The sequence below is a fragment of the Parasphingorhabdus sp. genome, assembly GCF_039982415.1.
GTDB lineage: Bacteria > Pseudomonadota > Alphaproteobacteria > Sphingomonadales > Sphingomonadaceae > Parasphingorhabdus.
Genome location: NZ_JBDWYL010000006.1, coordinates 286,321 through 343,991 on the forward strand (window position 1 = coordinate 286,321; position 57,671 = coordinate 343,991).

Sequence of the window (57,671 nt, forward strand, 5' to 3'; positions counted from 1 at the left end):
CCAGCGCAAAGTTAACGTAAAAGTCAGCTACGCTTAAACAGCACTAGCAACAGAAAAGAAAAACCCCGTCGGAGTAATCTTCGGCGGGTTTTTTCATGGTCGCGATGAGGAAGTGATTGCCGCAGCCGACGAAGCGGGTCTGGCAAAGCTATTTACCAGGATGCGGCATTTCAAGCACTAGCCGCACCGTTAATTTTCTTCGACCGCTTATTGGTCTTTATCGGAGGGATCATCCCGCACAATATCCGCAAATTCAGTCGTAATGGCCAACAAGGCCCAGACGCCTAGGGTCGGCAAAAGTTTTGGCGGCAAGCCGACAATGGGGTCGCTACTGTGATCCATTTTCCACATACCAATTAGGATCAAGCCGAGCACAAAAATGCTCCAATATCGACGATCGGAATAAGTGACGAAAAGAATCGACGTGACCGCCGTTGAGGTGATGATGAGCAGCAAGATATAATCTTTGGTTGCGATATCACCTATGCTGCCCAGACTGATTCCAATCACCGCACCAAAAAATATATTTAGCGCATTGATCGAGGCTTCATATTCCTTTTGGGTGAATTTGAAGAGATTGTTGAATTTTTCGTAGAGTTTTTTCATGCAAAAATTCTTCCTTCTCTGGACGCCGCTATAGCATTGTTGATCTGCTATAGAGCCTGTGATCGTCTATCCTCAACCTATTGTTTAAACGGAATTATCGCTTTCATATTAGACATGGCAGGCACGGCCTAGCCCGGCGGCGCAACCAGACCAGATTATCGCCTCTATACATCTGCACCCTGTTCGGCCAAACTGCTGCTCATGAAACTCGATCTGGAAAATAAAACCGTCCTTGTAACGGCTGGCAGCAAAGGCATTGGTCTGGCCACGGCGCAAGGCTTTCAAAATTGCGGCGCTCAAGTCGCCATTTGCGGACGCTCGCAGGAAAATCTCGATGCGGCTGCCGCAATATTGCCAGAGGCGGTCCTGCTCAAAGGCGATGTCTCGCAAGCCACGGATATCGAACGGGTGGTACAAAACGTATCCGACCGATTGGGCGGTATCGATATATTGGTCAATAATGCAGGCGGCCCGCCGCCAGGTTTATTTGCCGATCTTCCCGATTCGGCTTGGGATGAAGCGGTTCAATTGACGCTCATGTCGGTCATACGGGCGACGCGTCTGGTCTTGCCGCATATGCGCGCCCAAAAATGGGGCCGTATCATCAATATTTCCTCTTCCGGTGTGAAACAGCCCGTACCAGGTCTGACTTTGTCCAATAGCATTAGAATGGCCGTATTGGGTTGGGCCAAGACGCTCGCCAATCAGGTCGCGGGCGATAATATATTGGTCAACACCGTATGTCCCGGCTTTACCAATACCGACCGGGTCACCCAAATATTAGCAGCGCAATCCAAAGCGTCGGGCAAAAGCACAGACGAAATTGCCGCCGGAATTGCAGCGCAAATTCCGATGCAACGTATTGGCGAGCCGGAAGAAGTCGCCAATCTCGCTGTTTTTCTGGGATCACAAGCCGCTAGCTATATCACCGGTACGGCGATCCAAGTCGACGGCGGATCGGTCCAAGGTTTTTAAAAGCGCACTAAAATCTCACGATCTCGCGATCGGGCCAGCCCCGAAACTATTCTGGTGTTGCGGCTTGTGCGCTTTGGCCATCGCCTTCCGGAGCCGCGATAATATCGCGGGTGACACTGCCCTTATCGACTGTGAAGGTTCCGGTATCTCCGACAGAAGATCGGATGCCAGCGTCGGCGCTACCGGCCTGACCAACAATCGCGGACTCGGTGACACTGCGGGCTTGAGAACCGCCAAACATCGCCTCCAATGTCTGTTGCTGAATTCCACCCGCTTGAGGGCGTGGTTGGCCTGGTTGAGGCGGAGTCAGCGCGAAATCGGGTGGGATAACCAATGGAGGCTGCCGTGACACCGCAAATTCATCTGGACGATCCCGGTCAAACAAACCGCTGGAACCGCAAGCAGACAGTCCAACGAGTGACGTAAGGCTGATAGCAATTACTGATTTACGCATATTCACTTCCCTAGATTTCGTTCGGCCTTCAATATTTCCATAAAGCCTTTGGCGGGCTCTTTGCCATGGGTCAACTGTCGCCAAGCTGAATATTATTCCTCTTCCGGCTTCTCGCGTATTAACAGCGCGCGTGCAAGCAGGATTACCACTCCGATCGAAATACAGGCATCGGCCACGTTGAAAATGAGAAACGGACGGAAACCCCCGATATGCAAATCCGCAAAATCGGCGACATATCCAAGCCGCGCGCGATCGAGAATATTGCCCATCGCCCCGCCCAGCACAAAGGCGAGTGCGATAATGTCCCATTTCGCCTTTTCGCGCCACATCCAGATGAGCACGGCGACTCCGATCAAACCCGTCAATGCCACTAAAGCCCAGCGTTGAAAGTCGGTGGAAGCAGTTAAAAAGCCCATCGATACGCCATAATTTTCCGCCCAGGTCAGATTGAAAAACGGCAGCAATTCAATCTGACCTCGCGCTTTGAGATCAAGCGGATACATGACCATGAATTTGGTAAACTGGTCCAAGGCAAAGATCGCCAAGGCGACAAATATGCCGGTAATTCGATATTTTGATAGAGCATCATTCATGCGCTCAACACCTCATCACAACGGCCGCATAGCGCACCATCTTCTGCTACATCGGGCAGCAGACGCCAACAGCGCCCACATTTGCTGTGCCCGGTTTTGATCACCGTGATGTCAGCGCCATTTTTAACATCAGCAACAATACATAATTCCGCAAATTCAGCCGAATCAATGGGCAAGTCAGCCATCGGATAGGTCACCTCTGCTTCCAGGCTGGAGCGAATGGTTTTCTCTCGGCGCAGCGGTTCAATCGCTTCGGTGACATTGATCCGCGCGGTGCGGATATTTTCCCACTTCCCAGCGAGGCTCTCATCCGTCCATGTCGCATCAACTTCCGGCCATTCTTTCAAGTGGATCGAGTCCTTCTCATCAGGGAAACGGCTTTGCCAAATCTCCTCTGACGTAAAGACCAGCACCGGTGCGATATAGCGGGTTAGCGCATGGAACAATATATCCATGACCGTTCGGTAAGCCATGCGCTTGGGATCATCCGGCGCGTCGCAATAGAGACAATCCTTACGGATATCAAAGAAGAAGGCGCTGAGATCATCCTGCGCAAAGGCGGTCAACTCGCGCATGTAAGGACCAAAGGCGAAGTCATTGACATGCTGTTTCAGCTTCGCATCCACTGCGGCCAAACGGTGGAGAATATAGCGCTCCAGCTCCGGCATGTCCGCCACAGCGACGCGTTCACTTTCGGTAAAATCGTTGAGGCCGCCGAGCATATAGCGAAACGTATTGCGCAATTTGCGATAGCTGTCGGTAACGCCTTTGAGGATTTCATCGCCGATCCGGTGGTCTTCGGTGAAATCGACGCTGGCAGCCCACAGGCGCAGGATATCGGCGCCATTGACGTTGATAATCTTTTGCGGGTCGAGCGTATTGCCGAGCGACTTCGACATTTTCTTGCCGTTTTTGTCGAGCGTCATGCCGTGGGTCAGCACGGCTTTATAAGGTGCACGGCCTCGCGTCCCGCAGGACTCGAGCAGGCTCGACTGGAACCAGCCGCGATGCTGGTCGCTGCCCTCCAGATAGAGGTCAGCAGGGGTCTGATGATCCGCCCATTTGCCGCTTTCCAGCACGAAACTATGCGTGCAGCCGCTGTCAAACCAAACGTCAAGAATGTCGGTGATCACTTCATAGTCATCGAGCCTATATGCGTTACCCAGAAATTCCTGATGATCAGCATTAAACCAGGCATCCGCGCCGCCGGTTTTAAACGCGGCGATAATCCGTTCGTTGACCGCCGGATCGTTGAGATATTCACCGCTCTTGCGATCAACATAGAGCGCAATTGGCACACCCCAGGCACGCTGGCGGCTAAGTACCCAGTCGGGGCGGCCTTCGAGCATGGATTGCAGGCGGCGATGGCCGCGCGCGGGGACGAAGCGGGTCTTGTCAATTTCTGCCAATGCCGTCTCGCGCAGGGTGGCAGCAATGCCTTCGGCATGGCCAAGGACAGTCTCGCCCTCTTCGTCTTCAATCGGTTGGATCTGACTGGGCGCGGTCAGCGGCTCGTCCATCGGTACAAACCATTGCGGGGTGCAGCGATAAATAATCTTGGCCTTGGAGCGCCAACTATGCGGATAGCTATGCTGGAAATCATCACTGGCCGACAGCAATGCGCCCGCTGCCCGCAAATCTTCACAAATCGGGCCAGTGCTGCTGACAAATTTCTTGTTGATCACGCCGCCTGCGCGCTCATTCCCTCGTGGCAGCCAGTCCCAATCCTCGCGATAGACACCGTCGGCATCGACGGCGAATACCGGGTTGATGCCATTGGCCTTGCAGAGTTCGAAATCATCCTCGCCATGATCGGGGGACATATGGACAAGGCCGGTGCCCGCTTCGGTGGTGACGAAGTGCGAGCCATCAAGGAACGGGCGCGGTTTGTTGTAGAAATCGCTGTCTGGCAAGGTGACCGCCATTGGGTGAACAGCTAATGTTTCTTTCAGGTCCGCACCTTTATAGCGCTTTACGACTGACAATTTGGGGTGTGTATATTCTTTGTTCGCTGACAACCGGTTCTGGAAACTGTCCAAAAGATCATATGCGATGAGATAGCGATCTCCACCGCTTACAACACAATCGTCATCGATTTGTTCATGTAAATCGACGAGAGCATATTCAACATCTGCCCCATAAGCGAGCGCCTGATTGACCGGAATCGTCCATGGTGTGGTCGTCCAGATCACCGCATACGCACCAACTAGCTCTGGACAATTCGGCGCTTCGACAATCTCGAACGCCACATCAATTTGCGTCGACGTGATATCCTCATATTCCACTTCCGCTTCCGCCAGCGCGGTCTTCTCAACCGGCGACCACATCACCGGCTTGGCGCCGCGATAAAGCTGTCCCGCTTCCGCAAACTTCAGCAGCTCCGTGACAATCGCCGCTTCGGCGTCATAATCCATGGTGAGATAAGGCTTATCCCACTCAGCCAACACGCCCAGCCGCTTGAATTCCTCGCGCTGGACATTCACCCATTTGTCCGCATATTCGCGGCATTCGGCGCGAAACTCGCTCGCCGGGACTTCGTCCTTGTTGCGCTTTTTCTTGCGATATTGCTCTTCGATCTTCCACTCGATCGGCAGGCCATGACAATCCCAACCGGGTACGAACGGCGCGTCCTTGCCGAGCAGATTCTGGCTGCGCACCACCAGATCCTTGAGTGTCTTGTTGAGGCTATGACCGATATGGATATTGCCATTGGCATAAGGCGGACCATCGTGAAAAATGAATTTTTCCCGGCCAGCCCGCGCTGCGCGCAGCTTTTCATAAAGTCCAATATTCTGCCAACGCTCCAAAATGGCCGGCTCCTTATTGGCGAGGCCGGCTTTCATCGGGAAATCAGTTTTCGGCAGGAAAACCGTGTCTTTATAATCTGGTGCATTATCAGTCATGATTGGCGGGGATTAGGCGAGGCGAGGCGCGGGTGCAAGCGGGATTTCATCCAGGCTTGATCACCGCTAATGGCTAGCGAATAAGCGCTGGTCCGACCTTGCTAATATCCTCAACCATCACATAGCCATTAAAGCTCACGGGAATGTCCGCCAGCTGGTTGCCATAAGTCAGACCGCGCGTGGACTCGCGGTCGTTCATTGGGCCGATAATCAGCGTCCGCGCGCCAACCGCTTCCATCCGCGCGGTGGTGCGATTGGGCCATCCGGCAAAAGCCCATTGATAATCGAGCGGCACCACCAACGTCCCATTTTTGCAGCTATCCGGGGTGATACCGAGCCAGCCCATCCATGCATAATCTTTGGTGCAGGCTTTTACTCCCGGTTTCGACCAGGCCCAAATACCGGGAATCAGTTCTTTCATGCGTTGCACTGGCGCTTCACCGCCGTAAAAACCATCGCCTTCCTTGAGGGAATCGCGCCCAGCAGCCTTGAGTATCGCATAGAGCTGATCGGCTTCATCCGGATTTTTGCTTTTGAAGTTGAACAAAAAAGGTTTGAACGTTTCCGAGGCCAGTGCCTGTTCCACGGTCGGTATTTTGCCAACGCCTTTGCCGCGTAGGGGAAAGGTTTTTCCACCATCAGCCGAATAGCCATAGCCAATGTCCAGCCCCTGCAATTCCGCCAGCGTAAGGTCGCGCGTATTGCCTTTTCCTTCGGTACGGCAATCGACGGTCCAGTCATGAAACAGCACCATATTGCCATCTTTGGTAGGCGCGACATCCACTTCAACCATATCAGCTTTCATCCCGACAGCGGCGCGAATAGAATGGATCGTATTCTCGAATATTTCGCGTTCTTCTTGACCGGGCAACATGCGTACAGCTGTGCAATCATCGCGGCCTATGCCGGTCGGATCATAAATATGGTGGACTCCGCGATGGGCGATCATTTTAAATCGCCCCTCCGGTGCAGGTGCCCATCGCGAATTGTTCAGCAAAGACACAATCAAGAAGAGCATCCAGAGACCGCCCAGCCCCCACAAAAGCATCTTCTTCATGCCAGCCTTTCCTTGGCCTCGGCACAATCTTTTGCCATTTGTACCATCAGGCTATCCAGATCATCAAACTTGGCTTCGCCGCGTAGAAAATGATGTAATTCCACTTCGATTACCTGCCCATACAGATCTTCTGCAAAATCAAAAAAATATGGCTCAAGCAATTCTTTGGGGGGATCAAAAGTCGGACGGATACCGAGATTAGCCGCTCCCTTGACCACGCGGCCATCGGGCAAGCGGCCTTTCACGGCATAAATTCCATATCGCGGCCGCAGATATTGTCCGATATCAATATTGGCGGTGGGATATCCCAATTTGCGCCCATTTTTATCGCCATGGATAACCGGACCGGAAATGGCAAAAGGGCGAGTTAATAATTGTGTTGCGGTTTCACAATCACCAGCTTGCAAAGCCGCCCTGATCCGGCTGGAAGATATTGTCTCGACGCTATCGCTGACCGGGCCGACGGCCTTAGTTCTGAGGCCTAGCGGCGCACCCAATTCGGTCATCAAAGCGACATTGCCAGCCCGGCCCTTGCCAAAAGTGAAATCTTCGCCAGTGACAATGCCTGCTGCGCCAAAGCGATTGACGAGCAGCTCTTCAACAAAATCTTCCGCGCTGGTGCCCGCCAATTCTGCACCAAATTCAAAAACCAGCATGGCATCCGCCCCGGCTTGGGTAAACAAATGTTCGCGCTGGTCGAGGGTGGTTAAACGAAAAGGCGCAGCATCGGGTTGAAAATGGCGGACCGGGTGGGGGTCAAAAGTGGCAATGATCACGGGACGCTGTTCAACACGAGCCCAATCAATCGCCGTTTGTGCGACCACTTGATGGCCCTTGTGAAACCCATCAAAATTACCCAGCGCGATAATCGCACCGCGTAGATCGCCTTCAATTCTGTTTTGCCCACTCAACCGCATGATCGGGGCTATTGACCAGTTTCGCGGGATTGTTCAACCGCTTGTTTGGGTAAATCTTTGAACGGGATCAAGCCTTGGCGCAAAACCCGCAGCGCGTTACCACCCATAACAGCGCGAATTTCCGCTTCGGTGAAGCCGACATCCACCAACGCCTGTGTGATATGGACAATGCCGCTTGTGTCGAAACGCGTGGTCACCGCGCCATCAAAATCGCTCCCCAATGCGGCATGTTCAATGCCGACCAGATCGCGAATATGTTTGGCAGCTCTTGCCACAGATTTGGGATCAGTGTCGCACATTGCTCCGGCCCAATAGCCCAGACCGATAACGCCTCCCGTCGCGGCGACACCCTTAATTTCTGCGTCGCTGAGATTGCGGTTAACGCTGCAAACAGCCTGAACGCCCCCATGGCTAGAAACCACAGGACGGCGCGCCATTTTCAGGATGTCATCCACAGCTTCATGGCTGCTATGGGCAATATCGACAATCATGCCTTTATCTTCCATATCCTGAACAATCTGCCAGCCAAAATCTGTAAGACCGCCTTTATCCTCACCATGCATCGATCCCGCCAGAGCATTATCAAAAAAATGGACCAGCCCCGCCATGCGCAGGCCAGCCTCATATAGTGTGTCGAGATTTTCGCGCTTGCCTTCTAGCGTTTGCAGACCTTCGGCGGAAAACAATACGCCGATAATATTTTCCTTTCTGGAACGCGCCATCGCCAAGCCTTCGACATGACCGGATGTGCTGATCGCTACCAGCGCGCCGTCGGATGCCGTGACCGCGCGATCGAGTTTTTGAGCATGGTAAAGTTGGCGTTCGAGCAACGAAAACCAAGTTCGCATGGGTTGCAGCTGCGCGATGGTCAATAAGGTTATATTGTCGCTATCGGCGCTGTTTCGATCGTAATTTTGGTCTTTCGGGGTTTTGGTGACGCTCGAAAAAATTTGCAGGCCGACATTGCCCTTCTGCATCCGCTTTAGATCGACATGGCCATAGTCGACAGCATCGGTGATCGGGCGTTTCCACAATAAGGTATCAGCATGCAAATCAACAATCACAAGGCTATCATGCAATGCTTGTACTTCTGGCCGTATCTCGGGAAGAGGCTGGTTTTCAGTTGTGTTAAATTGCGATTCGATTGCGCGGGAATCATTGGAAAGTTCAGGCAGATAATCGGGTTCCACCTTGTTCGTCTGTTTTTCGAATATAGCCGGTGCGAAAATGAAAAAGGCGAGCGCCAATATAACAGTAATGGCCAAAACCCCTCCCACAAGGCGCTTCATCTATCTTTCCTTTTCAAGGTCACGAAAGAATAGCCTGGCTGGCCATTATTACTCCCGTGGCTTTCCCGTTCGATTTCTTCCCAGTGAGCGGGATCAAAAGCCTCCATCACCGTGTCACCCTCGGCATCCATATGCACTTCGGTGAGCGCAATGCTATCTGCCATGGGCAGAAACAGCCGATAAATTTCAGCGCCGCCAATAATCGCAATATGCGGAGCATTGGCCATTTTCAGCGCATCCTGAATATCATGGGCTACCTCGGCACCTTCTGCTTCCCATTCCCGATCATGAGTCAAAACAATATGACGTCGCCCAGGTAACAAGCCGGGCAAGCTGTCAAACGTCTTGCGCCCCATGATCATCGGCTTGCCCATGGTCATGGATTTGAAACGCCTTTGATCACTCGGTAAGCGCCAAGGAATAGTATCTTGGTCGCCAATGACACCATTGTCGGCACGCGCGAGAAACAAAATAATTTCTGGATGATTCATGCGATCCGCCTAGCCCAGATCAAATCCCGTGCAAATCAGAAAAATAATTTCGTGACATGCCCCATTTTACGACCTGGGCGACTTTCCCCCTTGCCGTAGAGATGCAGATGATTGGCCGGGTCCGCTAGAAGCGCTTGCCACTGATCCGCTGTCCCGCCGATGAGATTATCCATAGCCACATGATCCGCTGCCAAGCCGGGATCGCCAAGGGGAAGGCCGGTGAGAGCGCGGATATGATTTTCAAATTGGCTGGTTACCGCCCCTTCGATCGTCCAATGGCCGCTATTGTGCACCCGCGGAGCCATTTCATTGAACACTGGTCCGTCCGCTGTAGCAAAAAACTCACAGGTCAAAACACCAACATAGCCCATCGCATGCGCCATTTTGCTGGCTAGGGCGCGCGCTTTTTCTTGTTGTTCGACAATTTCAGCTGGCGCTGGAACCAATGATTGCGCCAATATTCCATCCTCATGAATATTATGCGGCGTATCCCAATAGCATATTGATCCATCCTGTCCGCGGACCAAAATGACAGAAAATTCATGTGAAAAAGTCACAAAACCTTCGGCCACACTCGGCTGGTGACCAACGGTTTCCCAATGCGGTGCGAGGGAATCACCCGGTTTGATCCGCGCCTGCCCCTTGCCATCATAGCCCATGCGGATCGTTTTCAATATGGCTGGCGTCCCTATTTTTTCGATGGCTTGCTCTAGGGATTCCAAATCAGTGACCTCGGCAAATGCCGCGGTGGTCCCGCCATGGACCCGCGCAAATTCTTTTTCGGCAATCCGGTTTTGAGCAATATCCAGCGCTTTTACCGGCGGATAGAGCGGTGCGAGCCCGTCAATCTCGGCAAGCGGTGCAACCGGCAGATTTTCAAATTCAAATGTGAGCACATCACAGGATCCGGCAAATTGCCGCAAAGCGGTAATGTCATGGTCTTCTGCACAGGTAAATTCGGCGGCCACTTCCGCAGCCACGCTTTCCTTATCCGGTGCATATATATGGCAACGATAACCCAGCTGCGCCGCGGCCATGGCAAGCATCCGGCCCAATTGACCGCCACCCAATATACCGATGGTGGAACCAGGAGGAAGCGCGGTCATCGTCTTGGCTTATTCCGGTTGATCGGCGACAGCCGCGCTTTGTGCGCTTCGCCACGCATCAAGACGTTCGCCCAGTTTTTCGTCATCATTGGCCAAGATGGCAGCGGCCAGTAACGCCGCGTTTTTAGCACCCGCATCGCCAATGGCCAAAGTGCCCACCGGGATACCGGCTGGCATTTGTGCAATCGACAATAAACTGTCCACGCCGTTGAGCGTTCGTGATTGGATGGGGACACCCAAAACCGGTACCCGGGTCATCGCCGCAACCATACCCGGCAAATGGGCCGCGCCGCCAGCGCCAGCAATAATCGCTTTCAGCTTTCGCTCCTGTGCTGCTTTGGCATAAGCATAAAGCCGGTCCGGCGTGCGATGGGCGGAAACAATTTTGACCTCATGAGCCACGCCCAGCTTTTCCAGAATTTCAGCACCCAAGCGCATGGTCGGCCAGTCGGACTGGCTGCCCATAATGATTCCAATTTGTGGGTTCGCTTCGGTCATTTTTGCACCTGAATAGTGTCGCGGAAGCGCAATCGTTTAGCCTTGAATTGTCTTACACGCAATGCAGCAATGATTAAGCGCAAGCATTTCTCGCTATAGTATCACAAAAAACGATGGCTTAGGTGTCTTCACTATCAATCTTGTTGACTAGATAGGCTTTATCAAATTAGGAGAACTACAGTGTAAATATTCGTAAATAAGAATAACACAGCGGGGCAGTATATTTATCCATGAATATATACAGAGATAATTTGGTAAACATATATTGGTCTATTGGATCAGCCTTCATTCTTACAATAATTTTGTAAACAGAAGAGCAGTCCAAAATGGAAAAAATAACCAATAGAGATCTATTAGCAGGATTGATAAATCGAGAAGAATTTATTCAAGCCTTGGAAAAACGTATCGAGCGTTGCCAGCGCTATGGCGACAATACCGCCTTGCTCTTTCTTGATGCCGACCGAACGCCGCCTGATCCGCACGATAAGAGCTGCAATGATGCGCTAAACGAGACGCATCGCCTGGCTGCAATATTGCAAGATAATATCCGATCGCGCGATTTGGCAGCAAAAATTGGCCACAATAATTTTGCCCTGTTGCTGGACAATCTCGACGCCGATCAAGTGGAAGCAAAGATTCTTGCGCTAATGGAGCGGTTTGACGCGGCCTATCTGGACAGCGAAGATGGCAGCGATAAACCGGCGATGTCCATCGGCTATAATTTCATTGGACCAGCGGACAGCGTCACCACGCTTATGTCCCGAAGGGATGAAGCGGTCTATCGATCAGAAAAATAATCAAGTACCAGCGGAATGCTTACCGCTCTGATAGATAATAACGGTCTTTCTCGTTCAGATCATCATCAAGATCATAAATAATCGGCTGGCCGGTGGGAATTTCCAAACCGGTTATTTCTTCATCCGAAATGCCAGACAAATGTTTGACCAAGGCGCGCAGGCTATTGCCATGAGCAGAAATTAACACCCGTTTGCCAGACTGCAGCTCAGGTGCAATGCGCGTTTTCCAATAGGGTAATACCCGCGCGATAGTATCTTTCAGACTTTCCGTCGCCGGTACTTCTATGCCCGCATAACGCGGATCTGATGTCATTTGAAATTCACTGTCAGCGGCCATCGGAGGAGGAGGCGTATCAAAGCTGCGGCGCCAGATATGGACTTGCTCATCCCCATGTTTATCACGGGTCTCCTGCTTGTTCAGACCCGTGAGTCCGCCATAATGGCGTTCATTCAAGCGATAGTTTTTCTCCACCGGAAGCCAAAGCCGGTCCATTTCACCAAGGGCCAAATTGAGAGTTTTAATCGCCCGGCTTTGCAAGCTAGTGAAACACAGATCGGATTCAATGCCCTTTTCCTTCATCAGACGGCCAGCCGCCTTGGCTTCTTCAATGCCTTTTTCTGTCACATCAACATCCCACCAACCGGTAAATCGATTTTCCAGATTCCATTGCGACTGACCGTGACGAAGGAGGATGAGTTGAGGCATAAATTGTCCTTATGTAACTGTTCAGCCCTTTGTAGCGACGAACGCTTTTCCCGCCAAGCAGGATATTGGCCCCATCTTATTCTTGTGTTCGCGCTGCCATAGTCCGCTGTATATTATTTTTCTGCTTCTACAGAAAACCGGCACCCGTTAAAATATCCGGGTCAGCGTAAAAAAAGCCCCCAAAATCCCAACGGCGTAAACCGCTGGCCATTCCAGCCATTTGCGCTGCTCCAGTCCGCTGCGGCTGGCTAACCACATCACCAACAAAAGCAAGGCCACGAACAGCAGCTGCCCCAGTTCAACGCCCAGATTAAACAATAACAAAGCCCATAATTCTTGATCTTTCGGCAGCCCAATATCGGCGAGTGCACCAGCAAAACCGAGACCATGCAAAAGACCAAAAGCCAAGGCGACAAGCCAGGGCTGCCGGATTGTTATGCTGGTTTTGCCGGACCATTTGCGGACCACCTCAATTGCAAGGAAAAATATCGACAACGCAATAAGAAGCTCAACCGGTTCGCTCGGCAAGGCGAGATAGCCAAAGGCCGTAATGGCAAGCGTGATGCTGTGCCCCAAGGTGAATGCAGTCACTACCCATAGCAATTGCCGAATCGGCGTCAGCAGCAAAAGCCCCAAGAGAAATAGCAAATGATCCCATCCCAAAAGCATATGTTGGGTGCCAATGAACAAATAGGCCGCAGCGGAGGAATCGCGCTTTTCGCCCAGATCAAGCTGAGGGCTGGCAGGACGTAAAATATGAGTCGTTTCTGCGCCATCGCCAGTCCGGATCCGGACAAATACATCGGTCAGGGTCCGGTCGAGACCCTCTATCGCAATATACCCTCGATCGAGACTGCAGCGCGTGTTCCACCGCTCGGCGACGACATTTCCAGAAATTATCTGTTCAGTCTGGGCTGGAGCACGGCATTGTGCTGGCAATACGGGTCGCATTTTGAGCTTGCGCCCTGATAAAATCGGCTGTTTCCAGAGCACAGAAACAGTTCCATCCACCTCTTGCACGAGCTCTAACGCCGCTGGACGAATTTCGTGGGCGTATACGGGCATAGCGGTCAAAGTCGTCAAAGCCACCCAAAAGAGACCGGCAAAAAATAGCATTGCGCGGATATTTTTTCGCAAGATCATCTCACTGAGAATCTCTCGGCGCATCGCCATCGGTTTCGATAACAACCGTATATCGGTCAACCAGATCAGCCAAAGCGGCTTGCTTTGCCTTGCTGTTTTGATCGTCCTGCCACGCGGTTAAGATCTCCGCCTTTATCGGTTCAAACGCAGCGCGCGCGGCGCCGTCAATCGCTTCCACTCGCACCAGATGCAAACCAAATGCGGATCCCAATGGTGCGCTCCATTGGCCTTTTGGAAGTGTGAACACAGCCTGCGCAAAATCCGGTCCGAACAGCCGCGTGACCTCCGTTTCGGGAAGAGCCGCATAGCTTCTTTTTTGAATGAACGGATCCCCCAGACCTTTCCAATTTTCTCCCGACTGCACGGCAATGCGCGCATTCTTGGCAACCGCGTCAATGCGATCCCCGTATTTTTCGGGACTGAAATAAATATGGACAAAGCTGCGTCGTTCGGGCGCGGCAAATTGCTCCTGATTCGTCTCAAACCACCGCTTCAACTCCGCGTCAATTGGTGTGCCCACCTCACTGTTACCACTGATCAGAAAATCCATCTTCTGCGCCAGCCGCCGCTTTATGATGGTATCGCCCTCTCCCAATCCCAGCCGCTCTGCTTCGCGGACCAAGGCTTCTTGCTGGACATATTGGTCGATAATTTCCTGTCGGTCTTGTCCCGTTGGCAAGCGGCCTGCCGTATTCGCCCAAAGCACACTCAATCGCTCAATCTCAGCAGCGCTTACCGTTATCGTGCGCCCTTGAGAGCCCTGATAGCTGGTCCAATAGGCATTAATCGCAACCAGAGCGGCCCCGATCAAAAGAAAATGCGCAATCGGATCAGCAATGGCTTTTCTAAGGATGTTCATCCCAATTCCCTAAACAAAACCCGCTTCCGATCATTGGCCATTCGCCGTTCAAGCAGGCGTTGGTACCAACCAAATCGGAGATGACCAAGCCCGTTCCTGAATGGTTTTTTGCAAGGCTGGATTCGGAGGAACACCAGCGCGCAAAGCGTCCCAAGTGGACCAACGACAGACGGGATTTTCAAGCACGCGCACATAATAAGATGCGCGTTGTCCGGAGGCATGTTCCGGATCCCGCCAGAATGTTTTCAACTCAGGCGCGCCTTTGTCGGTCGAAATCGAGCAATCCGACAGATTAACCGTGGCGCCATTATCCGGACACCGAGCGGTGCCTGGGTCCACCGCGCCGCCATCGGAACAGGCGACATCGAAAACCTTCTCATTAATCTTACCATTGTCCGTCCACACTTTGACAATTTGCAGCCGCTGCAGAGGCGCGCTCATCGCATCCCGCATCGCCCAGACAATGAAGCCTGGTGCGTCTTCTTGACCGATCAAGTCACCGCCCATCGCGACGCCGTTTTTATAGGCCTTTGCGACCATGTCCGGGTCATCCAGCATGGATTGATCAAAACCAAAGCCGCCGAAAAACCGCAATTTGATTCGCGTTCCGGTGGTGGCGTAGGTTTCCTTGCGACGCATCGCATCAAATATGGCTTCGCGGGTGTTTTCTTCTGCCCATACCGCGGCATAGCCAGAGGCACCCCACCGCGAGAACCAGCTCGCCGCTCTGGGATCAAGCGTCACGCCTTCCCAGCTTTTCTTCCCGCCCGGTGGGACCGAACCGCGCGATTCCGGTGTTCCATCCACCACGCCCACTTTGGACCAGAAATTCTTTTCATCGAAAGACCCGCCAGCGACATGGCTGTCAGTAGACCCGATCAATCCAAATTTATACGGGTTGCCGCCGGTTTTCTCTTCGAGCAGCAAGCCATTGGCATAAGCCTCTCGGATATAGCTCCCCTGCACTTTGGATTTAATCTGTGATGACAATAGATATTCATAAATTCCAAAATCTGCCCATTCATCATTGGGAGACAAAGACGGATGGGTTTCTGACGTTCCTTTGACCTGGGTAATCTCAGCAATGGGTTCATTGCGCATGCGCTGATCGGCATAAGCTTTGGTCAGCGCTTGCCCCTGATATGTTTCCAGCTTGAACATTTCGCCATCCGACACGTTGCTATTGTGTGGAATAGACAAACCATCATGACCGGCTGCGCGTTGATCATCCATCCAATTCCACAAATCTTCCGGATTGGTCGAATCCAGCGTGCCGAACGGCATGTCGGGTGCTGATCCGCGGAACACGACATTGCGGTGGAGATTGCCGCCAGCAAAGCCACCGCCCTCGCCTTGCGTTACCCGCGTCGCAGTATATTCATAAGCCGCAAAAGTCGTGAACTTGCCCGGCTGATTATATTTTTCCGCCGCGGCAATCGTTGCTTGCCAAACATCACCAGTGATTTTGGGGTCATAGACACCTTCCATTTTTCGGCCGTCTCTGACGGCCCCCCCGATGAGCTGGAAGGCAGCGATAATCTTGTCGGGATCCGCACTGAACATGTCCTTGGCCATATCCAGTTTCGAAATTTCTGTTTCCGGATTGTCCATCGCGGGCAAATGGCCGAGATAAGCCGCGTGATCCGTGACGGCCATAAAATCCAGAGCCGGACCTTCGAGCTTCAAATCATAACCAGAAGGATGGGTGATACCCTCACCCATCCCAAATTTATACGCATCTTCCGGTGTTGTCCGAACGTTGAAAATATAAGCATCAAAACTGTTGCGCGTATGAATATGCAAATCGCCAAAATAGACATTGCGATTGGGATTGGGTTGCTCCGCTGTTTCACCGGGCGCCAGCGCCGTCCCGGACTGATCGCTTGTATCGTTACCATCTATACAGCCAGCAAGCGCCGCGCTTATCGCGACAAGACCCCAAAAATTGCGTGTCATACTGTCCCCTCCTGCAAGCCCCGCTATACGGGTGCTGCTGTTTTGCCTTTCACATATTGATCCATCATAAAAAATGCACAACCACGCGAAACGCTTGTTCCCCTAATATCACAAAATTCAAAATTCTGCGCCGAGCTTGCGCCCAATGGTTGATTTAATGACGCGATTAAATGACTTATGCAAGCGTAACCGCAGCATATAAGACCATTCCCCACCCACCCCACTGAAATGGCCGTGTTGCGGTTGCATTGGTTCCCTCATTTCACGCAGCCATAGGCTCGCCGCCGATGCTGCGTAACATGCATCTTATATGCAACAGCGGATGATTGTTTCAGTTGATAGCCCGTGAATTGGCGGCATTTCATTGTATCATATTTACCACGGCTAGCCATTTTCTAATGGGAAACATAGATATCCGCTTGATTTAATGGCTCTGTTAAACGACCTATGCATTTGTAACCGACGCAAACAAGACCAGAGTCCTTCCCCATAATACCGGGACAAACGGCAAGCATCGGTGAATGTACAACGGGAGAGAATGATTATGAAAAGTTTGAATCGCGTCCTTATGGCAGCATTGTGCACGAGCGCAATGACCGCGCCAGCCTATGCACAAGATGCCGCTGTTGAAGAAGTGGATGATAATGTCATCATCGTGACGGCCACGCGCCGTGCACAGGATGTGCAAGATATTCCGCTCGCTGTGACCGCAGTGAGCCCCGCTCAACTGGAACAGCAGGGCGTTGTAAACGTTCAAAATATCGGCAGCGTTTCGCCAAGCTTCTCAACTTCTAATGCGCAGATCGCATCGGGTTCAGTTGTTTTGCGTATTCGCGGCGTTGGTACAACTTCGAACAATATTGGCTTTGAATCCGCAGTCGGCATCTTTATCGATGGCGCCTATCAATCGCGGCCTGGTATCGCGTTAACGGAATTTGTGGATGTGGAACGTGTTGAAGTTCTACGCGGCCCACAAGGCACGTTATTTGGCCGCAATACCTCGGCTGGTGCTTTGAATATCACCAATGTCCGCCCGGATTTGAATGAATTTGGCGGATTTGCAAATGCGACCTATGGTAATTTTGACTTGGTTAACGTCCAGGGCGCAGTAAATCTCCCGATTGTACAGGACAGTGTAGCGCTTCGTGTAACTGGTGCGTACCGGCAGCAAGATGGGACATTGGACGTGTTGGATCGGAATGGCACTGACATTGGATCCACTAACGACGTTGATCAATTTCTTATTCGCGCTCAACTTGGCTTCGAATCCTCTGGCGGGATCGAAGGGCGCTTGATCGGTGACTATTCGCGCAGCACATCAAGTTGCTGCGGCGCTGTCGAGCTTCTTCAAGGTACCGTTGAGACCGGCGGCGGCTTTGCTGCGGTTGGTCTGGGTGCTCGTGGTGGTCAATCCACGCCAATTTTTACCGATAATCCGAACGATCAGTCTACCATCACTGATATTTTGGAAGACCGGGTTACAACGGCAAGCTTTCTCCCGGTCGCTGAAGTAGATCAATGGGGTATCACCGGTGAAATTACGGTTCCCATTGGCGATACGGTTGATGCAATTTTCATCGCATCTTATCGGCAGTTCGACTCCACTGAGAATTATGATTCTGACTTTACCGGTTTGGACATCTTCGACATTGACGATCTGTCCACGTCGATTGATACCTTTACCGCTGAGCTTCGGTTCCAGGGAGAATTGTTTGATGGGCGCTTAAACTGGCTTGTCGGTGGTTTCTATTCCGATGAAACCATTGATTCATCGACGACCGCATCTTTGGGCGCTGACTATGATGCTCTTGCCGGTGCGCTATTCGGTGGCGCCGCTGGACCAGCGCCACTTGCCTTGTTCAGTGGTCAAACACCCAATGGTATTTCTAATACAAATAATTTCGAACAAGACAGCGAAAGCTATTCGATATTTACGCATAATTCTTTCGAAATCGCTGATGGTTTGGAACTGACCGCCGGTTTGCGTTATTCGAACGAAAGCAAGACAGGAGGATTTTCGCAATCTGCTGTAAATAACCCTGTTTGTAGTGCGATTATCAGCAATGTTGGACTTGGCGTCGTGCCTCCAGGAGCGGCACCTGCTCCCCCATTAGGCACGGCCTTGGGTAATGGCTTATTTGGTCTCGGTTGTTTTGCTTTTACAGCACCAGCAAACTTGCCCACAGCTGGCGCAATTCCTACGCCCGTTACTTTTGCCGGTACCACCTTCGATGACGATGAGTTTATTTATACATTGAAGGCTTCTTATGAATTTGCGGCACCCATAAATATCTATGCCAGCTTCACCCATGGTTATAAATCTGGCGGAATCAATTTGGATTCAACAGCCGCAATTGCTGGTGCAGACCCAACCTTCGCGTCTGAAGAAGTTGATGCCTATGAAATCGGTTTGAAAGCCAAGTTTCTTGATGGCGCAGTGACTTTCAATCTCGCTGGTTTCCATGAAGAATTTTCGAACTTTCAGGTTCTGGAATTTACCGGGGCCCAGTTTGAAACTTTCAACGTACCGACGGCATTGTCTACCGGTGTTGAAATTGAATCGGTCATTCGTCCAACCGACGGGTTAACGATCAATGCAGGCTTGACGTGGACGGATGCACGTTATCCGAACGATTGTGATGATGGTGATGCTCTTGCTCCAGTGAACGTACAAGGGCTTTGCGGTAACAGTCTTACCAACGCACCAGAACTCGTTGCCATTTTAGGAGCAACCTATACGCAAGACTTTTCGGACAATTTGAATTGGTTTGTTAATGGCCAAATTCGTACGGAAAGTGATCGTCGGACATCGACCCAAGCAATTATTTTGCCAAACGCTGCGGCGATTGCCGCCGCCGGAAGTATTCCTGCTGCGATTGACAACGCTTCGCCACTTCCGTTCGATGTTCAGGATGGCAATATCAAAATCAACCTGCGCGCAGGGCTCGGTAGTCAGGACAAATCTTGGGGAATTGAGGCTTGGGTTCAAAACCTGACAAATGAAGTTACACGCGGTGTTACCTTTAATACGGTACTGCGCGGGACATCTCGGTCTGCCTTCATCCAACAACCGCGGACATTTGGTGTAACGCTTCGCGGTGCATTCTAAAACCATATAAGAATTGGGGGCATTTCGTCACCACAAGAAGGGGCCGGATTTTCCGGCCCTTTTTTTGTGCGTGCGCAAAGTCCGTTGCACGGCGCCCCGATCAATGCAAAAGTCACAGCATGGATAATTATAGCTTTCAAACTGTTCCGGTTTTGCATTTTGGTGCCGGCAGTCTTTCGCAGCTCGTCGAACAAATTACCGCATTGGGCGCGTCCCGGCCGCTGATCGTGACGGACCAGGGCATCATAAAAGCCGGCCTGATAGCCCCCGTTGAAAAAGCCCTTGCGAGTTCCGGCATAGCCGCGCTAATTTTTGATGGTGTGATTGCCGATCCTCCCGAGGCCATTGTCGAGCAAGCCATTAATATGGCGCAAAGTGCGAAAGCCGATATTATCATCGGTCTGGGGGGCGGCAGTTCACTCGACACCGCCAAAATTGTTGCGGCGCTGGCGGTCGATGGCGCCCAGCCGCTGTCCGAAATTTACGGGGTTGGCGCATTGGCCCGCAAAGGTTTGCCGACAATCCTCATTCCCACAACATCGGGTACCGGATCAGAAGTCACCGCCATTTCCATTTTAACAACTGGTGAAACCACCAAGGCCGGGATTGTATCTCCTCATTTATTTGCCGATGCCGCGATTTTGGATCCTGAACTGACAGCAGGTCTGCCGGCAGATGTCACCGCCGCAACAGGCATAGATGCCATGGTTCATGCGATTGAGGCCTATACCGGCCGTCATGCCAAAAACCCAGTTTCCGATATGCTGGCCATTGAAGCTCTGAAATTGCTAACCGGCCATATTGAAGCCGCATGTACCGATGGCACTGATATGGTCGCTCGCGAAGCGATGTTGCGCGGCTCGATGTTAGCGGGACAAGCATTTGCCAATAGTCCCGTCGGTGCCATCCATGCGCTGGCGTATCCGCTCGGCGGAATTTATCACATTCCACATGGTCTTTCCAATGCGCTCGTGATGCCGCACATCATGCAGTTTAATCTGGACAAAGCAGCCACGCTTTACGCGCAATTGGCTGATGCGCTCAATATTCCCGGGGCCGAATCAACCAGCAGCGAAACCCGAGCCCAAGCACTGATTGACTATCTCGAAAATTTAGCGGTTACCGTATCCGCTCCCCGGCGACTGCGCGATGTCGGCATCGCAGAAACTGGTTTGGAAGAACTGGCCGAAGCCGCAATGCAACAGACAAGATTGCTGATCAACAATCCCAAAGAATTGGATTTGGAAGACGCCAAGCGGATATATGCCAATGCCTGGTAAAACGCGCTCAGTCCCGGCTTCCTGGAATGACTATAAGGCAGGCTCTGCGATTACCACGCGCTGGAATGACAATGACCCTTATGGCCATATCAACAATGCGGTTTATTATTTCTGGTTTGATTCCGCCGTCAATCGCTATCTCATCGAACAGGGGGTGCTTGATATTGAAAATAGCAAAGTCATCGGCTTGGTCGTGCAGACAAGTTGCGAATATTTTGCGCCCATTGCTTTTCCCGATGCGGTGGAAGCGCGAATTCGGGTTGAAAATCTAGGGCGGACCAGCGTTACTTATGGCGTTGGTCTATTTCGCGGCGATGAAAAAACCGCTTCCGCGGCGGGCAATTTCACGCATGTCTATGTCGATCGGGAAAGTCGGCGCCCCACTGCTTTGGCGCCACCCTTGCGTTCTGTCCTGGAATTGATAACAGTTTAACTGATCAATTAAGGAACTGAATATGCGTCACGCAGCCGATACGGAAGAACGTCAGCAATTTCGAGAGATGACGCGGCGATTTACCGAAACGGAATTACAGCCCTTTGCCAATGAATGGGATGAAGCGGAGCAGATACCGTGGGACATTCATGAAAAAGTCGGGGCACTGGGCGCCTGGGGCTTTGGGGTCGCAGAGCAATATGGTGGGCTCGGCTTTGACGATATGTATATGCGCTGTATCTGGGGTGAGGAAGCCGCTCGGGCGCATAATGGCGGAACCCTTGCCGCATTGGGCGGCCGCAGTATTTCCATCGGACCGATTGAGAAGCTCGCCTCCCAAGACATTAAGGATCGCATTCTCAAAGATATTGTTCTGGGGCGCAAAGGTTCCAGCCTTGGTGTGACCGAGCCTGGTGGCGGTTCGGACGTAGCCAATATGAAAACAACCGCTCGGCAAGATGGCAATCACTGGATTATCAACGGATCAAAAACATTCATCACCGGCGGGATGACCTCAGATTATTTTGTGGTCGGCGCTCGCACTGGCGGAGAAGGTTTAAACGGCATTTCACTTTTTCTTGTCGAACAAGATATGGAGGGATTTTCCCGAACAGCGCTGGACAAGAAAATGGGCTGGTGGGCGTCTGATCAAGCGACACTTTATTTTGATGATGTCCGTGTCCCGGCCAGCAATATGCTCGGTGACGAAGGGCGGGGCTTCATCCAGATCATGCATAATTTCAACTATGAGCGCTTGGGAATGGTGGCCCAATGTCTTGGGATGATGCGGGTCTTGCTCGAAGAATCTATCCGCTATGCCCAGGAGCGGGAAACATTTGGAAAACCGCTGAGCCAGCATCAGGTCATCCGGCATAAAATTGCCGAAATGTCCGCACGCGTCGACGCGACCGAAGCCTGGGTCAACCAGATTTGCTTCCTTTCCGAAAATGGACAAATGCCGGTCGACCAGATCTGCAAGGCGAAGTTTTTCAGCACCAAGAATCTCGAATATTGCGCCAGCGAAGCGATGCAAATCTGGGGTGGTGCCGGCTATTTGCGGGGCAATGTGGTCGAGCGTTTTTACCGCGAGGTCAAAGTCATGGCCATTGGCGGCGGCTCGGAAGAAATCATGCGCGATCTGGCCGTCCGGCAAATGGGACTTTGACGCGGACAACGCGATTCCTGTCTGGACATGGCTCGATCATGAGCCGATAGCATGTCGGTGACTGAGCAACCGAAAACCTTAAAGCCCAACAATGCACCATTGCTGCCGACAGGGTCGGTCTTGCTCGGGCTTGCATCATTTTCCGCGATGGATGCGGTTATGAAAAGCCTCAGCCTGAGCCTGGGTCCATATAACGCGATATTATGGCGCTATGCTGCGGGCCTTGTGATTATTGCTATCCTATATTTTTGGCAGCGACCAAGTTGGCCCGATCGCGAGATCATGAAAGTCCATGTTTTGCGAAGCGTGATGATCGTTTTCATGGCCTATCTTTTCTTTTGGGGACTCACTCGGGTACCACTTGCCGAAGGTGTCGCGCTCAGTTTTATCGCGCCGCTAATTGCACTCTATCTTGCGGCCATTTTTCTGAAGGAATCAATCCACCCAAAGGCGATATGGGCCTCTCTTTTTGGCCTGTCTGGGGTAGCCGTAATCGCTTATGAAAAACTAACTGGAGACTATCCGACAGACACGCTCTGGGGTTTTGCTGCAATTTTACTATCAGCGATATTATATGCTGGAAATCTGGTGATTCAGCGATATCAAGCGATGCGGGTTGGCCCGATTGAAGTCAGCTTCTTTCAAAACCTGATTGTCTTTCTGGCATATCTCGCTGTCGCACCATGGTTTGCCATTGTGCCGGAATATTCCGCTTGGCCTACGATATTGTTGGCGGCGACGCTGGCGATTGTTTCAATCCTGCTTATCATGTGGGGCTATGCGCGCGCCGAGGCCCAATTGCTGGTCAATCTGGAATATAGCGCCTTCATCTGGGCGGCTCTATTGGGTTGGGTATATTTTGATGAGCCGGTCACGGTCTCCACCGTGTTTGGAACAGCTTTGATCGTTGCAGGCTGCATCATGGCAACCCGCCGCGGCCGACCTGTCGCTCATGTCGAAACAACTGCTATTTGATATGGTGCTAAAGATCAAAAATCGAGATGCGCGGCGCTTGTGGCTGGATCGCCAAGGTCTTGCGCCGACCCCAACGGGCCGACTGGATCTGTTGCAAATCATCAAGGATCTGGGATTTGTCCAGCTCGATACCATCCGCAATGTGACCCGAGCCCATCATCATATTTTGTGGAGTCGCAACCAAAATTATCGCGAACCCATGCTCAATAATTTATTAGCAAATCAGCGCGAGATATTTGAACATTTCACGCATGACGCGTCGGTCCTGCCGTTGGACATATATCCCTATTGGCAGCGGCAATTTCAGCGCCTCGGCGCGCGCACTGCCGCCCATAATGAAATGAGCGCTAACGCCGTTGCTGCGATGCAGGCCCGGATTGCAACAGAAGGCCCGCTATCGACCCATGCCTTTGACACCAAAATAAGCGGAAAAAAGGAAATGTGGGCCCGTCCGCCCCATAAACGCGCTTTGGATCATCTTTGGTATGCCGGCAAATTGACGACGGCCCATCGTGAGAATTTTATCAAATATTATGATCTAACCGAGCGTGTCATCCCGGAACAGTATCGCCAACCCACGCATAGCGCTCAAACGCAAATTCATTGGCTTTGCAAGGCGGCACTGGACCGACTGGGCATGGCGACGTTGGGCGAGATCCAGAGATTCTGGGCAGCCGTAGATACCAAGGAAGTGCGGTTCTGGGCCGCTGCAGCCGCCGACCAACTCATCCCCATTTCGGTGGAGTCGACCACCGGAGACTGGACAGATATGGTGGCGCCAGCAGATATCGAAACGCTACTCGACCAAGCGCCCGCGCCGTCCACACGGCTGCGCATTCTCAGCCCGTTTGATCCCGCCATTCGGGATCGCACGCGCTTGTTGCGTTTGTTTGGATTTGACTATCGGATCGAGATATTCGTTCCCGCAGCCAAGCGGCGCTGGGGCTATTATGTTTATCCGCTACTCGAGGGAGATCGCTTTGTCGGCCGCATTGAACTCAAAGCCGATCGCAAAGCGGGTCTATTGAAGGTGATTCAAATCTGGCAAGAACCATCTGTCCAATGGACAAAGGCCAGAAATAAAAAATTGGATGCAGAATTAGTCCGCTTGTCGCGGTTTATCGGCGCCGAGACAATAAAGTGGCAATGCGGCCGGATAACTGGCTAGTTGGCGCCTAGCGGACCAGACCGCTAAAACGCAATTCGCCAGAGGCACCAGCTGCAATAGCCTGGTCAAATGTCCAGCGAATATGGGTCACATCAATAGGTTGCGCGGCGCGCGTCACGGTGGTGCTGGCAGCGCCTTCGGCTGCTTCAACCGTTTCGGTAATTTGCAATTCGGTCAACTTGCCGAAATTTTTACCGCCGTCCACGGACAGGACTGCCCAATCTTCCATAACCTCAGAAAAAGCCACTGCTGGGTGAACCGGGTTGTTGACAACAAATCCTGTAACCGCTGTCGATCCGGTATTCTTATAACTGTTCACAAAAACCAGTTTATCGCCAGGAATGACTTTCACATCCGCTGGGTTATATAATTTGATTGTGAGTTGACCCGCTGCGTCTTCTTCGGTGCGTTCAACCAGCACTTTGCTCTCAATTTTGACATTGGCGCGCGGATCGGCGGACTGGATCGCAAAGAGCAATGGTGCGGCATGAGCGGCATTGGCTGCGGCAATTCCGGTAGTCAGCATCCCGATAACCAGAGCAACTTCAATCAATATAGCTTTTACATTCGACATGATTTTACATTCCCACTTTGACTTTCGGCCTGATACGCAGCGCCGTTCATATCTCGCATGAAATATGAAGGCTCTTGGTTAACAGCTGGTTAAAATCCCATGTTGACAGCATATTGCGCAAGAAATTACCCGCTAAAGCATGGGTTTTCAGCTATTCGATTTTACACAGATGGTCCGGAATTTCGATATTCCCACCGGAAAGGAACGCAATTTTGTTAGCTTCCTTAGAAAGGAGCAGCTAGAGCATCGGCCATGGGCCTCACAACCTTTCGTTACCGCCTTTATATGTCGTTTGCAGCAACAGGACTGGCGAGCGCGGTGTTGGCAACGGGCAAGCCCGCCGCGGCGCAAGCCGCTCTCGCCGAGGACCAATCCGTCCCGGAAAAGGCCGATACACTTGATGCGCTAGGTCCGCTTGATCCGGACCAACCCTTGACTGAATTTCCTGATTTTGGCGTAGATTGGCCGGACCTGGATGCTGCGCCCTCTGGCCCCGATCAGAGCGCGACGGAGGCAAAAGACACGGCCCAACAGATGGACAGTGATCGCCGTCTGGCCGAAGAGAAAGTGGCCGAAGTTGAGGATGCCGGCGTGCGTGCGGAAGCCAACGCCGAATTGGAAGCCGGCGCTGCTGCCAATTTTCGGCCGACAGATGCGCTGGCCGAACGCGAATATAGTATCGGCTTTGCCGGATTGCCGGCTGATTTGGATGGACTGTTTGACGAGCGCTTCGATGCCCTGTCCTCACTCGCCAAATATAGCGGCGAAAAAGCCAATTTTGCGCAGATTAAACGGCGGGCAGAAACTGACAAGAAATTGGTCGAACGGTTGCTGCGCATCGAAGGCTATTATGATGCAATTGTCCGCAGCCAATTTTCGGAAGGCAGCAGCCAAGCCATTGCGGTGACCATCAATGTAACGGCAGGCCCGCAATATCGCCTCGATGCCATCAGGCTAGCCGGGATTGAGAAAGCCCAAGCAGAGGATGCGGCGCAACTGCGCAAAATATTCGCTCTGCAATCATGGGATGTGATCAACAGCGACGTCATTGCTTTGGCGCAAGCGAGATTGGATCGAGTCTTGGCCGAAAGCGGCTATGCCTTTGCCGAAACCGAGCAACCGGAATTGGTCATTGATCATGCCGAACGGGCGGGCGACCTCGATATCGTGGTGGCGCCGGGTGGAAAATTTAATTTTGGCAGGATATTGATGCAAAATAGCGATTTATTCGGCCCAGAACATGCCGCTTTGATCGCGCGTTTTGATGCGGGAGAACTTTATAAACAAACAGATGTTGAAGATCTCCGCCGTGCTCTGATTGCCACTGGCTTGGTCTCGACAGTAACGCTGCAACCGGTCATTTCTCCAACCGATCCGAATAGCGTCGATATTGCCACGACCATTACAGCCGCACCGCTGCGCACGATTTCCGGCGCTGTCGGCTATGGTACCGGAGAGGGCCTGCGATCAGAAATTAGCTGGGAGCACCGCAATTTTTTCCCGCCTGAAGGGCTCATCCGGCTGACCGGCGTGCTCGCCACACAAGAACAATCCGGCAGCATTACCTATCGCCGCAACAATTTTAGACGACGGGATAATGTGCTCAACGGCCAGGTGGCACTAAGCAATATTGACCGATCAGCCTTTGAAGCGCGCACATTTTCTGTGTCGGCCAATCTCGAACGTCAAAGCAATTTGATTTTTCAAAAAAAATGGAATTGGTCTGCGGGAATAGAATTGCTGGCGTCACAGGAACGCGACAGCTCCGGTGACAACCAAACCACCTCGCGCGACACGTTTTTCATCGGCGCATTGCCGGCAACTTTGGCTTATGATGGCAGTGACAATTTGCTCGACCCCAGTGAGGGCTTTCGCTTAAGCGCGCGCATATCGCCTGAAGCCTCTTTGCAGTCCGGCAGCTTTTTCTACGTGCGCACGCAATTGGATGGCAGCGCTTATTATCCCGTTTCCAACACAGTGACCTTGGCTGGGCGAACACGTTTTGGATCAATTGTCGGGGCTGGCAGAAACCGGATCGCGCCGTCTCGGCGGCTTTATGCCGGCGGCGGCGGCTCCGTGCGTGGCTTTGGTTTCCAGCGCATTGGCCCGCGCGATGCCAATAATGACCCTGCTGGCGGGCGGTCGCTAGCAGAATTTTCACTCGAAGCGCGGGTACGCTTGGATATATTGGGTGGCAATTTTGGCGTTGTTCCCTTTGTCGATGCCGGCAATGTTTATACGAAATCGCTGCCTGATCTGTCGAGCCTTCGGGTCGGGGCTGGTCTCGGCATACGTTATTATAGTGACTTTGGCCCGATACGCGTGGATGTCGGAACGCCAATAAACCCGCAAGAAGGAGACGCGCCGGTCGCGGTATATGTGTCTCTCGGGCAGGCCTTTTAATGACGCAGGATGCCCCACTTGCTGAAGATAGTCAGCCGCAAAAAAAGGGATTAATCCCGCCCATTTTTCTGACCTATCTGGGCGGCATCGTTCTGATCATGGCCGCCACGTTGGTCGGATCTGCCTATTGGATAGACAGTGACGATGGTCATGCTTTCTTGGTTGACCGCATCACCAAATTGGAGCGCGACGATGGATTGCAAATTCAAGTCGGCAGCATTGAAGGCTCTATCTATGGCGAAATGACATTGGTGGATTTTGAACTCGCCGATCCAAAAGGCACGTTCTTTACCGCCGGAGCGGTCGCCTTTGACTGGAGCCCGCTGGCCTGGATCTTCAATGAATTGAATATTTCCCAGGCCGTTATCGCCAAAGCCAGACTGGAACGATTGCCAGCACTTAATCCCACGCAGGAAGACAGTCCCATTCTGCCAGAATTTGATATTTATCTGGGATCGTTTCGTGCCGATAATCTTGCTTTGGGCAAAGCTATTACCGGACAGGAGCAACGAGCAGATTTCGCTGGGGCGATTGACATTCGATCCGGTCGCGCGATGATCTCGCTCGACGCAGCAACTACCCGCAGCGGCGATAAGATAAATATGTTGCTCAATGCAGAACCCGATCGCGATCGGCTCGACCTCAATGCCGAAATCACGGCACCGGCGGACGGAGCCATTGCGGCCTATCTCAACCTGTCGCGAGATTTTTCCATGACTCTGGTCGGCGATGGCGATTGGACGCAATGGGACGGGGAAATAGATATTAGCAGCGCAGAACAATCCATGGCGCTCGTCACCCTGGAAGCGCGCGAAGGCTTGTTTCGCTATGACGGTACAATTGCCTCTCGCTTATTGCCTGCTGGATTGGGTCAGACCCTGACCAATCCGCAACTGACCATAGCCGGTACCGCTACGATGGAAGATCGATTGGTAGCCATTGATGCCGACGCACGATCCAATGCCGCTACCCTCTCCGCAAAAGGGGCTGTTGATTTGGCCCGCAACGCCTTCGATGCGATGCGACTGGATATCAATATCCGCAATCCTGCTGCCTTAGTTGCGAATATGAAAGCACAGGATCTGGAGCTCAAACTGCTGCTCAACGATAAATTTTCACAAATGCGCTACCAATATTTGCTGACCGCGCCCCAATTGGCTTTTGGCAAAACTCTGCTGAGTAATGTCAAAGCATCCGGCGAAGGACAGCGCGATAGCACCGGCTTTGATCTGCCATTGGAATTGGCAGTCGGTTCGGTAATCGGCAATGGCGAGCTGCTCAAACAACTATTATCGGGATTGAGTGGCAATGCCTTTTTGCGGTTAGAAAATGGCAAGATTTTTGCCAACAATGCGGTTATCTCGACCGATACAGCGAAAGCGACCGCTGATATCGAAGCGCAATTAGCATCCGGTGACTATCGCATTGCGATAGAGGCCCAAGCGCCACAATTTGCTATCGCCAATGTCGGTTTGGCGGATATTCTGGCAACGATTATCTTGGCGCCGGGCAATAGTGGCTTTTCTCTCAATGGCGATGTGACAGCGAATTTACGCCGCTTTGACAATAGCTTTTTGCGTGAACTTGGAGGAGGATTGCCGCAGGTTCAATCATCCTTGTCCTTGAGCAGCGATGGCAAGCTCCGCTTCAGCAATATCAATATCACGGCGCCGAAAATTCGCTTCACGGGCAGCGGATTCCAGCAAACCGGAGCATTGTTTCAATTTACCGGCCAAGGCGATCATGATCAATATGGCCCCTATAATCTCGATCTGTCTGGCGCGCTGGCTCGCCCCAATATTGCTGTCCGACTAGCCAATCCTTTCCCTGCCGCTGGCTTGTCTAATGTCGAACTTGTCCTCGACCCAGCGGAAAATGGCTTCAGCTATACCGCTTTGGGCGGGTCCAGCCTTGGGCCATTTAATGGCAATGGGACAATCATCACTATTCCCGGTCAAAGCACGCAGATCCAGATCGAACGGTTGCTTGTATCCGATACGTTGGCGACCGGAACCATCCGTCCAACCGCCACCGGCCTGGCGGGAATATTGGCCATTCGCGGCGGCGGGGTGAATGGCAATATATTTTTCGAACCCAAGCCGGATCGCCAGCTGATTCAAGCCAAATTGACAGCGAAAAATGCCCGCTTTGCCGGCGCGCAACCGCTTTTCATTCGAACCGGGACATTGGATGCAGATGTGGTTTTAATCGATGGACGGTCTGATATTTCGGCCACGGTCAGGGCCCAGGGCATTAGTCAGGGCAGTTTAATGATCGGCCGCATTGCCGGCAACGCGCAATTGACCAACGGAACCGGTAATGCCACGTTTTCAATTGCCGGTACGCGCGGCAGTACCTTTAATTTCCAAACCAAGGCGGCAATTAGCCCCGATCTTTTTGTCGTCACCGGCAACGGTCTTTTTGAAGGGCGTACTTTGCGCATTGACCGACCCATGGAAATACAACGCGTGGGCGGTGGTTGGTCAATCGCACCGACAATATTATTTTATGGACACGGTTCTGCACGATTTTACGGTCAATGGGCCAGCGGCAGCTCCCGCCTCAATATGAGCCTGTCAAAAATGCCGCTCAGTCTAGCGGATATTGTCGCAGACGATTTAGGGCTCGGCGGGGAAATAAATGGTCAAGTCAATCTGTCCCAGACTGGCTCGCAAATGCCGGTCGGAGAAGCCAAGCTCAATGTCAAAGGCTTGACCCGGTCGGGATTGATATTGACATCCACACCGGTTGATTTGGGGTTGAACATTGCCGTGTCCAACCGCAACGCAGCCGCCCGCGGGATCATTCAGTCGCAATCCAAAACCATTGGCCGGTTTCAAGGGCGTGTCACTGGATTTGGCAATGGCAATTGGCGCGATGAACTGTTCCAAAATCCGCTTTTCGCGCAAGCCCGGTTCAATGGCGCCGCCGACGCCCTGTGGCGACTAACCGGTGTTGAGACATTTGATCTTACTGGGCCTGTGGCGATGAGCGCTGATGTCAGCGGGACATTGGCCAATCCGAAAATCAGCGGACAATTGCGAACCGAAAATGCCCGCCTCGAGAGTGGTCTCACTGGTACGGTCATTTCCAATATCAGCGCCCGGGGGCAATTTGACGGGTCACGTCTGATACTGCCGCGTATCACCGGTACAACCCGCGGCAATGGCGTAATCAATGGGAGCGGCAATTTTAACTTTGCCGTCGAACCCAGCGAAGGCATTGGCATTCAACTGGATCTTACTGCGCAACGGGCCCAACTTATCGCGCGCGATGATTTTGCCGCGACCGTATCCGGACCGATCCAGATAAGAAGCTCTCCCCAGGGCGGGTTGATTTCCGGTGATGTCACCTTGGACCGCAGTTTTTTCCAATTTGGCAATGCCAGCGAAACCGTCGCACTGCCGAATATCAAAGTGCGCGAGATAAATCGCCGAGCGGATGAACGGCCGCCGGTTATTCGCAGTCGGCCTTGGCGTTTTGCGCTGAATGCCAACGCTCCCAATCGCCTGCAAGTGGAAGGATTGGGATTGGATAGTGAGTGGCGTGCCAATCTGAAAGTGTCCGGGCCAGTTGATAATTTCGAAATGGTCGGCAGCGCCAATCTTATCCGCGGCAATTACACATTTGCAGGCCGCCGCTTCCAACTGGAGCGGGGCCGGATCCGCTTTGTCGGCAATCGGCCGCCCAATCCGCTGCTCGATATCGAAGCGCGCGCGGACCTGACTGGTCTCAATGCCACGATCAATGTCACGGGTACGGGCAATCAGCCGGATATAGCCTTTAACAGCGTCCCGGCATTGCCAGAGGATGAACTTTTGTCGCGGGTCTTATTTGGCGCCTCTATTTCGGATTTGTCCGCACCGGAAGCCGTTCAATTGGCGGCGGCGGTTGCCTCACTCAATAGCGGCGGTGGATTGGATCCGATTAATCAGCTGCGCAAAGCCGTAGGACTGGACCGCCTGCGCATCCTGCCTTCGGACGTGAACAGCGGTCAGGGAACGTCCATCGCGGCTGGCAAATATATAACCCGCCGCGCCTATGTCGAATTGATCACAGATGGCAAAGGCTATAGCGCCACCACTTTGGAATTTCAGATCACCCGCTGGCTGTCTATCTTGTCGAGCATTTCAACTTTAGGGCGCCAAAATGTGAATGTGCAAGTCTCTCGCGATTATTGAATTGGCAGCGGTTTATCGCGCCAATATGCCGGCCATGATCAGATCAACCGTTTGCTCGCGATAGGCATCGCGCATTTTTTCATCGAAATCATCGCGGCCATAGCAATATTTCCAAACCAATTTTCCCGTGAAGAAACGATCCGCCGCGCCAGTAACCGCCGAATAGAAGAGATCGGGATCCAGATTGCGAAACACGCCGGTCTTAATGCCATCACCGACAAATATATTATAGGCCTCAGACAGTGGTTTCAGATATTTATTGGCAATATCGCGGGCCCCTTCCGGAGGCAGGTCGCGGATCAGCCGCATCGTCAGGCGATGAATATAGGGATATTTGTTATAGGTATCGATCACTGCGCCGATATGATGACGCAGCTTGTCTTCTGGTGGCATATCCTTGGCAATGAGCAGGCCCACATCTTCGACAATCTTAGTCATGTCGCGTTCGAGTATAGCTTCCAGCAAACCATCTTTATTGCCGAAATAATATTTGACCAAGGCGCTATTCAACCCCGAACGGACCGATAATTCACTAAATGAAATGTCGATAGTGTCGCCTTCACGCATGATCAGGCTCGCGGTTTCAATTAATTTTCCGCGGGCGCTCGCGCTATCCATGTCCCCGTTTTTATCAGCCTGTTTTTCGGCGCTCATAAACTTTCCCCTCACTCACCAGACTCAAATACACACTGGCTGTTGCTTAAGCGGTTACTTATAAACAGGTTCTTCCCACCAAGGAAAGCTGTCAGGCATATTGGCGGACACTTTATCCGGATAGACTGGATCACGTTTCTCGAGAAAACTGGCAACACCTTCGGTAGCATCATTGGATTTGGCGCGGTTATAAATCAGCCGACTGTCAATTTTATGCGCTTCCATGGGATGATCAGCGCAGGGGATTTGCCATAGCATCTGACGCGTCAGTGCAATTGATACCGGCGCAGTATTATCGGCAATCTCACGCGCCAGTGCATAAGCCGCGGGAAGCAAGTCTTCGGGCTTGTGGATTGATCGGATAAGGCCACCAGCAAGCGCTTCTTCGGCTTGGAACACCCGGCCCGTCATGCACCATTCCAAAGCCAAGGGCCGGCCCACTATATGCGGCAAAAACCAGCTCGCTGCCGCATCCGGAGCGATACCGCGCCGCGCGAAAACAAATCCGAAGCGCGCGGTGTCGCTGGCCAATCTTATATCCATCGGCAGCTGCATTGTCGCACCCACGCCAACCGCCGCGCCATTGACAGCGGCAATAACCGGCTTGAGACATTGATAGATGCGCAGGGTCAGCTTACCACCACCATCGCGCACGCGAGGATCGGAATAATCCTCCACCGGATCGCTGCTGGCAAAAGGCTTGGCTCCGCCTTCGGGGGTCAGATCCGCTCCGGCACAAAAAGCCCGATCTCCCGAACCCGTAACAATAACCGCGCGCACATCATCATCCGCATCAATCTGATCAAATGCGGCGCACATTTCCTGCAACATCGTACCGGTAAAAGCGTTCATCTTTTCCGGGCGGTTAAGAGTGATGGTCGCGATATTGTCCGCAACTTCATATCTGATCTGGCTATAGGTCATGGGGAGGATCCTGAAAAAATTCCCCTCCCGCCAAAACGGGAGGGGGAATGGTTTAGCGTGGCGCCATCCGAATAGCACCGTCCAGCCGCACATCTTCTCCGTTGAAATAGCCGGTTTCAATCATGCACATTGCCAATTTGGCATATTCATCAGGCTGTCCAAGCCGTTTGGGAAAAGGCACAGATGCGGACAAGGCATCGCGCACTTTATCCGGCGCACCGGCCAAAAGCGGCGTGTCAAAAATGCCGGGCAAAATAGTATTCACTCGAATGCCTTCCGCCATAAGGTCGCGCGCAATCGGAAGCGTCATGCCAACCACACCGCCCTTTGACGCACTATAGGCCGCCTGACCCATTTGTCCGTCTTCCGCTGCAACGGAAGCAGTATTGACCATGGCCCCACGTTCGCCATGATCATCCAAAGGATCAAGCGTCAACATCCCAGCTGCCGATTTGGCAATACAGCGGAATGTACCGACAAGGTTGACTTGGATGACGAAGTTAAACGCATCTAAGGGGAAATGGCTGATCGAGCCATCTTCGCGGCTGCGCTTGGCGGTTTTAATCGCATTGCCGATACCGGCACAATTGACCAAAATACGTTCTTGGCCAACGGCCACACGGGCTTTTTCAAAACCGGCATCGACACTATCGTCTTCGGTCACGTTCACTTTGCAAAATACGCCGCCCAATTCTGCAGCCAAAGCTTCGCCTTTTTCTTCATTCAAGTCGAACAAGGCAACCTTCACACCTTTTTCGGCCAAGCGCCGCGCAGTAGCCGCGCCCAGTCCAGATGCACCGCCAGTTACGACCGCGGACATATTGTTATTCAGTTCCATTATATTTCTTTCTTTTCAGCTTAGTTCAAACGTTCGATTATCGTAACATTGGCCTGTCCGCCACCTTCACACATGGTTTGGAGTCCATATTTGGCGCTGCGATTTTCCATCGCGTTCAGCAGAGTGGCCATTAATTTGGTACCCGACGCACCAAGCGGATGACCCAATGCAATGGCACCGCCATGGACATTAATCTTGTTCCGGTCGGCGCCAGTATGCTTGAGCCAAGCCAAAGGCACAGGCGCAAAAGCTTCATTGACTTCATAAAGATCAATATCATCAATTTTCATACCGGACCGTTCCAAGGCGCGGTCGGTCGCAAAAAGCGGCTCTTCCAGCATGATAACCGGATCACCAGCAGTGACCGTCAGATTGAGAATTTTGGCCCGCGGGGTGAGACCGTGATCTTTCAACGCTTGCTCCGAACATACCAATACAGCGCTCGAACCGTCACAAATCTGGCTGGCATTCGCAGCTGTTATGGCGCCGCCTTCTTGCAGTACCTTCACACCGCCAATGCTTTCCATGCTGGCATCAAAGCGAATGCCTTCATCCACCATATGCATGGCATCGCCTTCTGGGGTTTCGATTTGCACGCCAATTATTTCATTGGCAAAGGCACCGGATTCGGTCGCAGCAATAGCCTTTTGATGGCTTTCCAACGCAAAAGCGTCGAGATCATCGCGATTAAAGCCATGTTTCTTGACCAACATTTCAGCGCCCATGAACTGGCTGAACTGAACGCCTGGATAAGCCTCTTCCAACCGCTCACTTTTATTGGTGCCCAATCCGGCATCTTTGAACAGTTTAAAGGTGGACCCCATGGGCACCCGGGTCATGCTTTCAATACCATGGGCGAGGACCATATCCTGCGTGCCGGACATAACGCCTTGCGCGGCAAATTGAATGGATTGCTGAGAGGACCCACATTGCCGGTCAATAGAAACCGATGGAATACTGTCAGGCAGTTTCGATGCCAGAACGCTATTGCGGCCCACATCACCGGATTGCTCTCCGCCCTGCATCACGCAGCCAGTAATCACATCTTCAATGGCACTGGGATCAAAATCATTACGATCCGCAATGGCGTCCAGCGTGGCTGCGCCCAAATCTACGGCATGAGTCCCGGCCAACCGGCCGCCACGGCGGCCGCCAGCGGTCCGCACTGCATCTACAATATAGGCTTCTGCCATCTTCTTGCTCCTTTATGAGAATCCAAAATTTAACTGACCGATTAAACTGACCGCGCCCTAGCGTCAAATGAAAAAGCCGATCATCACCATTGTGATAACCGGCCTTTCCCTTTTCCTGCCTGCTATAGCGTCAAACAAGACTATGCAGGAACATTGTCTTTCTTGACCGTGATCACTTGTGGATAAGTAAATTCCAACAAGCCTTCTTTGCCATATTCCGCGCCAAAGCCGGACTGTTTGTGGCCACCAAATGGAGCAAAGGGTGAAAGGTGCAAAAACTCGTTGACCCAGACCGTGCCGGTTTCGAGTTTTTCCGCAATCTCAACACCTTTGTCAGGATTTGCGGTCCAAACCGCGCCAGCGAGACCATATTCACTGGCATTGGCCCGGTCGATTACTTCCTCTTCCGAACTGAATTTCATCAGCGGCATCACGGGACCAAATTGCTCTTCCGCTACAATGCGCGCATCTTCTGGCGGATTGTCGAGAATAGTGATCGGCATATAATAGCCCGGAACATCGGGGTCATGATCGCCGCCAACCAGGAATTTATATCCATTATCCTTGGCGTCCTGAACCAGCTCAAGCACCCGGTCATATTGCTTCTTATTCTGAATTGGTCCCACGGCCGTGCCTTGTTGAGACCCATCCCCCACTTTCACATGCTTGGCATATTCCGCAATGGCTGCGCTCAGTTCATCATAAATATCTTCATGAATATAGATACGTTTGGCCGCGACGCAGATTTGACCGGCATTGGTGAAGCTTGACCAGAAAAGTTGCTCTGCCACTTTCTCGACATTGGCATCCGGCAACACAATTGAAGCATCATTGCCGCCCAATTCCAATGTGATCCGTTTCAGATCTTTGGACGCGCCTTCCATGATTTTTTTACCGGTGGCGGTGGAACCAGTGAAGGTAATTTTATCAATATCAGGATGACCAGTGATCAAGGGGCCCAAGCTGTCCTCGCCGGTAATGATATTGACGACACCCGGAGGCGCGACATCGGCGATAAGCTCAGCCAAACGCAAGGTCGTTAGCGGCGTGAATGGGGATGGCTTCAAGACGATTGTACATCCCGACAATAGCGCCGGCGCAATTTTCTGCACCGCCATCATGACCGGGAAGTTCCAAGGCACAATGCCACCAACAACCCCGACCGGAACCCGGCGTGTCCGACTCAGGCGTTCATCTGTATCTTCGTTTATCTCATCATCCAGATCCAGAGTCGATTGGGCACCCGCCATCATCGATGCGCCAATAATCTCGCCTTGCGCTTGTGCATGGGGCTTGCCTTGCTCCGCGGTGAGCAGGCGAAAAAGCTCATCGCTATTCTCTTTGATTGCAGCGGAAATGGCTTGCACCACGCCACGGCGATCATCGATTGATTTTTTGCTCCAAGCGGGGAATGCTGCCCGCGCCGCCGCCACCGCTTGGTTTAACTCTTCCTCGCCGGCGCATGGCACTTGACCGATAACTTCTTCATTGGCGGGATTAACAACATCAAGCATTTTCGATGTACTGATCATCTCACCATTTATGAGATTTTTATATTGGGTAACCATTTCACTCTCCTTTGGAAAATTCGCCGTCATTTCTATTTTGTCGTCTTTTATGCGATTTCAAGCCTGATCGCGCCTGTCATTTTGCTTATGCCTCTGGTCACGAAAGCGTGTATTTCAAAGGCAAGGTCTTAAGCCCGCCAACAAAGCTTGATTTTGCGCGCTTGGGTTCACCAGCCAATTCTACCGTTTCGATGCGATCAAGCAGCTCATTGAACAAGATCCGCATTTCCAGGCGGGCCATATGCAACCCCAAACACTGATGCGCACCAGCCCCAAATGCAAGATGGCGATTCGGGGAACGCGCTGCGTTAAACTTGCGGGGATTGTCAAATATACGATCATCATGATTGGCGGCAACATAGTTGATCATCAACCAGTCGTCCTTTTTCACCTGGACACCGTTTATTTCAACATCTTCGGCAGCGGTCCGCATAAAATGCTGAACTGGAGATGTCCAACGAATGGCCTCTTCGACAATGCCGGACAATAATTCCCGATCGGCTTTGAGCCGTTGAAACTGTTCCGGATCCTGCGCCAGTGCCATCATCGCACCAGCGGTGGAAGCGGAGGTTGTATCATGGCCGGCTGATGCAACGATAATATAATAGCCCGCCATATCGCGATCACTAAGATATTCGCCATCAATTTTGGCATTGGCAATAACACTCGCCACATCTTCGGTCGGATTGGCCCGTTTCTCAGCTGCCAGCTTGGCAAAATAAGCCTCGAAATCGGCGACGGCGCCTGCAACCAATTGGGTAATCTGCTCCGCGGTCATATTCGCCATACCGGTTTGGTTCAGATCTTCGTCCTGACCACCGAACATTTGCTGGGTGAGAAACAACATGCGCTGTTCATCCGCTTCGGGCACACCCAAAATTTGCATCACTACGTGCAAAGGATAAGGCGAAGATACCAAGGGTACAAAATCGGCTTCGGTTCCCGCATCGACAAGCCGGTCCACTGTGGTTTTGGCCAAAGCGCCAATTTCAGCTTCTAGCCGCTGGAGATTTTTCGGCATGAACCATTCTTGAGTCAGCCTGCGATATTGCGGATGGATGGGCGCATCCAGAGCGACCAAGGAATTGACCAAATGGGGACTGCCGTCGGTAATGGCTTTGATCAATTGCTCGCTCTCGCACAAACCAAATACAACGCCGCGCGGATTGTTCAGAAACGTGCGGTTATCTTTGCTGATACGCATGACGTCATCATAGCCAGTGACCAACCAAAACGGATCATGCAGATCGCCATTTTCTATCCGCGCCACCGGCATATCTCGGCGCAGAACATCAAATTTGTCCAGCAATCCATCCCATTCCGCATAGGATTGCGGGTCAATGACGGCCGCTGCTATGTCGGCCGGCGCTTGCGGTCCTGCACTCATCTCAATCTCCTTCAGACAATTCGGCTGCCGGTTTTGCCCCAATATTCATCGCGGAGCAGACGCTTATATAATTTACCGGTGGCCTCTCGCGGTAAGGTTTCACGAAAATCAATTTGGCGTGGTACTTTGACGCCAGATAAGCTTTGTCGCAAAAAGGCTTCTAATTCTTGAGCAAATTCCGCTGTTGCATTGTTCATATTGCTCGGTTGAACAACGGCCACCACTTTTTCACCCATATCTTCATCTGGTGCCCCAATAACCGCCGCATCAGTTATTTTCGGATGAGTAATCAACAAATTTTCTATTTCCTGAGGATAGATATTTACACCGCCGGAAATGATCATGAAGCTCTTGCGATCGGTGAGATAGAGAAACCCATCTTCATCCACTTTCCCGACATCACCCAAAGAAGTCCAGCCATGTTTGTTATGAGCCGCCTTGGTTTTCTCTGGATCATTATGATATTTGACCGGAGCACCGCCTTCAAAATATATTTGGCCTTCGACTCCGGTCGCCACTTCATCATCATTTTCATCACAAATATGAACAATGCCGAGCAAGGCTTTGCCGACAGATCCTTTATGTTCCAGCCAGTCTTCGGAATTGATGAAAGTAAAGCCATTGCCTTCAGAACCTGCATAATATTCGCGAATAATTGGGCCCCACCATGCGATCATTTTCTCTTTTACCGGAACCGGACAAGGCGCCGCAGCATGGACCGCGCATTTCAGACTGGAAACGTCATATTTCAGACGCGTCGCTTCTGGCAATTTGAGCATCCGGCTGAAGTGAGTGGGCACCCATTGACTGACGTCCACTTTATATTTTTCAATCAGCGCCAAGGCATTTTCCGGGTCGAATTTTTCCATGATGATCACGGTGCCGCCCATTTTATGGATTGTCATGCACCACCGCAAAGGTGCGGCATGATAAAGCGGCGCAGGGGATAGATAGGTGCAACCCGGCGAAAAGCCAAAGGCGCCCTGTGCCATCATGACCAGGGGATTGGGTTGGGCAATATCTTCATTTTCCGGAAAGGGAATACGTACCCCTTTGGGGCGACCCGTCGTGCCAGAGCTATAGAGCATATCGGTACCGTGGCGCTCGTCATCAATCGGTGTTTCCGGCATCGCGGCTAAAACCGGTTCGATAGCCCGATCATCATCACCGCCATAAATAAATTGCTTCACCTCGGGATTCGAATCGCGCACCGCATCAAGGACATTTTGTTTGGTCGAAGAACTGACCAACAGGCTGGCTCCGCTGTCGGAGAGAATATAGGATACTTCCTCGGCCGTCAGCCGACTGGGAATCGCGACATAATAAAGACCAGACCGCTGCGCGCCCCAAGCAAAGTCAAAAAAATTCGGATGATTGTCGAGCAGCACCGCCACGGTCCTGCCAATGTTCAGACCCTCTTGCCGAAACAGATGCGCCATTTGATTGGACGCATCGTTCAATTGCGCAAAAGTTTGCACCGCCCCAGTGGCGGCCATGATGATTGCAGGCTTTTCGGGGCTTTGCTCGGCATGCAGATAGGGGTGCATCGGTTACGTCTCTCCAATTGGGGCGATCGCATGGTTTGCGATTCGCAATGGCCCTATCATGGTTTAAGCGCGCAGTTAAATCAATCGGTTGTCGTGGCCTTTTTCAATGAGGACCCCTTGATCATCCTCTAGTTTTCGACATAGATATCGACAGGCACGGTGAGATCCGCAAAGACCCGGCCAATCGGAGCCATGCTACTGGCCCCTTCACCAATGGCTTGCTCGAGATACATTTGCGACCCTGCGCCGTTTAACAGCACCAAGACTGTCCGGGCTTCGCAAATCGCGGCTTTGGTGATCGTCACCAACGGCGTATCTCCATTATCCGGCATGATGCCCGCCGCGCGCTTTTCTTTCGGTCCATCGAGCGCTTCTTCAAGATCAGCGCTTTCTACCAAACCGGCGGTACTCCCATCTGGTCCCATGCCCAGCCAGACCAGGTCCGGTGGCCATTTGGTGTCTTGCAAGCGCGCATCCGCCGCACCGCCCGCCAGTTGATAGTCATCATTTTCGGTTGCAATTGGCAAAACCCGAGCGCCGCGTGTCAGGAAGAGCTGAGCCAATATTTTGACATGGCTGCGCGGATCATCAACCGGCACCAGATAATCATCGGTTGGAATGATGGTCACATATTTCCATTTAATCTGCTTTTGCGCCAAGGCTTCCAGTACCGGCATCGCATCGTCATTAACCGGCAGGGCCAATAAGGCCTCTCCACGCGCATCCAAGGCGCTTTCGATGATGAAGCTTATATCACCGACAACCGCTTCGACCATTTCCGCGCGATCATCAAAATCCCACCATTCAAGCTGCGAATCTTCGCCTTCCGGCAAATCATCCAAATCCCAAGATTCATCTTCACTCATGTCGCATCCTGTCTTTCAGGTTCGTTGGCAGATCGTATTGGCCGGTTTGTCGACCCGTCTCTCGCGCTTCTAATCGTTGGAGATATCAGCACAAGAGGAAATCACGCTTTTCAAACGGATTGCCATAGGCCAATGGGCCATGCAAAGAGGCACGGATATGATGAACCAAGATTATATATTGACCCTGACCGCAGAAGACCGGGTTGGCTTAGTAGCGGCGGTGACCGGCTTTTTGGCTGATCATGACGGCTTCATTCTCGACAGCCAACAATATGCCGATCTTGAGCAAAATCGCTTTTTCATGCGCGTTGCTTTCAAAGGAGCGGGACCCAAGTTCCCCACTGATCTGGCAATATTGACGAGCAGCTTTACGCCAATTGCCGATCATTATGGCCTGGTATGGACGCTGGTCAGCGCCGCAGAAAAACCCAATATCATCATTGCCGTTTCAAAGGGCAGCCATTGCCTTAACGATTTGCTGCATCGCTGGAAAACCGCCGCACTCCCAGTCAATATTGCCGCTGTTATAAGCAATCATGACAATTTGCGCGATCTGACCGAATGGCATGATGTGCCTTTTCACCATTTGCCAGTCAGCGATGAAAATCGCTGCGAACAGGAACAGGCCATTGTGAATTTGATGACCGAGGTTCAAGCGGACTATCTGATCCTTGCGCGCTATATGCAGATATTATCCGACAATCTCAGCCATCAATTGGCCGGGCGATGTATCAATATTCATCATAGTTTTCTGCCCGGCTTCAAGGGCGCACGGCCTTATCATCGCGCGCATCAACGCGGGGTGAAACTGATCGGCGCCACAGCCCATTTCGTCAGCGCGGATCTCGATGAAGGACCGATTATCGAACAGGCTGTTGAGCGTGTCGACCATCGCGCCAGTGTCGAAGAACTGATCCGCATTGGCCGTGATATTGAATCGCAAGTGCTTGCCAAAGCCGTCAAATGGGCGGGCGAGCACCGCATTTTGATGAACGGCAATCGGACGGTCGTCTTCCGGTAAGTCTAGTTTGCTGTTCTTGGAACCGGTTCCGGCGCGTCGAGAATCACGCCCGCTGGGCGCAATATTGTCAAAGCCGCCGGCGCGCCGCTGGCTTGATCCTGCGCCTGTATATCAATTTGAATGAAGCGGCCTTCATCCGTCAGCCGGGCGCTTTGGGTCCAGATCCATTTGCGGCCGCCATTTTCTTCTTCGCCGCGACTGGCACCGAGACTTGGGGGCCGGGGATCGGTCAGGATTTCAACCGCGCGATTGCGCACGACCGACTGCGCGACAACGCGCAACTCCAGTTCCGCCGCATTGCGCGTCGTATAGGCTTGCAGACGAATCAACGCCAGGGCCGCCAAGCTGAAAACCGATAGTGCGACCAGCATTTCGATCAGGGTAAAGCCGCGCTCATGGTGCGGGCCGGTGGGAGCAATCATGAGGCTGGCTCCGCTGTGGCCAATTGGACATCGCCCATCGGCGCGATAATAATATTTCGCTCATAGGCTTTAAAAGCCAGGCGAACTTCCGCTCGGTCACTGGGTAATCCGGTACTCTCAAAACTGATCAGCAAGGGCCCGGCCTCTCCGACATTTGCGGTCACGCCTTCGGACCAATTGGTCGATCGAAACGGATTGTCTTCCAATAGCGACCATGCGCCTTTGCGACGTTCCAGAAAACTATAGCCTGACGGCGTGACTTGCACAGCCATTGGGCGGGATTGCAGAATCGCGTTGTCCCGTAAAGCGGCGGTCCGCGCCGCAAATATCTGGGCATCTTGTTCCAGATCATTGCGGCCATCAGGCAGGGATAAGATGACCACCGACGCCATCAGTCCTAAAATCACCAGAACAACCATCAATTCCACCAAAGTGAAACCGCTTTGCATCGTATCTTGTTTGGATATTTGGTGGCAATTCATCGGATCAACTTATTGGTTCACTCCTATCCCTCTCTTGCAGAAGCAGAGCGGGCCTGCAATGGATAGCCGCAAGTAGAAAGTGATTCCAAAGATGAAGCAGGTGGGGACAATATGAGCGACGTCGTTCTTTATGACAAACAAGACCGCGTGGTCACGATAACTTTAAACAAGCCGGAAACGCGCAATGCGCTGTCAACCGATCTCTGCAGTGCGCTGGTCGACGCGATGAAAAAGGCGGACGCGGATGAGACCGTAAGCTGTGTTGTCCTGGCGGCCAATGGCAAAAGCTTTTCTTCCGGTGGCAATTTGCATGAAATCAAAGCGATGACAGCTGAACAAAATATGACGCCGCTGGAAATTGAACACTGGTATAAAACCGGCATTCAGCGCATCCCGCTGACAATGGCGACGCTTTCCGTGCCAGTTATTGCTGCGGTCAATGGACATGCCATTGGCGCTGGTAATGACCTCACCACCATGTGCGACATCAGAATTGCCGGTGAAGACGCCATTTTTGCAGAGAGTTTTTTGCGCGTCGGCATAATTCCTGGCGATGGTGGCGCATGGTTATTGCCCCGCATTATCGGGCAAGCACGGGCCAATCAGATGCTGTTCACCGGTGAGTTTATCAAGGCCGAAAAAGCACTGGATTATGGCTTGGTCTCGGAAGTAGTGCCCAATGATAGCCTGATCACTCGCGCTTATGAACTGGCCGAGCAGGTTGTGGCTTTGCCCCCCTTGGCGATTCGCAAAACCAAGGAATTGGTGCGGACCGCGCAAAGCGTTACCTTGAAAGAAAATCTCGACCAGGCCGCTTTGTTCCAAGGCGTCTTGCAACAATTAGATGATCATCAAGAAGCCATTGATGCCATACTTGAAAAGCGCAAACCCGTTTTCAAGGGGAAATGATCATGATCAAGCACAGCCTGTCCATAACCGCCTTGTTGGCCGCTGCGCCGTTGTTCATCGCCGCGGGTGATCCGCCGGAAGGCATTGCAACTGCTGCCACCAAGGCCGCCAACGCCAAAATCCGCGCCCGTTTGCCAATTACCGATCAGCAAGATTTTGAAAATGCCAATCGCGGTTTTTTAGCGAAAATTGAAGCACCACAAATTCTCAATGAAGATGGCAGTGTCGCCTGGGAAACCGGTCAATTTGATTTTATCAAAGATGCCGCACCCGACACTGTCAATCCATCGCTATGGCGACAAGGCAAGCTCAATTCCATCCACGGATTATTCAAAGTCCAGGACGGCATTTATCAATTGCGCGGTTATGACTTGGCGGTGATGACATTAATCGCTGGCAAAAGCGGTTGGATCGTGATTGATCCGTTGACCACACCAGCACCGGCCAAGGCGGCCTTGGCCTTGGCCAATGAAACCCTGGGGCAAAGACCGGTTCAAGCAGTCATATTCACCCATAGTCATGGCGATCATTTTGGCGGTGTCAACGGCGTCGTGTCGGCGCAAGAATTGCAATATGGCAAGGTCCAGATCATCGCTCCTCACGGTTTCCTACAGGAATCGATTGGCGAAAATGTCCTCGCTGGGACCACCATGAACCGACGGGTACAATTTCAATTCGGGACCAATCTTCCAGTTGGCGAAACCGGTCATGTCGGAACCGGATTGGGACAATATCTATCCAAAGGTGATGTCGCCTTGCTGCCTCCGACCAAAACGATCAGTAAAGAGGGTGAAACCCTCTCGATCGACGGCATTACCTTTGAATTTATGGACGCCGGGGAAACCGAAGCTCCGGCCGAACTGGTTTTCTACTTGCCTGAGTTTAAAGCCCTGCACACAGCAGAAGTGGTCAGCCGCAACTTTCACAATGTCTTGACGCCGCGCGGCGCGCTCGTTCGCGATACATTGAAATGGAGCAAAGTCATTGACAATATGCTCGCCAAATATGGCGAGAAAGCGGACGTCATGCTGGCCAGCCATCACTGGCCAACCTGGGGCAGTGAAAATGTCCAGAGCAGCTTGAAAAATCAGCGCGGATTGTATCGCTACGTCCATGACCAGACCTTGCGTCAGGCCAATCAAGGGGCGACAATCCATGAAATTGCAGAGAATATTGGCGAGCCTGATTTTGCCGCAACCGACTTTGGTGTGCGCGATTATTACGGTACGTTGAACCATAATTCCAAGGCCGTCTATCAGCGTTATTTTGGCTGGTGGGATGGGGTACCAGCGCATTATCATGCACTGCCACCGGTACAAGCATCGCGAAAATATGTCAGCGCAATGGGCGGTCCAGCCAAAGCGCTCGTGCTAGGCCAGCAAGCGTTTACAACCGGCGACTATCGTTGGGCGGCAACGGTCTTTAATCATATTGTCTTTGCAAATCCGGCTGATGAAGCCGCCAAAAAATGGTTGGCATCGACATATGAGCAGCTAGGTTTTCAAGCCGAAGCGGGAACGTGGCGGAATATTTATCTGACCGGCGCGGAGGAGTTGCGCTCTGGCAATGATCGCGGGTCGGGAGTGGCAACAACCAACGCCCGTGTGCTGAACAGCATTCCGGCGGTCGACCTGTTTGATGCGCTAGCGGCGCGTTTCAATCCCGGGCGGATGACTCATAATGGCGGCATCATCCAGTTTAGCTTCCCGGATCGCGGCGAAATCGTCAATGTCGATGTCGGCAAAAGTGTGATGTTCCCGCGCGCCGGCGAGAATGACAGATCCATTGCTCAAATCACTGTGTCGCGCACTGACTTTACCCGCTTATTGATGCGAGAAATTACCCCGCGCGATTTAATCGTATCGGGACAAATGAAGGTATTGGGCAATGTCGGATTAATGGCGGCTATGTTCGGCGCTCTCGATCCCGTCGATCCGCAATTTAACATTGTGACGCCATAACCAGTCAAACCCGAGGCAGTATTAAATGCAAAGATTTCAATTTCCTGTCGTCCAACCGGATCCTGCACTGGAGGAACTGCGTGAAGACCTGCAGACTTTTTTGAAGGCGGAACGGGCTGCGGGCAATTTCCAACCCGAACCGGAATGTTGGATGGCCTCTTCCGATCCCGCGTTTTCGAAAAAAATGGGGGACAAAGGATGGATTGGCCTGACATGGTCGAGCCAATATGGCGGCCATGATAAAACAGCGCTCGAACGCTATATTGTCACCGAAGAAACATTGCGAGCAGGGGCGCCAGTTGGCGCGCATTGGATAGCCGACCGGCAACATGCGCCGATGCTGCTCGAGCATGGAACCGAAGATCAAAAACTTGATATCCTGCCGCGCATTGCCGCTGGTCAATGCTATTTCGCCATTGGATTAAGCGAACCGGGCGCAGGATCGGACTTGGCCAATGTCAAAACCAAAGCGGAAAAGGTCGACAACGGGTGGAAGATAAATGGCCAGAAAATCTGGTCCTCAGGCGCGCATATCTCTCACTATATGGTGGCGTTGCTGCGCACCTCTCCTGCCGATGGTCGCAATCGCCATGTCGGTTTGTCACAGATCATGATAGATTTGAGCCTACCGGGCGTGACAATTAAACCCATTACCGATCTGTCTGGCGATGCCCATTTTAACGAAGTCTATTTTGAAGATGTTATTGTGCCCGATGATTGTTTGCTCGGTGCGGAAGGCGGAGGATGGAAACAAGTGACTGGCGAGCTTGCCATGGAGCGCTCCGGACCGGAACGGTTTTTGTCCAGCTATATCACGCTGGAGACAGCCTTATATCAGTTACAAGGCAAAATGGGTTCTGATTCCCATGGCCGGCTCGGCAAGATATTCGCCAATTTGCGCACATTGCGCGGCATGTCCTGGGGGATAGCCAATCTTCTACATCAAGGCATATCGCCGGAAACCGAAGCCGCGCTGGTCAAAGATCTTGGCAATCGCCTGGAAAATGATTGCACATTGCAGGTCCGCGCCTTGCTCAACGACCTGCCGGTAAAAGAATGGAGCGACGAGATGCGCCGAATCCTCAATATCGGGATATTGCGCTCGCCGCCCAATACTTTGCGCGGCGGCACCACCGAAGTCATGCGCGGGATTACTGCGCGTCAATTGGGGCTCAGATAAAGGACGCGATGATGATTAATATCGATGGCATGATCGCCGAAACCGCCGCCAAAATATTCACAGACTTGTGCGGACGCGATGTCCCGCACCAAGCCGAAGCCGGACAATATCCGCAAAATCTTTGGGATGCGCTGCAGGATAATGGCTTGCCGCTAGCATGGGTCAGCGAAGAAAATGGCGGTTTTGGCGCCAGCTATGACGAAGTGCTTGGCGCGATTTGGGTATCGGCCCAAGCGGCGTCGCCCGTACCTTTTGTAGAAACTCTGATCGCCAATTGGTTGCTGGATCATTCCGGCATGGCCATGGCCGAAGGCGCCGCCAGCTTTGCCTTGGTGCAAAACGACAGCGCGGCCATATCCTTTTTCGGCGCGGCGGATCACATCATTGCCTATACCGCCGAAAAAAATACCATCGCCCTATATCGCGCCGCTGATTTAGCACCGAATGATATTCAATCCCTTTCCCCCGACGGCGAGCAACAAATTGATTTTTCAGCAGCGAAGCCTCTGGAAAGTCAATCCACAAATCTATCCCAGCGCGCGGTGGAAGCCTTGATCCTCACGGTACGCGCCGTGCAAATGGCAGCAGCGATGGAGGCGGCGCTCAATCTTTCCATTGGTTATGTTTCCGATCGCGAGCAATTTGGGCGACCTTTATCAAAATTTCAGGCGATCCAGCATCAATTGTCCGTCGCCGCTTCCGAAAGCGCCGCGGCAACTATGGCCGCCACCCAAGCGGCGAGCGTGTTGGCAAAAAACATCGAAAATCCCGAGCGAGCGTGGCACGAAGCCGTCGTTGCCAAAGTCCAAATTGGCCATAGCGTGGAAGCCGTCACCGTGCCCTTCCACCAAGTCCATGGCGCGATGGGCTATACCCAAGAATATGATCTCCATCATTTTACACGGCGTCTATGGGCTTGGCGCGACAGCCTCGGCAACGAACATCATTGGGGCCGCTTGCTGGGAGCTGAGCTTGCCGTAACGTCGCCCGATCAAGTCTGGAAAGGCGTGACAACGGGCGCGTGGGTTGCTAGTTAATCAAGCGATTAAACCGATTCTCAAAAGACCTTATTCTGACTCCATATACTCCATAACAAGAGGAACAATCCCATGAAAACACGCATTACAGAGCTTTTCGGCATCGAGCATCCGATCATCCAGGGTGGTATGCATTATGTGGGATTTGCAGAATTAGCGGCCGCCGTTTCCGAAGCTGGCGGACTTGGTATCATCACCGGTCTGACCCAAAAGACACCGGAAGATCTCGACAAGGAAATCAAGAAAGCCAAAGCGCTTACCGACAAACCCATTGGCGTGAATCTGACTTTTTTGCCGATCGTCAATACGCCGGATTATCCTGGCTATATCAAAGCGATAATCGACAATGATATTAAGGCGGTGGAAACCGCTGGCAATAATCCGGCACAATATCTGCCAGCGCTCAAAGAAGCCGGTGTCAAAGTCATCCACAAATGTACCGCCGTTCGGCATGCGCTTAAAGCGCAGAGCATTGGCTGCGATGCGGTTTCGGTCGATGGTTTTGAATGTGGTGGCCATCCTGGCGAAGATGATATTCCCAATATGATCCTGCTGCCCCGCGCTGCTGACGAACTGGATATTCCCTTTGTCAGTTCTGGCGGACAAGCGGATGCCCGTTCACTTGTGGCCTCACTGGCTATGGGCGCAGAAGGCATGAATATGGGCACACGTTTTATCGCAACGCAGGAAGCCCCTGTGCACCAGAATGTCAAAGACGCGATTGTCGCCGCCAGTGAACTGGACACCCGGTTGGTGATGCGTCCGCTGCGCAATACCGAACGCGTGCTCACCAATTCAGCAGTCGAAAAACTGCTAGAAATTGAAAAAGAAAAAGGCAGCGATCTCCAATTTACCGATATTCTCGAGCAAGTGGCCGGCGTTTATCCGCAAATCATGTTGGAAGGAACTATGGACGCCGGTGCCTGGAGTTGCGGCATGGTTGCTGGCCTGATCAATGATATTCCAACCTGCAAAGAATTGATTGACGGTATCATGGCAGAAGCCGATGCGATTATTCGCCAACGGCTAGAAGGCTATTTGGCCGCCTGATCATGGAAACCTATCAACCGCTCAGCCGTTCTATCGCTGGCAAAAAGGCCATAATAACCGGAGCCGCTAGCGGCATGGGCCGTGCGACGGCTCATCTCTTCGCATCGGAAGGAGCCCATGTCGCGGTCACTGATCTCGATCATTCGGCCTGCGAAGCGGTCGTTCAGGACATTGCCGACAAGGGCTATTCCGGTTCAGCGAAAGCCTGGGCGCTGGATGTCAGCAAGCCCGACGCCATTGGGTCAACCGTCGTTGATATTGCGGAAGATTTCGGGGCTTTGGATATTCTAGTCAATAACGCGGGTTTTGCCATTCCAGCCGACATTGCGCTGGATAGCTATGAGGAAAGTTGGGAGCCCACGCTTGCCGTGATGCTGGCAGCGCATCAGCGTATGATCAGAGCAGCCTTGCCTTATCTCAAGGCCGCAGAGCACCCGCGCATTGTAAATATCGCGTCGACCGAAGGCCTAGGCGCATCGCCGGGCAACAGCCCCTATGTCGCGGCCAAACATGGCGTGATTGGTTTGACTAAGGGCTTGGCGGTGGATCTTGGCCGCGAAGGTATCACCGTCAATTGTATTTGCCCGGGTCCGATTCGCACGGGCATTACCGATGCGATTTCGGAAGAGCATAAAACCATCTACGCAAAGCGCCGCGTGGCGCTCCGCCGCTATGCGATACCGGAAGAAGTGGCGCATATGACTTTATCCTGCGTGCTACCAGCCGCCAGCTTCCTGACCGGCGCAGTTATCCCGGTTGATGGTGGCCTCACAATCAAAAACGCCTGAATCCCTTGGGATTGAGCCCATAGGTTCGTTATTTTGTCTGATCACATCCGTAATGGGAACAATTTGGCATTCCCATTTGCTGCGCAGATATCAAGCGCCATATTCATCGTGCCGCTTGTCCCAATACATCTCTCCTTTGGGCCAACCGTCCGGTGCCTCTTCCCACGGTTCCTGACGGCCATAAGGCGTTAGATCGAGCCAGGTCCAGTGACTGCCCAAATATTCCACACCGCGCTGGTCAGTATAGTAGGTGCGGTAGATATTATCGCCGTCGCGCAAGAATACGCTGGCGACATGGTTTTCTCCCTCATGATTGGTGGCGTTAAAGTCATAGTTAAAGTCGCTGCCGAAAGAAGATACCCACGGCAGATCCCAACCCATGCGTTTTTTAAAGGCTAGCAATTTTTCCAACGGCGCGCGTGATACAAGCACGATTGATGTATCCCGCGCATGCAAATGCGCCGGATGAGACATAGCATCCGTGACCCATGAACAGCCGGGGCAACCCGCATCCGCATCGGGGGCAAACATGAAATGATATACGATAAGTTGCGGGCACCCCTCAAAAAGATCCAAAAGGGACTGGATGCCGCTTTCGCAATCAAATTCATAATTTTTATCAATTTTCACCATCGGGAGGCGACGACGCATCGCATTGACTGCATCATGAGCACGCGTCAGTTCTTTTTCCTTTTTGCGGATCTCATCAATCTCGGCTTGCCATTCCGATAGCCCGACAATTTTCGGCATTCCTGATTGTGTCATAGGCCGACACTCCTTTCATGATGTCACAGCATCACGCGACAGCCTATCATATCTGGAACCGGGAGACGATTGCCTTCTGGCCTCAGTCGCTACGAACGTTTTTCTGCGCTTTAATATGGGCCTGAAGTTCAAATATATCGGGGCGTGCATAATGACCGGTTACGTCCAGATCAAATTTCCCGCGCGTCCGATCATCCAAGTCAATTTCCGCCGTTACCACCGCCTCTTTCCCAAAAACCGGCCCAGCAATAGCTTCGCCCGATGGGGAAATGATGCAACTGCCGCCGCTGATCAGCACTTTGTCGGTTTCATTGCCCTGGATGGCGTCAAATTGGCTAGCATCCAAACCGATCATGCCTCGCTCCAAATATTGGCAGGCCGAAAGAACGAAAGCGCGGCTTTCAATGGCAATTGTCTGCATTGTCGGCAGCCAAACATCCCGATCATCGACCGTAGAAACGCAATAAAAATCCGGTTGCGCATCATAATAATAGCTGCGCAAAAGCGGCATGTAATTTTCCCAGCAAATCGCACTGACCAGACGTCCGGCGCTGGACTCCATAATCGGCAAATCACTGCCATCGCCCTGGCCCCATATCAGCCGTTCCATTGCCGTTGGTACGAGCTTGCGGTGCACGCCCAATATCGTTCCATCGCGTTCAAATCCGAAGGTCGAACAGTATAGCGTGGCGCCGTTTCGCTCAATTACGCCGACAACCACCGCAACGTCATGGGCTGCAATAATTTCACGCAATGTTTCGAATTCAGACGAATGCAATTGCACAGCATTGTCGGAATATAGCCGAAACAATTCACGGCCAGCGGCATCGCGTGAGCCCACACGGACCCCAAAATCAACGCCTTTAGGATAGCCCCCGATAAAGGCTTCCGGGAATATGACCAAATCGCTTTTTGCGGCTTTGGCTTGGGACAGAAAGTCGTTAAATTTCTCTATCGTCCCGGGCGTGTCAAACGGATCGGAGCCCGCTTGCACGACAGACACAGTTCGGAGTATCGGGCTTTCGTTCACGCGCAAATCTTTTCCTGTTTATTTCTCGCTCCACAGAGACAGAACAGATCGCAAAGCGGTTGTAAATGCCAGAGGTTGATCGAGCATCAAATGATGTTCTGATTCTGGGACGGCGATCATTGGGATGTGCCCGCCGCCCAATTCACGCAAATAGGCAGCGCTATCGCCATCAAATAGTTTGCTGTTTTCGCCATAGATTAGGGCCAGACGATGCGGTAAATCAACAATGCGCTGTGGCGCCTTCTGCCATTGCAGTTGATCGTTTTCACTACGATGAAAAACTTTTGGGTCAAACTTCCAGGTCCAGCCGCCATCGACTCGGCGCATGCTATGATAGGCCATATATTCAAGCAAAAAAGGTGTTTGAACATCCTGCGGTGGCGCAAGAATGAAACGGCCGCGAGCGGCTTCATAGTCGGGGTAGACATTGGTCGGACGGTCCGATTTTCCGGAACCGGGCGGGCCACCGCCGCCTTTAAAATGAGCCGCCAACCGTTCCGGCCGCATAATCATCAAATCGCAAATAATGAGGCCGCCAAAGCGATCGCCGGCCAATTCCATCGCCGTCAATGCTACTCCCGAACCAAAGCTATGGGCGATGATTTTCGGTTTTACTGGCCCGGAAAAAAGATCCAGAGCTTCTGCCAGAGCCACCATATCTTGCGCTCTTTGATTGCCTTCAAACACCGTTCCAATTTCGCTCTCGCCCATGCCAGCAAGATCATAAACGATCAGATCATATTCTTTAGCAAGCAGCGGCGCGATAAACGCAAAGCACCGAGAATGAGCCAAGAATCCGTGGGTTAACAACAAGGGCGGATTGCCGCGTTGTCCCCAACGGAAATAGTGGACCTTTTGTCCACCCACTTCGATAAAGGCTTCTTCACGCGGCACAGCCAAGGCCTTTGTGAACCAGGCGGGCAGATCTTGATCGGCCGACCAGAGATCAACAATATCTCCGCTGCCTGTCGTTGCTACTTCAGACAATCGCAATCGCCTCAATTTCAATCATCAAATCAGGCGAAGCCAGCGCCGCACAACCGATCAGCGTGAATGCGACCTGATTGCCGTCAAGAAACGCGAGTATCTCTGGGAAGGCTTCAGCCCCCTTTTCTTCTGTATAGTCCACGATAAAAGCGCGAGCAGATACAATATTCTGCGGCCCGGCGCCCGCCGAAGCCAGTGCCTTGCCGAGATTGCTACTCGCAATTTTCGCCTGTTCTGCCAAATTATCGGGAGCCGGATCGCCGCCCGGAGCCCAGGCCACTTGGCCAGAGACGAACACCATTTTCCCCGGGGCACAGGTGGTTACTTGGGCATAGCCCATAGCACCCGCATCTGGCAGGTCCTTTGGATTTATCCGTTCAATATCAGGCACTATTCCCCTTTCCAATCGGGTTTTCGTTTCTCAGCAAAGGCCAAAGAACCTTCTTGGGCATCTTTAGAGGCGAAGACAGGCATGGTAATTTCCGCCTGTTTTTTCCACGCTTCTTCGCTGGTCCAGTCATAGCTTTCGTTGATAATTTTCTTGGTTGCTTTCAATGCCAATGGTCCGTTGGCAGCAACTGTGGCCGCCAATTCAATCGCCGCATCCAGCGCCGGTCCATCGGTCAGCCGATTCACAAAGCCAACATCATAGGCTCGTTGTGCATCCATGAAATCACCGGTCAATGCCATTTCCATGGCAACCCGCTTCCCGACCACTTGTTGCAATTTCAATACGCCGCCAGCCGCTGCAACGAGAGAACGTTTAACTTCAGGAATTCCAAATTTTGCTTTGCTGTTGGCAACGCATAGATCACAGGCCAGTGCCAGTTCCAGACCGCCCGCCAAAGCATAGCCCTCGACTGCGGCGATAATTGGTTTGTCCGGACCCTTTTCAGTAATCCCTCCGAAACCATAGCCTTTGACCGCCGGTGTTTCGCCCCGCAAAAACCCTTTTAAATCCATTCCAGAGCAAAATGTCCCGCCTGCGCCGGTAAGGATTCCGGCATTGAGGCTGTTATCATTGTCCAGCTGTTCCATAGCCGCACGAATGCCTTCAGCGGCGGCTTTGGTCATCGCATTTTTGGCTTCGGGCCGATTGATGGTGACAATGATGAAACCATCTTGGATATCTGTGAGCACTTCTGACATTTGTCTCTCCTTTGAGCTTTAATCGAACAATAGATTGGCTAGTTTTGATCGTTGATAAGCAGCATCACCGATTAGCGCGCCGTCAAATATCGCCTTGCGCCGGTGCAATTGTGCGTCGCAATCATGGGTGAAGCCAAATCCGCCATGAAACTGGATCGAACGATCAGCAGCTTGGCTATAGCTGCTATGCGCCTGTGCTGCCGCCATCCGGACCGCCACTTCATCCCGGCCTTGCTCTGCCCAACTATGGGCTGCACTGTACAAATGCGTTCTCGCTTTTTCATACGCGACATAATTGTCGACCGTGGGATGTTTCAGCGCCTGAAAGCTTCCGATAATTTTGTCGAATTGCTTCCGGGTTTTCAAATATTCCAAAGTATAATCGATTACAGCTTGTGTTCCGCCACACATTTCGGCCGCGTGGATCAAGCCAGCAGCCAGCTCGATTTTTTCAATTGTCTCGCGCGTGCGGCTCGCATCGAACAGCGCGTCCGAACTGATTGTCACGCCATCTAAGGTGAGTTCATAGCTGCGCGCGGTTTCATCAATTATCGATTCCCGTCGCAGCGCATTATCTGGCAAAGCGGATCGTTCGATCAAGGCAAAACGAACCTCTCCATCAATTTTTACCGACAGAATAATTAACTCCGCGCTTTCGGCCCAGCGCACCAATTGCTTCTGACCAGACAAGATAATGCTATCGCCATCCCTTTTGCCGGAGCTGGTGATATTGGATAGATCCCAATCGCCATTATCTTCCGAAAGTGCCAATGTTGCCGCGCTACCGGTAGAAATTCTGGGCAGCCATGCGGCCTGCTGGGTCTCGCTACCACCGGCCAACAGCGCCTGTGCGGCCAATGTTGTGGTGCCAAAAGGGGTGTTCATAAGGTTGCGCCCCATTTGCTCAGCAATCGGCACCACTTCCGCCATCGACAGACCAACACCGCCATATTGTTCGGGGATTGCAATGGCCAGCCAGCCCAGCTCGCCAATCTCGCGCCACACGTCCGGATCATAGCCGCGCTCATCTTCCATCAACGCGCGTACTTTTTCGATCGGGGATTTGTCGCGGCAAAAATTCGTCGCCACATCCATCAATTCAATTTGCTCTTCGGTCGTCCCGATATTGCCCAAATTATCCATCAGCCGTTCTACCTATCGTGTCTTGGGTAGGCCAAGCGCATGCTCGGCCACAATATTGCGCTGGATCTCGGACGTGCCGCCACCGATGGTGGCCGAAAAACTGTTGAGATAGCTGCGGTGCCAATAGCCGTCATCCACGGCATTTTCATCGCCCACATAATAGCCCGCTTTTGTGCCCTGAAAGCCGAGCGAAAATTCAGTCAATTCCCGGATCAACTCGGTCCGCGCGAGCTTGTTCATCAAGGGCAGTCCCATCGGCTTATCCTGCATTAACTGCGGCATCCGGCGTCGGGTGTTGTTCAGATTAAGCGCCTGAATATCGATCATATATTGAGTCATCTTGTCGCGCATGACCGGGTCATCAAGCAACGGCTTGCCGCCGCGTACAGAATTTTTGGCCAGCTCGACAATCTGCATCACATCCAGTTCCTTGACGAAATAACCGCCCACTGGTTTGACCTTCGCACCGCGCTCATATTCCAGTGTCTTCATTGCCATTGACCAGCCATTGCCCTCGCCGCCAAACAAACAGTCTGCGGAAATGCGCGCATCGCTGAAAAAGGTTTGGACAAAGCCATATTCGCCGGTCAATTTCTTGATTCGGCTGGTGCTAATCCCGTCAATTTTCATCGGATTGAGGAAGAAGCTGAGGCCTTTATATTTGTTTTCCGCTTCAAAATCCGTCCGCGCCAACAAGATCATATATTTGGCGCGGTCGCCCAATGAGGTCCAGATTTTTGACCCGTTGAGAACATATTCATCACCCTCTTTCACCGCCTTGAGCTGCGCATTGCCAAGGTCACTGCCATGTTCCGGTTCGGAAAAACCCTGGCACCAGATATCTTCGGCATTGAGCATGCCCTTGATATAGGTCTGCTTCTGCTCTTCCGATCCGAGATCCAGAATAAGCGGCCCCGCCCAACCATTGCCAATCGCATTGAGCATGATCGGCGCATCATATTTTTTCATCGCCCGAGTCGCTGCCCGCTGAAAATCGGTATGCAATCCGCCGCCGCCATATTCCTTCGGCCAGGCCGCACCGAGATAACCCGCTTCATAAACCTTGCGCTGCCATTCGCGCAAAAAGTCAAATTGTTGGTCACTGCTCACTTCCATGAACGTCAGCGGCAACATAAAGCCGGGATCGCGCACCGTATTTTCCTTGAACCACGCATCAGCGGCGTCGCTATATTCCTTTAACTCGGCGGCATTGGGCTTGTCGGCCATGAGATTTTCTCCTGAACACATCTTATCAATAGGGTCAGTGGCAGCACGGACCGCCTTGCCCTAATTTGGGAATCAATCTGCAGTTAATTGAACGATTAAAATCGAAAAAGCAATGGCCTGCACTATCAGCTGGGAGAGCGACAATGGCAATGGAGCAAAAACATGTAATGTGCCGGGCCTGTCACGCCCATTGCGGCTTGATAGTTGATTTTGAAAATGGCGTGCCGGTCAAGACTCATGGCGACAAAAATAATCCAGAATTTGAAGGGTATAGCTGCATAAAAGGCCGTCAACTGGCCAATTATCACAGTTTCGATACCCGCCTGCTGACCAGCTATAAAGGGATGAAACAGGGCGACAAGCAGGCCATTGACTGGCGCAGCGCAGCGCAAGAAATTGCCGAGCGGCTCGAGACTATTGTCGCCGAACATGGCCCCGATAGCGTCGCTTCTTATGTCGGGACCTTTGGCTATAATAATCTTAACGGCCATGCGTTCATGCTGGCCCTGATGGAGGCCCTTGGCTCCACATCAATCTATGACAGCGTTACGATTGACCAACCCGGCAAGGGTATTGCCCGGGCGCTGGTCGGGCCCTGGTTAGCCGGCGCCCCGCGCGTGGGGGACTGGGATGGCTTGATGCTGGTTGGCACCAATCCGGTTGTCTCGATGAACGGTGGGCTGGGTATGAACCCGGCAAAGAAATTGCACGATGCCAAGAAACGCGGGATGCAATTAATTGTCATCGATCCGCGCCAGACAGACAGCGCCCGCCAAGCCGATTTACACCTACAATGTCGGCCCGGTGAAGACCCAATCATCCTCGGCGCGATCGCCAAGGTAGTGATCGAAGAAAAGCTCTATGACGCGCAATTTGTCGCCAATGATGTTGAAGGTTTCGAAGCGTTGAAAAAGGCTGTCGCGCCGTTTGACCCTGGCCTTGCGGCGCAGCGTGCCGATGTAACAGCGGCAGAAATTGTTGAGGCTGCGCGCATGTATGGCCGCTGGAAAAAGGGCAGCATCAGCGTCGGCACCGGCCCCAACATGGCCGGCGGGGGCAATATTACCGAATATCTCAACCTGTCCTTGACCTCGATCATGGGCCACTGGCTGCGTGAAGGCGATATTAATCGCCGTAGCGGCGTGTTTATGAAACCCGCACCGCCGGTTGCCGCCTCGCCTGGTCCAATTGAGGCCTGGGGCTTTGGCCGCAAACTACACAGCCGCGATTTGGAACAGAGCATTTCCGGTATGCCGACCGCAGCCTTGCCCGATGAAATTTTAACCCCCGGGGATAAACAGGTCAAAGCGCTGCTATGTCTCGGCGGCAATCCGATGCTGGCTTGGCCCGATCAGCTCAAGACATTTGAAGCGATGAAGGCGCTCGACCTCTTGGTCTGCCTCGATCCGCGCATGTCGAAGACAGCCGAGCTAGCCGATTATGTCATTGCACCCAAATTGCATTATGAAGTGCACGGCAACACCGCCGCTCCCGAACTTTACGGGGGTTTTGGCGCAGGCTGGGGCTTTGAAAATAATTATGCACAAGCCAGTCCCCCGATCATGGATCCGCCAGAAGGATCCGATCTTTGCGAAGAATATGAATTTATTCACACCCTCGCGAGCGCGATGGACAAGCCGCTGACCATTAAAAGCTGGGCCTTGGTTTCTCACTTGGAAGAACGCGAAGAAAAAGCCACAACCTTTGCACCAGGCAAGACACCCGATCCGATCACCGCATGGAGCGCCGCGCTCAACGGTTCACCCGTGCCCGTGGCTGATGTTTATGCTGACCCGGATGCGCATAAGGGCAAGATTATCGACGCGCAGGCTTTGCTGGTTCAACCCAAGCCCGCCGACTGGACAGGCAAATTGTCCGTCGGCAATGAGGCGATGATGGCGGAGC

The 57,671-nt window shown here is 52.4% G+C and carries 51 protein-coding genes (2 of these 51 only partly in view); 19 read left to right on the forward strand and 32 right to left on the reverse strand.

The window, feature by feature from the left end; genetic code table 11:
* Positions 1 to 37, forward strand: partial view of a PEPxxWA-CTERM sorting domain-containing protein gene (locus ABJU74_RS07090; protein WP_348383746.1) — the final stretch only. It extends 575 nt beyond the left edge of the window; 37 of the gene's 612 nt are visible here — the last part of the coding sequence; its start codon lies beyond the left edge, outside the window; its stop codon occupies positions 35 to 37.
* A gap of 170 nt (positions 38 to 207) precedes the next feature.
* Here ABJU74_RS07090 and ABJU74_RS07095 read toward each other — a convergent pair whose 3' ends face one another.
* The gene (locus ABJU74_RS07095) at positions 208 to 606 is read right to left on the reverse strand and encodes a hypothetical protein (RefSeq protein ID WP_348383745.1); all 399 of its coding nucleotides are present in this window, start codon (positions 604 to 606) and stop codon (positions 208 to 210) included.
* 201 nt (positions 607 to 807) lie between these two features.
* Here ABJU74_RS07095 and ABJU74_RS07100 point away from each other — a divergent pair, with 201 nt between their 5' ends.
* Positions 808 to 1,581 (forward strand): SDR family oxidoreductase, encoded by a 774-nt coding sequence (locus ABJU74_RS07100; protein ID WP_348383744.1) that lies wholly within the window; start codon positions 808 to 810, stop codon positions 1,579 to 1,581.
* 46 nt (positions 1,582 to 1,627) lie between these two features.
* On the opposite strand, the gene ABJU74_RS07105 is transcribed toward ABJU74_RS07100, so the two are convergent.
* The 9 genes from ABJU74_RS07105 to purE form a co-directional block, all read right to left on the reverse strand.
* The gene (locus tag ABJU74_RS07105; protein ID WP_348383743.1) at positions 1,628 to 2,035 is read right to left on the reverse strand and encodes a DUF3035 domain-containing protein; all 408 of its coding nucleotides are present in this window, start codon (positions 2,033 to 2,035) and stop codon (positions 1,628 to 1,630) included.
* Between the two features lie 92 nt (positions 2,036 to 2,127).
* The gene (gene lspA / locus ABJU74_RS07110) at positions 2,128 to 2,628 is read right to left on the reverse strand and encodes a signal peptidase II (RefSeq protein ID WP_348383742.1); all 501 of its coding nucleotides are present in this window, start codon (positions 2,626 to 2,628) and stop codon (positions 2,128 to 2,130) included.
* Positions 2,625 to 5,531 (reverse strand): isoleucine--tRNA ligase, encoded by a 2,907-nt coding sequence (gene ileS, locus ABJU74_RS07115; RefSeq protein ID WP_348383741.1) that lies wholly within the window; start codon positions 5,529 to 5,531, stop codon positions 2,625 to 2,627. Before ileS ends, lspA begins: the two co-directional genes overlap by 4 nt.
* A 73-nt stretch (positions 5,532 to 5,604) precedes the next feature.
* Entirely contained in the window at positions 5,605 to 6,588 is a 984-nt protein-coding gene (locus tag ABJU74_RS07120; RefSeq protein WP_348383740.1) for a glycerophosphodiester phosphodiesterase family protein, read from the reverse strand.
* Positions 6,585 to 7,505: a bifunctional riboflavin kinase/FAD synthetase gene (locus tag ABJU74_RS07125; RefSeq protein WP_348383739.1), complete on the reverse strand. Its 921-nt coding sequence runs from the start codon at positions 7,503 to 7,505 to the stop codon at positions 6,585 to 6,587. The genes ABJU74_RS07120 and ABJU74_RS07125 overlap by 4 nt, the downstream gene beginning before the upstream one ends.
* An 8-nt stretch (positions 7,506 to 7,513) precedes the next feature.
* Positions 7,514 to 8,794: a dipeptidase gene (locus tag ABJU74_RS07130; RefSeq protein ID WP_348383738.1), complete on the reverse strand. Its 1,281-nt coding sequence runs from the start codon at positions 8,792 to 8,794 to the stop codon at positions 7,514 to 7,516.
* Positions 8,791 to 9,285 (reverse strand): dihydrofolate reductase, encoded by a 495-nt coding sequence (locus tag ABJU74_RS07135; RefSeq protein WP_348383737.1) that lies wholly within the window; start codon positions 9,283 to 9,285, stop codon positions 8,791 to 8,793. Before ABJU74_RS07135 ends, ABJU74_RS07130 begins: the two co-directional genes overlap by 4 nt.
* Positions 9,286 to 9,320: 35 nt before the next feature.
* Positions 9,321 to 10,391 (reverse strand): 5-(carboxyamino)imidazole ribonucleotide synthase, encoded by a 1,071-nt coding sequence (locus tag ABJU74_RS07140; protein WP_348383736.1) that lies wholly within the window; start codon positions 10,389 to 10,391, stop codon positions 9,321 to 9,323.
* Positions 10,392 to 10,400: 9 nt separating this feature from the next.
* A complete protein-coding gene (gene purE, locus ABJU74_RS07145) occupies positions 10,401 to 10,889 on the reverse strand; it encodes a 5-(carboxyamino)imidazole ribonucleotide mutase (RefSeq protein WP_348383735.1) in 489 nt (162 codons plus the stop codon).
* 326 nt (positions 10,890 to 11,215) lie between these two features.
* On the opposite strand from purE, the gene ABJU74_RS07150 reads away from it, so the two are divergent.
* Positions 11,216 to 11,686 carry a diguanylate cyclase gene (locus ABJU74_RS07150; protein ID WP_348383734.1) on the forward strand — a complete coding sequence of 157 codons (471 nt, stop codon included), beginning with the start codon at positions 11,216 to 11,218 and terminating at the stop codon, positions 11,684 to 11,686.
* A 19-nt stretch (positions 11,687 to 11,705) separates the two neighbouring features.
* Here ABJU74_RS07150 and gpmA read toward each other — a convergent pair whose 3' ends face one another.
* The 4 genes from gpmA to ABJU74_RS07170 form a co-directional block, all read right to left on the reverse strand.
* The gene (gpmA, locus tag ABJU74_RS07155) at positions 11,706 to 12,392 is read right to left on the reverse strand and encodes a 2,3-diphosphoglycerate-dependent phosphoglycerate mutase (protein ID WP_348383733.1); all 687 of its coding nucleotides are present in this window, start codon (positions 12,390 to 12,392) and stop codon (positions 11,706 to 11,708) included.
* Positions 12,393 to 12,539: 147 nt separating this feature from the next.
* Positions 12,540 to 13,529, reverse strand: coding sequence for a HupE/UreJ family protein (locus ABJU74_RS07160; RefSeq protein WP_348383732.1), 990 nt, complete (start codon positions 13,527 to 13,529; stop codon positions 12,540 to 12,542).
* Between the two features lie 7 nt (positions 13,530 to 13,536).
* On the reverse strand, positions 13,537 to 14,394 hold the full coding sequence (locus ABJU74_RS07165) for a peptidylprolyl isomerase (RefSeq protein WP_348383731.1): 858 nt from the start codon (positions 14,392 to 14,394) through the stop codon (positions 13,537 to 13,539).
* A gap of 48 nt (positions 14,395 to 14,442) precedes the next feature.
* A complete protein-coding gene (locus ABJU74_RS07170; RefSeq protein ID WP_348383730.1) occupies positions 14,443 to 16,350 on the reverse strand; it encodes a DUF3604 domain-containing protein in 1,908 nt (635 codons plus the stop codon).
* A gap of 544 nt (positions 16,351 to 16,894) precedes the next feature.
* Here ABJU74_RS07170 and ABJU74_RS07175 point away from each other — a divergent pair.
* The 6 genes from ABJU74_RS07175 (at position 16,895) to ABJU74_RS07200 (ending at position 24,480) form a co-directional block, all read left to right on the forward strand.
* The gene (locus ABJU74_RS07175; RefSeq protein WP_348383729.1) at positions 16,895 to 19,459 is read left to right on the forward strand and encodes a TonB-dependent receptor; all 2,565 of its coding nucleotides are present in this window, start codon (positions 16,895 to 16,897) and stop codon (positions 19,457 to 19,459) included.
* A 119-nt stretch (positions 19,460 to 19,578) separates the two neighbouring features.
* The gene (locus tag ABJU74_RS07180) at positions 19,579 to 20,739 is read left to right on the forward strand and encodes an iron-containing alcohol dehydrogenase (protein ID WP_348383728.1); all 1,161 of its coding nucleotides are present in this window, start codon (positions 19,579 to 19,581) and stop codon (positions 20,737 to 20,739) included.
* Positions 20,729 to 21,172 carry a thioesterase family protein gene (locus ABJU74_RS07185; RefSeq protein WP_348383727.1) on the forward strand — a complete coding sequence of 148 codons (444 nt, stop codon included), beginning with the start codon at positions 20,729 to 20,731 and terminating at the stop codon, positions 21,170 to 21,172. Before ABJU74_RS07180 ends, ABJU74_RS07185 begins: the two co-directional genes overlap by 11 nt.
* A 22-nt stretch (positions 21,173 to 21,194) precedes the next feature.
* Positions 21,195 to 22,337, forward strand: coding sequence for an acyl-CoA dehydrogenase family protein (locus ABJU74_RS07190; protein ID WP_348383726.1), 1,143 nt, complete (start codon positions 21,195 to 21,197; stop codon positions 22,335 to 22,337).
* Positions 22,338 to 22,388: 51 nt separating this feature from the next.
* Positions 22,389 to 23,312, forward strand: a complete 924-nt coding sequence (locus tag ABJU74_RS07195) for a DMT family transporter (RefSeq protein ID WP_348383725.1) — start codon at positions 22,389 to 22,391, stop codon at positions 23,310 to 23,312.
* Entirely contained in the window at positions 23,290 to 24,480 is a 1,191-nt protein-coding gene (locus ABJU74_RS07200; protein ID WP_348383724.1) for a crosslink repair DNA glycosylase YcaQ family protein, read from the forward strand. The genes ABJU74_RS07195 and ABJU74_RS07200 overlap by 23 nt, the downstream gene beginning before the upstream one ends.
* Before the next feature lie 7 nt (positions 24,481 to 24,487).
* Here ABJU74_RS07200 and ABJU74_RS07205 read toward each other — a convergent pair whose 3' ends face one another.
* A complete protein-coding gene (locus ABJU74_RS07205) occupies positions 24,488 to 25,054 on the reverse strand; it encodes a hypothetical protein (protein ID WP_348383723.1) in 567 nt (188 codons plus the stop codon).
* Positions 25,055 to 25,306: 252 nt separating this feature from the next.
* On the opposite strand from ABJU74_RS07205, the gene ABJU74_RS07210 reads away from it, so the two are divergent.
* Together ABJU74_RS07210 and ABJU74_RS07215 are read left to right on the forward strand one after the other, a co-directional pair.
* Positions 25,307 to 27,457 carry a BamA/TamA family outer membrane protein gene (locus ABJU74_RS07210; protein WP_348383722.1) on the forward strand — a complete coding sequence of 717 codons (2,151 nt, stop codon included), beginning with the start codon at positions 25,307 to 25,309 and terminating at the stop codon, positions 27,455 to 27,457.
* Complete coding sequence (locus ABJU74_RS07215; RefSeq protein ID WP_348383721.1) at positions 27,457 to 31,638, forward strand: translocation/assembly module TamB domain-containing protein; 4,182 nt, start codon at positions 27,457 to 27,459, stop codon at positions 31,636 to 31,638. The genes ABJU74_RS07210 and ABJU74_RS07215 overlap by 1 nt, the downstream gene beginning before the upstream one ends.
* Before the next feature lie 12 nt (positions 31,639 to 31,650).
* On the opposite strand, the gene ABJU74_RS07220 is transcribed toward ABJU74_RS07215, so the two are convergent.
* The 8 genes from ABJU74_RS07220 to ABJU74_RS07255 all read right to left on the reverse strand — a co-directional run bounded on the left by ABJU74_RS07220 (position 31,651) and on the right by ABJU74_RS07255 (position 40,615).
* Positions 31,651 to 32,292 carry a TetR family transcriptional regulator gene (locus tag ABJU74_RS07220; protein WP_348383720.1) on the reverse strand — a complete coding sequence of 214 codons (642 nt, stop codon included), beginning with the start codon at positions 32,290 to 32,292 and terminating at the stop codon, positions 31,651 to 31,653.
* Positions 32,293 to 32,346: 54 nt separating this feature from the next.
* On the reverse strand, positions 32,347 to 33,216 hold the full coding sequence (locus ABJU74_RS07225) for a crotonase/enoyl-CoA hydratase family protein (RefSeq protein ID WP_348383719.1): 870 nt from the start codon (positions 33,214 to 33,216) through the stop codon (positions 32,347 to 32,349).
* Positions 33,217 to 33,268: 52 nt separating this feature from the next.
* The gene (locus tag ABJU74_RS07230; RefSeq protein WP_348383718.1) at positions 33,269 to 34,054 is read right to left on the reverse strand and encodes an SDR family NAD(P)-dependent oxidoreductase; all 786 of its coding nucleotides are present in this window, start codon (positions 34,052 to 34,054) and stop codon (positions 33,269 to 33,271) included.
* 20 nt (positions 34,055 to 34,074) lie between these two features.
* On the reverse strand, positions 34,075 to 35,247 hold the full coding sequence (locus ABJU74_RS07235; RefSeq protein WP_348383717.1) for an acetyl-CoA C-acetyltransferase: 1,173 nt from the start codon (positions 35,245 to 35,247) through the stop codon (positions 34,075 to 34,077).
* 140 nt (positions 35,248 to 35,387) lie between these two features.
* Positions 35,388 to 36,815 (reverse strand): aldehyde dehydrogenase family protein, encoded by a 1,428-nt coding sequence (locus ABJU74_RS07240; RefSeq protein WP_348383716.1) that lies wholly within the window; start codon positions 36,813 to 36,815, stop codon positions 35,388 to 35,390.
* 97 nt (positions 36,816 to 36,912) lie between these two features.
* Positions 36,913 to 38,202, reverse strand: a complete 1,290-nt coding sequence (locus ABJU74_RS07245; RefSeq protein ID WP_348383715.1) for a cytochrome P450 — start codon at positions 38,200 to 38,202, stop codon at positions 36,913 to 36,915.
* An 11-nt stretch (positions 38,203 to 38,213) separates the two neighbouring features.
* Positions 38,214 to 39,749, reverse strand: a complete 1,536-nt coding sequence (locus ABJU74_RS07250; RefSeq protein ID WP_348383714.1) for an acyl-CoA synthetase — start codon at positions 39,747 to 39,749, stop codon at positions 38,214 to 38,216.
* A gap of 128 nt (positions 39,750 to 39,877) precedes the next feature.
* Positions 39,878 to 40,615 (reverse strand): 6-phosphogluconolactonase, encoded by a 738-nt coding sequence (locus tag ABJU74_RS07255; protein ID WP_348383713.1) that lies wholly within the window; start codon positions 40,613 to 40,615, stop codon positions 39,878 to 39,880.
* Between the two features lie 157 nt (positions 40,616 to 40,772).
* On the opposite strand from ABJU74_RS07255, the gene purU reads away from it, so the two are divergent.
* Entirely contained in the window at positions 40,773 to 41,636 is an 864-nt protein-coding gene (gene purU / locus ABJU74_RS07260) for a formyltetrahydrofolate deformylase (protein ID WP_348422691.1), read from the forward strand.
* Between the two features lie 2 nt (positions 41,637 to 41,638).
* Here the strand turns inward: purU and gspI are convergent, their stop codons facing one another.
* Positions 41,639 to 42,058 (reverse strand): type II secretion system minor pseudopilin GspI, encoded by a 420-nt coding sequence (gspI, locus tag ABJU74_RS07265; RefSeq protein WP_348383711.1) that lies wholly within the window; start codon positions 42,056 to 42,058, stop codon positions 41,639 to 41,641.
* Entirely contained in the window at positions 42,055 to 42,540 is a 486-nt protein-coding gene (gspH, locus tag ABJU74_RS07270) for a type II secretion system minor pseudopilin GspH (protein ID WP_348383710.1), read from the reverse strand. The genes gspI and gspH overlap by 4 nt, the downstream gene beginning before the upstream one ends.
* A gap of 111 nt (positions 42,541 to 42,651) precedes the next feature.
* Here gspH and ABJU74_RS07275 point away from each other — a divergent pair, with 111 nt between their 5' ends.
* The 6 genes from ABJU74_RS07275 to ABJU74_RS07300 all read left to right on the forward strand — a co-directional run bounded on the left by ABJU74_RS07275 (position 42,652) and on the right by ABJU74_RS07300 (position 49,465).
* The gene (locus ABJU74_RS07275; RefSeq protein ID WP_348383709.1) at positions 42,652 to 43,449 is read left to right on the forward strand and encodes an enoyl-CoA hydratase-related protein; all 798 of its coding nucleotides are present in this window, start codon (positions 42,652 to 42,654) and stop codon (positions 43,447 to 43,449) included.
* Positions 43,450 to 43,451: 2 nt separating this feature from the next.
* Positions 43,452 to 45,410: an alkyl sulfatase dimerization domain-containing protein gene (locus ABJU74_RS07280; protein WP_348383708.1), complete on the forward strand. Its 1,959-nt coding sequence runs from the start codon at positions 43,452 to 43,454 to the stop codon at positions 45,408 to 45,410.
* A 25-nt stretch (positions 45,411 to 45,435) separates the two neighbouring features.
* Positions 45,436 to 46,590 carry an acyl-CoA dehydrogenase family protein gene (locus ABJU74_RS07285; protein ID WP_348383707.1) on the forward strand — a complete coding sequence of 385 codons (1,155 nt, stop codon included), beginning with the start codon at positions 45,436 to 45,438 and terminating at the stop codon, positions 46,588 to 46,590.
* Between the two features lie 8 nt (positions 46,591 to 46,598).
* The gene (locus ABJU74_RS07290; protein ID WP_348383706.1) at positions 46,599 to 47,627 is read left to right on the forward strand and encodes an acyl-CoA dehydrogenase family protein; all 1,029 of its coding nucleotides are present in this window, start codon (positions 46,599 to 46,601) and stop codon (positions 47,625 to 47,627) included.
* A gap of 72 nt (positions 47,628 to 47,699) precedes the next feature.
* Entirely contained in the window at positions 47,700 to 48,677 is a 978-nt protein-coding gene (locus tag ABJU74_RS07295; RefSeq protein ID WP_348383705.1) for a nitronate monooxygenase family protein, read from the forward strand.
* A 2-nt stretch (positions 48,678 to 48,679) separates the two neighbouring features.
* Positions 48,680 to 49,465 (forward strand): SDR family NAD(P)-dependent oxidoreductase, encoded by a 786-nt coding sequence (locus ABJU74_RS07300; protein WP_348383704.1) that lies wholly within the window; start codon positions 48,680 to 48,682, stop codon positions 49,463 to 49,465.
* Positions 49,466 to 49,555: 90 nt separating this feature from the next.
* Here ABJU74_RS07300 and ABJU74_RS07305 read toward each other — a convergent pair whose 3' ends face one another.
* The 7 genes from ABJU74_RS07305 to ABJU74_RS07335 all read right to left on the reverse strand — a co-directional run bounded on the left by ABJU74_RS07305 (position 49,556) and on the right by ABJU74_RS07335 (position 55,766).
* Positions 49,556 to 50,230, reverse strand: coding sequence for a DUF899 domain-containing protein (locus ABJU74_RS07305; protein ID WP_348383703.1), 675 nt, complete (start codon positions 50,228 to 50,230; stop codon positions 49,556 to 49,558).
* 82 nt (positions 50,231 to 50,312) lie between these two features.
* Complete coding sequence (locus tag ABJU74_RS07310) at positions 50,313 to 51,260, reverse strand: carbon-nitrogen hydrolase family protein (RefSeq protein ID WP_348383702.1); 948 nt, start codon at positions 51,258 to 51,260, stop codon at positions 50,313 to 50,315.
* 18 nt (positions 51,261 to 51,278) lie between these two features.
* Positions 51,279 to 52,247: an alpha/beta hydrolase gene (locus ABJU74_RS07315; protein WP_348383701.1), complete on the reverse strand. Its 969-nt coding sequence runs from the start codon at positions 52,245 to 52,247 to the stop codon at positions 51,279 to 51,281.
* The gene (locus ABJU74_RS07320; RefSeq protein ID WP_348383700.1) at positions 52,240 to 52,638 is read right to left on the reverse strand and encodes a RidA family protein; all 399 of its coding nucleotides are present in this window, start codon (positions 52,636 to 52,638) and stop codon (positions 52,240 to 52,242) included. Before ABJU74_RS07320 ends, ABJU74_RS07315 begins: the two co-directional genes overlap by 8 nt.
* Positions 52,638 to 53,396 (reverse strand): crotonase/enoyl-CoA hydratase family protein, encoded by a 759-nt coding sequence (locus ABJU74_RS07325; RefSeq protein WP_348383699.1) that lies wholly within the window; start codon positions 53,394 to 53,396, stop codon positions 52,638 to 52,640. Before ABJU74_RS07325 ends, ABJU74_RS07320 begins: the two co-directional genes overlap by 1 nt.
* An 18-nt stretch (positions 53,397 to 53,414) precedes the next feature.
* A complete protein-coding gene (locus ABJU74_RS07330; RefSeq protein ID WP_348383698.1) occupies positions 53,415 to 54,539 on the reverse strand; it encodes an acyl-CoA dehydrogenase family protein in 1,125 nt (374 codons plus the stop codon).
* Between the two features lie 12 nt (positions 54,540 to 54,551).
* Positions 54,552 to 55,766, reverse strand: a complete 1,215-nt coding sequence (locus tag ABJU74_RS07335) for an acyl-CoA dehydrogenase family protein (protein ID WP_348383697.1) — start codon at positions 55,764 to 55,766, stop codon at positions 54,552 to 54,554.
* Positions 55,767 to 55,909: 143 nt separating this feature from the next.
* Between ABJU74_RS07335 and ABJU74_RS07340 the strand changes: the two genes are divergently transcribed.
* Positions 55,910 to 57,671 carry the 5' portion of a molybdopterin-dependent oxidoreductase gene (locus tag ABJU74_RS07340; protein ID WP_348383696.1) on the forward strand. 455 nt of this gene lie beyond the right edge of the window, so only the first 1,762 of its 2,217 coding nucleotides appear in the window; it begins with the start codon at positions 55,910 to 55,912; the stop codon falls past the right edge of the window.

What these genes read in the sequence shown, in the direction of transcription:
- ABJU74_RS07095 (WP_348383745.1), bottom strand. Translation starts at nt 606, where the DNA reads ATGAAAAAACTCTACGAAAAATTCAACAATCTCTTCAAATTCACCCAA.
- ABJU74_RS07100 (WP_348383744.1), top strand. Translation starts at nt 808, where the DNA reads ATGAAACTCGATCTGGAAAATAAAACCGTCCTTGTAACGGCTGGCAGC.
- ABJU74_RS07105 (WP_348383743.1), bottom strand. Translation starts at nt 2,035, where the DNA reads ATGCGTAAATCAGTAATTGCTATCAGCCTTACGTCACTCGTTGGACTG.
- lspA (WP_348383742.1), bottom strand. Translation starts at nt 2,628, where the DNA reads ATGAATGATGCTCTATCAAAATATCGAATTACCGGCATATTTGTCGCC.
- ileS (WP_348383741.1), bottom strand. Translation starts at nt 5,531, where the DNA reads ATGACTGATAATGCACCAGATTATAAAGACACGGTTTTCCTGCCGAAA.
- ABJU74_RS07120 (WP_348383740.1), bottom strand. Translation starts at nt 6,588, where the DNA reads ATGAAGAAGATGCTTTTGTGGGGGCTGGGCGGTCTCTGGATGCTCTTC.
- ABJU74_RS07125 (WP_348383739.1), bottom strand. Translation starts at nt 7,505, where the DNA reads ATGCGGTTGAGTGGGCAAAACAGAATTGAAGGCGATCTACGCGGTGCG.
- ABJU74_RS07130 (WP_348383738.1), bottom strand. Translation starts at nt 8,794, where the DNA reads ATGAAGCGCCTTGTGGGAGGGGTTTTGGCCATTACTGTTATATTGGCG.
- ABJU74_RS07135 (WP_348383737.1), bottom strand. Translation starts at nt 9,285, where the DNA reads ATGAATCATCCAGAAATTATTTTGTTTCTCGCGCGTGCCGACAATGGT.
- ABJU74_RS07140 (WP_348383736.1), bottom strand. Translation starts at nt 10,391, where the DNA reads ATGACCGCGCTTCCTCCTGGTTCCACCATCGGTATATTGGGTGGCGGT.
- purE (WP_348383735.1), bottom strand. Translation starts at nt 10,889, where the DNA reads ATGACCGAAGCGAACCCACAAATTGGAATCATTATGGGCAGCCAGTCC.
- ABJU74_RS07150 (WP_348383734.1), top strand. Translation starts at nt 11,216, where the DNA reads ATGGAAAAAATAACCAATAGAGATCTATTAGCAGGATTGATAAATCGA.
- gpmA (WP_348383733.1), bottom strand. Translation starts at nt 12,392, where the DNA reads ATGCCTCAACTCATCCTCCTTCGTCACGGTCAGTCGCAATGGAATCTG.
- ABJU74_RS07165 (WP_348383731.1), bottom strand. Translation starts at nt 14,394, where the DNA reads ATGAACATCCTTAGAAAAGCCATTGCTGATCCGATTGCGCATTTTCTT.
- ABJU74_RS07170 (WP_348383730.1), bottom strand. Translation starts at nt 16,350, where the DNA reads ATGACACGCAATTTTTGGGGTCTTGTCGCGATAAGCGCGGCGCTTGCT.
- ABJU74_RS07175 (WP_348383729.1), top strand. Translation starts at nt 16,895, where the DNA reads ATGAAAAGTTTGAATCGCGTCCTTATGGCAGCATTGTGCACGAGCGCA.
- ABJU74_RS07180 (WP_348383728.1), top strand. Translation starts at nt 19,579, where the DNA reads ATGGATAATTATAGCTTTCAAACTGTTCCGGTTTTGCATTTTGGTGCC.
- ABJU74_RS07185 (WP_348383727.1), top strand. Translation starts at nt 20,729, where the DNA reads ATGCCTGGTAAAACGCGCTCAGTCCCGGCTTCCTGGAATGACTATAAG.
- ABJU74_RS07190 (WP_348383726.1), top strand. Translation starts at nt 21,195, where the DNA reads ATGCGTCACGCAGCCGATACGGAAGAACGTCAGCAATTTCGAGAGATG.
- ABJU74_RS07195 (WP_348383725.1), top strand. Translation starts at nt 22,389, where the DNA reads ATGTCGGTGACTGAGCAACCGAAAACCTTAAAGCCCAACAATGCACCA.
- ABJU74_RS07200 (WP_348383724.1), top strand. Translation starts at nt 23,290, where the DNA reads ATGTCGAAACAACTGCTATTTGATATGGTGCTAAAGATCAAAAATCGA.
- ABJU74_RS07205 (WP_348383723.1), bottom strand. Translation starts at nt 25,054, where the DNA reads ATGTCGAATGTAAAAGCTATATTGATTGAAGTTGCTCTGGTTATCGGG.
- ABJU74_RS07210 (WP_348383722.1), top strand. Translation starts at nt 25,307, where the DNA reads ATGGGCCTCACAACCTTTCGTTACCGCCTTTATATGTCGTTTGCAGCA.
- ABJU74_RS07215 (WP_348383721.1), top strand. Translation starts at nt 27,457, where the DNA reads ATGACGCAGGATGCCCCACTTGCTGAAGATAGTCAGCCGCAAAAAAAG.
- ABJU74_RS07220 (WP_348383720.1), bottom strand. Translation starts at nt 32,292, where the DNA reads ATGAGCGCCGAAAAACAGGCTGATAAAAACGGGGACATGGATAGCGCG.
- ABJU74_RS07225 (WP_348383719.1), bottom strand. Translation starts at nt 33,216, where the DNA reads ATGACCTATAGCCAGATCAGATATGAAGTTGCGGACAATATCGCGACC.
- ABJU74_RS07230 (WP_348383718.1), bottom strand. Translation starts at nt 34,054, where the DNA reads ATGGAACTGAATAACAATATGTCCGCGGTCGTAACTGGCGGTGCATCT.
- ABJU74_RS07235 (WP_348383717.1), bottom strand. Translation starts at nt 35,247, where the DNA reads ATGGCAGAAGCCTATATTGTAGATGCAGTGCGGACCGCTGGCGGCCGC.
- ABJU74_RS07240 (WP_348383716.1), bottom strand. Translation starts at nt 36,815, where the DNA reads ATGGTTACCCAATATAAAAATCTCATAAATGGTGAGATGATCAGTACA.
- ABJU74_RS07245 (WP_348383715.1), bottom strand. Translation starts at nt 38,202, where the DNA reads ATGAGTGCAGGACCGCAAGCGCCGGCCGACATAGCAGCGGCCGTCATT.
- ABJU74_RS07250 (WP_348383714.1), bottom strand. Translation starts at nt 39,749, where the DNA reads ATGCACCCCTATCTGCATGCCGAGCAAAGCCCCGAAAAGCCTGCAATC.
- ABJU74_RS07255 (WP_348383713.1), bottom strand. Translation starts at nt 40,615, where the DNA reads ATGAGTGAAGATGAATCTTGGGATTTGGATGATTTGCCGGAAGGCGAA.
- purU (WP_348422691.1), top strand. Translation starts at nt 40,773, where the DNA reads ATGATGAACCAAGATTATATATTGACCCTGACCGCAGAAGACCGGGTT.
- gspI (WP_348383711.1), bottom strand. Translation starts at nt 42,058, where the DNA reads ATGATTGCTCCCACCGGCCCGCACCATGAGCGCGGCTTTACCCTGATC.
- gspH (WP_348383710.1), bottom strand. Translation starts at nt 42,540, where the DNA reads ATGAATTGCCACCAAATATCCAAACAAGATACGATGCAAAGCGGTTTC.
- ABJU74_RS07275 (WP_348383709.1), top strand. Translation starts at nt 42,652, where the DNA reads ATGAGCGACGTCGTTCTTTATGACAAACAAGACCGCGTGGTCACGATA.
- ABJU74_RS07280 (WP_348383708.1), top strand. Translation starts at nt 43,452, where the DNA reads ATGATCAAGCACAGCCTGTCCATAACCGCCTTGTTGGCCGCTGCGCCG.
- ABJU74_RS07285 (WP_348383707.1), top strand. Translation starts at nt 45,436, where the DNA reads ATGCAAAGATTTCAATTTCCTGTCGTCCAACCGGATCCTGCACTGGAG.
- ABJU74_RS07290 (WP_348383706.1), top strand. Translation starts at nt 46,599, where the DNA reads ATGATGATTAATATCGATGGCATGATCGCCGAAACCGCCGCCAAAATA.
- ABJU74_RS07295 (WP_348383705.1), top strand. Translation starts at nt 47,700, where the DNA reads ATGAAAACACGCATTACAGAGCTTTTCGGCATCGAGCATCCGATCATC.
- ABJU74_RS07300 (WP_348383704.1), top strand. Translation starts at nt 48,680, where the DNA reads ATGGAAACCTATCAACCGCTCAGCCGTTCTATCGCTGGCAAAAAGGCC.
- ABJU74_RS07305 (WP_348383703.1), bottom strand. Translation starts at nt 50,230, where the DNA reads ATGACACAATCAGGAATGCCGAAAATTGTCGGGCTATCGGAATGGCAA.
- ABJU74_RS07325 (WP_348383699.1), bottom strand. Translation starts at nt 53,396, where the DNA reads ATGTCAGAAGTGCTCACAGATATCCAAGATGGTTTCATCATTGTCACC.
- ABJU74_RS07330 (WP_348383698.1), bottom strand. Translation starts at nt 54,539, where the DNA reads ATGGATAATTTGGGCAATATCGGGACGACCGAAGAGCAAATTGAATTG.
- ABJU74_RS07335 (WP_348383697.1), bottom strand. Translation starts at nt 55,766, where the DNA reads ATGGCCGACAAGCCCAATGCCGCCGAGTTAAAGGAATATAGCGACGCC.